The 50,587-nt window shown below is 41.5% G+C and carries 38 protein-coding genes and 6 tRNA genes; 22 read left to right on the top strand and 22 right to left on the bottom strand.

Annotated features, from left to right (window positions below; genetic code table 11):
* Positions 1 to 40: 40 nt before the first annotated feature.
* From K5Q73_RS18495 to K5Q73_RS18460, 8 genes are all read right to left on the bottom strand, one after another.
* Positions 41 to 117: transfer RNA gene (locus tag K5Q73_RS18495), tRNA-Met, on the bottom strand.
* Between the two features lie 196 nt (positions 118 to 313).
* A tRNA-Met gene (locus tag K5Q73_RS18490) sits at positions 314 to 390 on the bottom strand.
* A gap of 189 nt (positions 391 to 579) precedes the next feature.
* Positions 580 to 656: transfer RNA gene (locus K5Q73_RS18485), tRNA-Val, on the bottom strand.
* Positions 657 to 658: 2 nt separating this feature from the next.
* Positions 659 to 735: transfer RNA gene (locus tag K5Q73_RS18480), tRNA-Met, on the bottom strand.
* A 37-nt stretch (positions 736 to 772) separates the two neighbouring features.
* Positions 773 to 849 (bottom strand) — tRNA-Val (locus K5Q73_RS18475).
* 14 nt (positions 850 to 863) lie between these two features.
* Positions 864 to 940 (bottom strand) — tRNA-Met (locus K5Q73_RS18470).
* A gap of 333 nt (positions 941 to 1,273) precedes the next feature.
* A complete protein-coding gene (locus K5Q73_RS18465) occupies positions 1,274 to 2,485 on the bottom strand; it encodes an MFS transporter (protein ID WP_220763179.1) in 1,212 nt (403 codons plus the stop codon).
* A gap of 379 nt (positions 2,486 to 2,864) precedes the next feature.
* The gene (locus K5Q73_RS18460) at positions 2,865 to 3,362 is read right to left on the bottom strand and encodes a VF530 family DNA-binding protein (protein WP_220763177.1); all 498 of its coding nucleotides are present in this window, start codon (positions 3,360 to 3,362) and stop codon (positions 2,865 to 2,867) included.
* A 458-nt stretch (positions 3,363 to 3,820) separates the two neighbouring features.
* On the opposite strand from K5Q73_RS18460, the gene K5Q73_RS18455 reads away from it, so the two are divergent.
* Complete coding sequence (locus K5Q73_RS18455; protein ID WP_220763175.1) at positions 3,821 to 4,345, top strand: D-lyxose/D-mannose family sugar isomerase; 525 nt, start codon at positions 3,821 to 3,823, stop codon at positions 4,343 to 4,345.
* Between the two features lie 37 nt (positions 4,346 to 4,382).
* Here K5Q73_RS18455 and K5Q73_RS18450 read toward each other — a convergent pair whose 3' ends face one another.
* The 5 genes from K5Q73_RS18450 to K5Q73_RS18430 form a co-directional block, all read right to left on the bottom strand.
* On the bottom strand, positions 4,383 to 5,384 hold the full coding sequence (locus K5Q73_RS18450; protein WP_220763191.1) for a substrate-binding domain-containing protein: 1,002 nt from the start codon (positions 5,382 to 5,384) through the stop codon (positions 4,383 to 4,385).
* Positions 5,385 to 5,481: 97 nt separating this feature from the next.
* Complete coding sequence (locus tag K5Q73_RS18445; RefSeq protein WP_220763167.1) at positions 5,482 to 6,519, bottom strand: ABC transporter permease; 1,038 nt, start codon at positions 6,517 to 6,519, stop codon at positions 5,482 to 5,484.
* A 10-nt stretch (positions 6,520 to 6,529) separates the two neighbouring features.
* On the bottom strand, positions 6,530 to 8,014 hold the full coding sequence (locus tag K5Q73_RS18440; RefSeq protein WP_220763166.1) for a sugar ABC transporter ATP-binding protein: 1,485 nt from the start codon (positions 8,012 to 8,014) through the stop codon (positions 6,530 to 6,532).
* Entirely contained in the window at positions 8,014 to 9,510 is a 1,497-nt protein-coding gene (gene xylB / locus K5Q73_RS18435; RefSeq protein ID WP_220763164.1) for a xylulokinase, read from the bottom strand. The genes K5Q73_RS18440 and xylB overlap by 1 nt, the downstream gene beginning before the upstream one ends.
* Before the next feature lie 3 nt (positions 9,511 to 9,513).
* Positions 9,514 to 10,548: an NAD(P)-dependent alcohol dehydrogenase gene (locus K5Q73_RS18430; protein ID WP_220763162.1), complete on the bottom strand. Its 1,035-nt coding sequence runs from the start codon at positions 10,546 to 10,548 to the stop codon at positions 9,514 to 9,516.
* Positions 10,549 to 10,881: 333 nt separating this feature from the next.
* Here K5Q73_RS18430 and K5Q73_RS18425 point away from each other — a divergent pair, with 333 nt between their 5' ends.
* Entirely contained in the window at positions 10,882 to 11,871 is a 990-nt protein-coding gene (locus K5Q73_RS18425; RefSeq protein WP_220763160.1) for a LacI family DNA-binding transcriptional regulator, read from the top strand.
* A 247-nt stretch (positions 11,872 to 12,118) separates the two neighbouring features.
* A complete protein-coding gene (locus K5Q73_RS18420) occupies positions 12,119 to 13,729 on the top strand; it encodes an ABC-F family ATPase (protein ID WP_220763158.1) in 1,611 nt (536 codons plus the stop codon).
* A gap of 131 nt (positions 13,730 to 13,860) precedes the next feature.
* On the opposite strand, the gene K5Q73_RS18415 is transcribed toward K5Q73_RS18420, so the two are convergent.
* The 4 genes from K5Q73_RS18415 to K5Q73_RS18400 form a co-directional block, all read right to left on the bottom strand.
* Positions 13,861 to 14,511, bottom strand: a complete 651-nt coding sequence (locus tag K5Q73_RS18415; protein WP_220763156.1) for a CatB-related O-acetyltransferase — start codon at positions 14,509 to 14,511, stop codon at positions 13,861 to 13,863.
* 52 nt (positions 14,512 to 14,563) lie between these two features.
* Positions 14,564 to 15,445, bottom strand: coding sequence for a phospholipase A (locus K5Q73_RS18410; RefSeq protein ID WP_259650791.1), 882 nt, complete (start codon positions 15,443 to 15,445; stop codon positions 14,564 to 14,566).
* 267 nt (positions 15,446 to 15,712) lie between these two features.
* A complete protein-coding gene (gene uvrB, locus K5Q73_RS18405) occupies positions 15,713 to 17,692 on the bottom strand; it encodes an excinuclease ABC subunit UvrB (protein ID WP_220763155.1) in 1,980 nt (659 codons plus the stop codon).
* A 301-nt stretch (positions 17,693 to 17,993) separates the two neighbouring features.
* Positions 17,994 to 20,981 (bottom strand): UvrD-helicase domain-containing protein, encoded by a 2,988-nt coding sequence (locus tag K5Q73_RS18400; RefSeq protein ID WP_220763153.1) that lies wholly within the window; start codon positions 20,979 to 20,981, stop codon positions 17,994 to 17,996.
* 376 nt (positions 20,982 to 21,357) lie between these two features.
* Between K5Q73_RS18400 and K5Q73_RS18395 the strand changes: the two genes are divergently transcribed.
* Complete coding sequence (locus tag K5Q73_RS18395) at positions 21,358 to 21,699, top strand: hypothetical protein (protein ID WP_220763151.1); 342 nt, start codon at positions 21,358 to 21,360, stop codon at positions 21,697 to 21,699.
* A 175-nt stretch (positions 21,700 to 21,874) separates the two neighbouring features.
* Positions 21,875 to 22,858: a phosphotransferase gene (locus tag K5Q73_RS18390; protein ID WP_220766162.1), complete on the top strand. Its 984-nt coding sequence runs from the start codon at positions 21,875 to 21,877 to the stop codon at positions 22,856 to 22,858.
* Positions 22,859 to 22,946: 88 nt separating this feature from the next.
* Here K5Q73_RS18390 and ftsZ read toward each other — a convergent pair whose 3' ends face one another.
* Together ftsZ and K5Q73_RS18380 are read right to left on the bottom strand one after the other, a co-directional pair.
* Complete coding sequence (ftsZ, locus tag K5Q73_RS18385) at positions 22,947 to 24,098, bottom strand: cell division protein FtsZ (protein ID WP_220763147.1); 1,152 nt, start codon at positions 24,096 to 24,098, stop codon at positions 22,947 to 22,949.
* A gap of 58 nt (positions 24,099 to 24,156) precedes the next feature.
* Entirely contained in the window at positions 24,157 to 25,176 is a 1,020-nt protein-coding gene (locus K5Q73_RS18380) for a YafY family protein (protein WP_220763139.1), read from the bottom strand.
* 339 nt (positions 25,177 to 25,515) lie between these two features.
* On the opposite strand from K5Q73_RS18380, the gene K5Q73_RS18375 reads away from it, so the two are divergent.
* Positions 25,516 to 26,598, top strand: coding sequence for an AI-2E family transporter (locus K5Q73_RS18375; RefSeq protein ID WP_220763137.1), 1,083 nt, complete (start codon positions 25,516 to 25,518; stop codon positions 26,596 to 26,598).
* Between the two features lie 80 nt (positions 26,599 to 26,678).
* Here the strand turns inward: K5Q73_RS18375 and K5Q73_RS18370 are convergent, their stop codons facing one another.
* Positions 26,679 to 27,104 (bottom strand): DUF1090 family protein, encoded by a 426-nt coding sequence (locus K5Q73_RS18370; protein WP_220763136.1) that lies wholly within the window; start codon positions 27,102 to 27,104, stop codon positions 26,679 to 26,681.
* 403 nt (positions 27,105 to 27,507) lie between these two features.
* Between K5Q73_RS18370 and K5Q73_RS18365 the strand changes: the two genes are divergently transcribed.
* A complete protein-coding gene (locus K5Q73_RS18365) occupies positions 27,508 to 29,010 on the top strand; it encodes a glutathione synthase (protein WP_220763133.1) in 1,503 nt (500 codons plus the stop codon).
* 88 nt (positions 29,011 to 29,098) lie between these two features.
* On the opposite strand, the gene K5Q73_RS18360 is transcribed toward K5Q73_RS18365, so the two are convergent.
* A complete protein-coding gene (locus K5Q73_RS18360) occupies positions 29,099 to 30,013 on the bottom strand; it encodes a YeeE/YedE thiosulfate transporter family protein (RefSeq protein ID WP_220763131.1) in 915 nt (304 codons plus the stop codon).
* Between the two features lie 174 nt (positions 30,014 to 30,187).
* Between K5Q73_RS18360 and K5Q73_RS18355 the strand changes: the two genes are divergently transcribed.
* The 15 genes from K5Q73_RS18355 to K5Q73_RS18285 all read left to right on the top strand — a co-directional run bounded on the left by K5Q73_RS18355 (position 30,188) and on the right by K5Q73_RS18285 (position 49,973).
* Entirely contained in the window at positions 30,188 to 30,994 is an 807-nt protein-coding gene (locus tag K5Q73_RS18355; protein WP_220763129.1) for an ion transporter, read from the top strand.
* A gap of 27 nt (positions 30,995 to 31,021) precedes the next feature.
* Positions 31,022 to 31,240 (top strand): EF-hand domain-containing protein, encoded by a 219-nt coding sequence (locus tag K5Q73_RS18350; protein WP_220763127.1) that lies wholly within the window; start codon positions 31,022 to 31,024, stop codon positions 31,238 to 31,240.
* A gap of 197 nt (positions 31,241 to 31,437) precedes the next feature.
* Positions 31,438 to 33,510 carry an anti-phage ZorAB system protein ZorA gene (zorA, locus tag K5Q73_RS18345; RefSeq protein ID WP_220763125.1) on the top strand — a complete coding sequence of 691 codons (2,073 nt, stop codon included), beginning with the start codon at positions 31,438 to 31,440 and terminating at the stop codon, positions 33,508 to 33,510.
* The gene (locus K5Q73_RS18340) at positions 33,507 to 34,235 is read left to right on the top strand and encodes an OmpA family protein (RefSeq protein ID WP_220763117.1); all 729 of its coding nucleotides are present in this window, start codon (positions 33,507 to 33,509) and stop codon (positions 34,233 to 34,235) included. The genes zorA and K5Q73_RS18340 overlap by 4 nt, the downstream gene beginning before the upstream one ends.
* Positions 34,235 to 35,683: an EH signature domain-containing protein gene (locus tag K5Q73_RS18335; protein WP_220763115.1), complete on the top strand. Its 1,449-nt coding sequence runs from the start codon at positions 34,235 to 34,237 to the stop codon at positions 35,681 to 35,683. Before K5Q73_RS18340 ends, K5Q73_RS18335 begins: the two co-directional genes overlap by 1 nt.
* A gap of 2 nt (positions 35,684 to 35,685) precedes the next feature.
* Complete coding sequence (locus K5Q73_RS18330; protein ID WP_220763113.1) at positions 35,686 to 39,129, top strand: SNF2-related protein; 3,444 nt, start codon at positions 35,686 to 35,688, stop codon at positions 39,127 to 39,129.
* 4 nt (positions 39,130 to 39,133) lie between these two features.
* Positions 39,134 to 39,712: a hypothetical protein gene (locus K5Q73_RS18325; RefSeq protein WP_220763111.1), complete on the top strand. Its 579-nt coding sequence runs from the start codon at positions 39,134 to 39,136 to the stop codon at positions 39,710 to 39,712.
* Positions 39,713 to 39,791: 79 nt separating this feature from the next.
* Entirely contained in the window at positions 39,792 to 39,977 is a 186-nt protein-coding gene (locus K5Q73_RS18320; RefSeq protein WP_220763104.1) for a hypothetical protein, read from the top strand.
* Positions 39,978 to 40,021: 44 nt separating this feature from the next.
* Positions 40,022 to 42,058 (top strand): DNA phosphorothioation-associated putative methyltransferase, encoded by a 2,037-nt coding sequence (locus tag K5Q73_RS18315; RefSeq protein ID WP_220763101.1) that lies wholly within the window; start codon positions 40,022 to 40,024, stop codon positions 42,056 to 42,058.
* Positions 42,059 to 42,086: 28 nt separating this feature from the next.
* The gene (locus tag K5Q73_RS18310; RefSeq protein ID WP_220763099.1) at positions 42,087 to 43,232 is read left to right on the top strand and encodes an HNH endonuclease domain-containing protein; all 1,146 of its coding nucleotides are present in this window, start codon (positions 42,087 to 42,089) and stop codon (positions 43,230 to 43,232) included.
* Between the two features lie 147 nt (positions 43,233 to 43,379).
* Positions 43,380 to 44,489, top strand: coding sequence for a DNA sulfur modification protein DndB (dndB, locus tag K5Q73_RS18305; protein WP_220763097.1), 1,110 nt, complete (start codon positions 43,380 to 43,382; stop codon positions 44,487 to 44,489).
* Positions 44,482 to 46,248, top strand: a complete 1,767-nt coding sequence (locus tag K5Q73_RS18300) for a DNA phosphorothioation system sulfurtransferase DndC (protein ID WP_220763096.1) — start codon at positions 44,482 to 44,484, stop codon at positions 46,246 to 46,248. Before dndB ends, K5Q73_RS18300 begins: the two co-directional genes overlap by 8 nt.
* A gap of 1 nt (position 46,249) precedes the next feature.
* Positions 46,250 to 48,280 carry a DNA sulfur modification protein DndD gene (gene dndD / locus K5Q73_RS18295; RefSeq protein ID WP_220763094.1) on the top strand — a complete coding sequence of 677 codons (2,031 nt, stop codon included), beginning with the start codon at positions 46,250 to 46,252 and terminating at the stop codon, positions 48,278 to 48,280.
* Positions 48,280 to 48,633 carry a DNA sulfur modification protein DndE gene (dndE, locus tag K5Q73_RS18290; RefSeq protein WP_220763085.1) on the top strand — a complete coding sequence of 118 codons (354 nt, stop codon included), beginning with the start codon at positions 48,280 to 48,282 and terminating at the stop codon, positions 48,631 to 48,633. The genes dndD and dndE overlap by 1 nt, the downstream gene beginning before the upstream one ends.
* A complete protein-coding gene (locus K5Q73_RS18285) occupies positions 48,630 to 49,973 on the top strand; it encodes a bifunctional 2-polyprenyl-6-hydroxyphenol methylase/3-demethylubiquinol 3-O-methyltransferase UbiG (RefSeq protein ID WP_220763083.1) in 1,344 nt (447 codons plus the stop codon). The genes dndE and K5Q73_RS18285 overlap by 4 nt, the downstream gene beginning before the upstream one ends.
* Before the next feature lie 150 nt (positions 49,974 to 50,123).
* On the opposite strand, the gene K5Q73_RS18280 is transcribed toward K5Q73_RS18285, so the two are convergent.
* Positions 50,124 to 50,587 (bottom strand): O-methyltransferase (locus tag K5Q73_RS18280; protein ID WP_220766161.1); only part of this gene is annotated, 464 nt, incomplete at its 5' end.

Raw genomic sequence — 50,587 nt, 5'->3', positions numbered from 1 at the left:
ATAAACGCTAATAACTGTTTTAATTCTGCTATAAAAGAATTGGTTGCGGGAGCTGGATTTGAACCAACGACCTTCGGGTTATGAGCCCGACGAGCTACCAAACTGCTCCATCCCGCGTCCATGTTGACGCTAATAACTGTTTTAATTCTGCTATAAAAGAATTGATTACAGAAGCTGAATAACTTTCTATAACAGAACTGGCAACGACCTTCGCCTTTCTTTTATAAAGAGTTGAGTCCGAGTAGCTTTTAAACTGCTCCATCCCGCGTCCGTGTTGACGCTAATAACTGTTTTAATTCTGCTATAAAAGAATTGGTTGCGGGAGCTGGATTTGAACCAACGACCTTCGGGTTATGAGCCCGACGAGCTACCAAACTGCTCCATCCCGCGTCCGTGTTGACGCTAATAACTGTTTTGATTCTGTTATAAAAGAATTGGTTGCGAGAGCTGGATTACTTTCTATAAAAGAACTGGCAACGACCTTCGCCTTTCTTTTATAAAGAGTTGAGTCCGAGTAGCTTTTATACTGCTCCATCCCGCGACAGGATAATAGATGTTTTGATTCTGCTATAAAAGAATTGGTACAACCGAGTGGATTCGAACCACCGACCCCTACCATGTCAAGGTAGTGCTCTAACCAACTGAGCTACGGTTGTATTGGTTGCGGGAGCTGGATTTGAACCAACGACCTTCGGGTTATGAGCCCGACGAGCTACCAAACTGCTCCATCCCGCGACAGGATAATAGATTTTAAACTCTTCTATAAAAGAATTGGTACAACCGAGTGGATTCGAACCACCGACCCCTACCATGTCAAGGTAGTGCTCTAACCAACTGAGCTACGGTTGTACTGCTCAAGAAAATGGTTGCGGGAGCTGGATTTGAACCAACGACCTTCGGGTTATGAGCCCGACGAGCTACCAAACTGCTCCATCCCGCGACTGTGTTCTTGCTGTTCGTTTGGCAGTTGCCTTGGAACGAGCGCTATAGTATGGCGATAGCGTGAATGTTGCAAGTAAAAAAGCACAATTATGTGTTAAGCGGTGATTTGCTGGCCAAGTTGGGCGGTGTTTAATCGTTTTAGGCATTTTTTAAGTAAAACAATTACAAACGAGAATGTTTTTTGCCAAGTTTTAACCCATTTTATTAAGAGAATAATCCCTTAAAGCAACTTTTATCAATATCGCTTTTAGCTCAACTGTCATCCCAACTGCACTAAACATCAAAAAAGCCACTTTATTAGTGGCTCTTTTACCTAGATAGTCTATCCAGATCAGTTCAATACAAGCTTCGGCTTTATTACCATAGGCCTATCATCTATAGGTAGATGCAGTAAAGCCGCAATAAAGGCTAATACAACAGTACTCCACCAAATAGGATCGTAACTGCCATAATAATCATAGATACGACCACCAACCCAGGCACCAAGAAAACTGCCTAGCTGATGAGTAAAGAACACTAAACCATATAGCGTTGATAAGTAGCGCGCCCCAAAAATTTGCCTCACTAAGCCAGAAGTCAGCGGCACAGTGCCAAGCCAACAAAATCCAATCGCCGCGCCAAACACTGCAGCGGTATGGTTAGTCACTGGCAAAGTGACAAAAGCAGCAATAACGACGGTTCTCACTAAATAGAGTGCACTCATTACATAGCGCTTATTAAACCTATCCCCCATGACTCCCCAAAAGTATGAGCCAAAGATGTTAAATATCCCGACATAAGCCAAAGCTAAGGCTGCCGTTGAGCTATCCAAATGCTTATCCGCTAGATAACTGGGTAAATGAGTGGCAATAAACATCACATGAAAACCACAAACAAAAAAGCCCATATGAATAAGCCAGTAATTACGATTAGTACAGGCCTGTTTAAGTGCCTCTATTAAGGTTTGGTCATCTAATTGCTCAGGACTCATTTCAGTTGGCTTAACCGTTTTCATAAATGAAGCAAAGGCAAACATGAAACAGCAAAGCAATGCGAATACCTGTAGTGCAGTCTGCCAGTCAAACTCTGTTAGTAAACTTTGCGCTCCAGGGATCACTGCAAACATACCAAATGAACCTGCTGCCGTAGTTAAGCCAAATGCCTTTGCTGTATGCTCGGCAGGTACTACTTTGGCAACAGCGCCAAGCACCACCACATAACTGGTGGCGCTTAGTCCCAACCCAATCAACATGCTTATAGACACGTAAAACATCTCTGTTGTCGTTGATATTGATGTAAGCAGTAACCCTAAACCATAGACTAATGATCCAAGCATAATGATTCTTTTAGAGCCAAACCTGTCCGCTGCCATCCCCACGAACGGCTGAAATACACCAAACAATAAATTCTGCAACGCAATTGCTAGACTAAAAAACTCACGCCCTTGATCAAAGGTTGTTGAAATCGGCATCATAAAGATCCCAAATGACTGGCGGACTCCAAGACTAATAATAAGAATGCCAATGCCTAACCAGACTAAAACGGGGAAGCGAAAGATACTCATTGGTGTACCTCATTTGCTACATGTGTATTGTCGTTTATTGGTTTAGGGATCTGATGGCAACCTACATCTGTTGCATTAAGGCTAAATGCATCAAGTAAAGGCTTGCAGTAGTGGACCAATATGAGTGTAAAAATTAACAAGGAGGTCATGCGCAGCAGCTGCGCGAATAGAGTTTGAGAACGCATGGATATTGAGGTTGAGAAAAGAAGACGCGCATCCTACAGCGGCGTAAAACATGACACAAATGAATAATCAGAAACAATACTATGCATAGAATGCATGAGAGCTAACTATCACTAATAAAAAACGGCCACTCAACTGAATGCCCGTTTCATTTTTACCCGATGCTCGCCTTGTTATTTAAGGCATAACAGAGAGATTACTTACCCCAAGGGTTAGTTGGATCTTGTGACGCTGCAGGTCGTTTCGAGCCACTGCGACGGTTTTGCGCATAAGAATCTTGTGCTTTGGGTTTATCTTTACCAAAGCGAGGGCGCGAACCATTTTTCTTCATTTCCTTATAGTTTTCCATGGCCTTAGTGCGCATTTCTGCAACTAATTCCACAGTTAACTTTTCAGGTTTACGCGGCACAATACCGTCTGCATAACCACGTTCACGTGGCTTAAGTGCCATTTGTGCTTCATTGCCTTTTGGCATGCGCTTAAAACGGTATAGGTAAAAAGCTTCTACACGTTCCCTCGCCCACTCAGTTTTTTTCAAAAACTTAACGCATGATTCCATATTCGGATTTAAGTTAAAGCATGCCAGTCTAAGAGCGGCGTAAAGCACTTTATAGTCATAAAACTTCACAAGCTCAGTTAGCATAGTTTCAAGTTTTAGGCCGTGAAGCGGGTTGTTCTGTTGATGTTCAATCATGGGGCGTCCAAATATGGCAGAGAAGTAAAGCACAAGCACCGACAAAATGGTCATCATTTAATCAATACTCAAGACCAATCATAACGTTGGTCAATACTGTGCCTTAATAATAACAACAAAAAGCCATTATCACCCACGAAAATCGTTCTAGAAATTCATTTATTTACCAAAACCAACCTGCCTAGCCAATGAATTTGTTTCAATTACGCGCTAAAAAGGGCTGTAACAAGGGCTATAAAGAGGAGGAGATAACATCTGTGTTTAGCAACGCCCACTTATTTTTAGCCACACATTATAAAGCAGCGCATGAGGGAACTGGCCAATTTAGCCAAATTTGGTGTACAGATTAAGAGATAGGTGTGACCTAGCCTTCATAGTTATCAATGACATATTTAAATCAACTAGCCGACATATTATCTTGTCCCAAAATGGCAATCACCAAATTAAGAGAGTGAGCTATGGCTAACATCCATACCCAAGTAAACCAACTTTTACACCTTGCTGGTATGTATCTCACTAAACACGAGATTGAAAACCTTGAGTTTACAGATTTTGGTTTGAATAACTTTAATCAGGAAGGGTTGATCATTCATACCTATGTCAACACTCTGCGGTGCTGCGCTAAAGAGCTCATTATGCTACCTCAGCAAATTTGTCCTGAGCACGTTCACCCGACTATTGGAAAGCAACAAGGTAAAGAAGAAACCTTTCGCTGTCGATATGGAAAAGTAAGTGTGTTTATTGAAGGGAGCAAAACTCCAAAACCTAGTGTTGATCTACCAACAGATATAGACAACTACACAGTGTTTCACGAAGTGGTGTTAGAAAAAGGCCAACAGTTAACCTTAAATCCCAATACAAAGCATTGGTTTAAAGCTCATAGCGAAGGGGCTGTGGTTTCTGAGTTTTCAACGATGTCGAACGATGACGCAGATCTATTTACCAACAAAGAGATTAACCGAGCGAGTCGGATCCGTTTATAAAAGGGCGCAGAAAACCTACGCCCTGTTTGGCAAGTTGCTACTTACGTACTTCTAGAAGTTGATCTACGTTCTGTTGATCCACCACTGTCCAAGGGATGTCATAGCGCTTAGAGTCGCCATTATTCCAATTTAACTGGTCTGCATACTGCTGCCACACACCTGAAGCAGGCTTATACTGCTCTCCAATTATATGACGTAATGCCACATCGATAGAGCCTTGCATCTGACCATTAGCATCTTGCAAAATTGACGTCATTTTGTCACTTTTCACTGCATGCAATGCATCAGTTACACCATCGATACCAGCAATCACATAGTTATCAACAGTGTCACCCGCGCCTTCAATCGCTTCAATTGCACCCAGTGCCATTTCATCGTTTTGGCCAATAACACCATTGATCTTACCATGATGCTTCATCAACCAGTTTTCCATTAAGGTCATACCTTCGGCGCGGGACCAGTTGGCAGTCTTACGCTCAAGTACTTTAACTGCACCCTCAGGGCATTCAGCGATTGCTTTTTCATTACCCTGACCACGTTGAATTTCACCTGATCCGCCCTTTGGTCCCTCAAGAATAACCACGTTACCCTTACAGCCAATTTGCTCCATAATGAACTTAGCTTCTAAGTAACCACCTTCAACGTCATCAGACACCACTTCAGCGGTCATTTGATTGGTATTTAAGCGTGCATTGGTAACAATAACCGGAATACCCGCGTCGTTCGCCATATCCACAACATCGATATTGGCATTAAAATCCATCGGGTTAATGATGATTGCATCATGGTTAGTACGAATAGCTGTTTCAGCCTGGTTATTTTGTACCAAAGCATCATAACGGCCATCATACATAGTGATTTTAACTTCACCCGATTTTACTAACGGATGATTGTATGCCGCTTGCTGCATAAGTTGCACAAACTCAGCCTTCATACCGTACATTAACACCGCAATTTTAATGTCATCTTTAGCAAATGCAGCCCCAGAAGATAACGCTAATGTACTGCCGAGTAATGTAGAGATAATGGTTTTTTTCATTTTAGTCATGCCCTTTTCTTTTATTTTTATCGCGACTCTTTTTAAAGAGTTTGCTTTCAACCTGCGTGTTTTCAACAAGATATTTAACGTCTATCTTTTAACGAGACTGCTTTCTAGATGGGTCAAGCATTACTGCAGCAACAATAAGCAAGCCTTTAATGATCTGTTGGTAGTAAGACTGAACGCCGAGTAAATCAAGGCCGTTATTCATCACACCAATAATCAGCACGCCAAACAAGGTGCCCGTCAGTGTGCCGAGTCCACCAGCCATAGAAGTACCACCAATAACTACGGCAGCAATGGCATCAAGCTCATAGCCAAAACCCGCGCTTGTTTGAGCAGAACCCGTACGAGCTGTCAAAATTAAACCAGCAATTGCAGCCATTACGCCACATAGGGTGTAAACCGCCACCTTGACCTTATGCACGTCAATACCTGATGTTTGAGCCGATTTTTCATTACCCCCGACCGCAAATACATAACGACCAAACACCGTCTTATTCAGTAGGAACCAGGCCGCAACAAAAATCACAGCAAAGATAACCACAGGAGTAGGAATGCCAAAGGTGTAGCTATTACCTAATGCTCTGAAACCTCTATCAAGCGAGGATACTGGGTTGCCATCGGTTGTTAACATCGTCATACCGCGGGCAACAGACAGCATCCCCATGGTCACGATAAAGGCTTGCAGACGGAATTTTGAAATAATGTAGCCGTTTAAAAAGCCACAAATGGCACCGATACAAATAGCCACCATGAGCGGTAGTAAAATAGGTGAATCAAAACCACCAATCAGCATACTTTCTGAGGTTGTCACAAAGCGGGCGGCAACAATCCCCGCAAGCGCCAATACTGAGCCCACAGATAAATCGACACCGGCAACAATAATTACAAACGTCATACCCACAGCCAAAATGCCATTGATAGAAACTTGACGTAAAACCGACAACAAATTGCCTTGTGTTAAGAAATAATTACTATCCCACATGCCATTATGGATACAGACTTCACCTAATACGGCGATGGTCGCGCAAATAAACAAAAACGCTAATACGATGCCGTATTTATGTAATAGTGGTTTTAGTCGAGTAATGGGTAATCTCAGACTCTTATCTGTAGCAACAGATGTATTCATTTTTTATATCCTAAGAAGCAAGACTTAATAACAGTTGTTGGGTGGCTTCAGCCTGCGACAGCTCGCTGACTAATTCACCATTTTTAAATACAATAATGCGGTCACTCATGCCGATTATTTCTGGCAATTCAGAAGACACCATGATGATCCCCTTCCCTTGCAGAGCTTGTTCAGACATGTATTTGTAGATCTCTTTTTTCGCGCCTACATCAATACCGCGTGTTGGCTCATCGAGCATAAGCAGTTGTGGGTTGGTTAATGACCAGCGACCAAGCACTACCTTTTGTTGATTGCCACCAGAAAGGTTGCCAACGATTTGCTCTTTATTGGGCGTTTTAATCTTAAATAGGTCGATCATTGATTCGATTCGCTGCTTCTCTTGTTTTTCATTCACAACAAAAGAAGTTGAGCATTGCTCAAGCGAAGAGATTGAGATGTTGTCACCTACAGAGCTACTCAATACTAAACCTGACGATTTTCTGTCTTCGGTGACATATGCCATACCAGACTTTATCGCTTGTCTAGGCTTAAGTTTTTTGAACTCTTTATCGTTAAAGTAGATAGTGCCACTTGAAAATTCATCAACGCCAAAAATAGCATTAAGGACTTCAGAACGGCCTGAACCCACTAACCCATAAATCCCGAGGATCTCGCCTTTATTGACCGAGAATGAAATATCATTGAATTTATTTGATGTTAGATTTTTCACTTCTAACAGCTTTTGTTCGCTAGGCTGATTGAACTTTGAAAACTCTTCGTTGATCTGACCACCAATGATCCGCTCAATAAGATGCTCTCGAGTAATCTCATCGATTAGGCCTTCACTGATATAGGTTCCGTCCCTAAACACTGTGTAATGGCTGCAGTTTTCAAAGATTTCAGATAATCGATGTGAGACATAGACAATGCCTTTCCCCTTAGCTGCAAGTGACTTAATCGCTTTAAATAGCTTCTTAGAGTCTTCTTCGCCAATGGCTGATGTCGGTTCATCTAAAAATACAATATTGGCATTGGAGTGTGACAACGCCTTGGCAATTTCTACCAATTGTTGATGGGCAACACTTAACGTGTGGAGCATGGCATTAACCGGAATATCAAACTCCAATTCATCCATAAGAGCCTGAGCTCTTTGGTTGAGTGTTTTAAAATCCACAATCCCAAAACGATTACGCGGCTCTTGCCCAAGATAGATGTTTTCAGCAACGGTAAGGTTTGGGATCATGCTCAGCTCTTGCTGAACAATGGTGATCCCTGCTGCTATGGCTTCTTTAGCATTAGCGAACACTTTAGGCTCGCCATTAACCATGATGCTGCCTTCATCTGGCTGCAAAAAACCCATCACAATGCTTAGGAAAGTACTTTTACCAGCGCCGTTACCACCACATAAGGCATGGATTTCACCCGCATTAAGGGTGAAGTTAATATGCTTAAGCGCTTTCACTTCACCAAAAGATTTTTTAACCGAGTTGACCGACAATAAAGCTGGAGCACTCATTAGCACTGCCCCTGTAATTGTGGATATTGATTATTTAACGTAGACACATATCTTTGATACGCTAATTGGTAAGCTGCAACGTTATTAGCTATAGGTAAAGTACGGCTAGTTTCATCAAGCACGATGAGCTCATCAATGGCATCAAAGCTAATTACACCAGTAAGCGCCCAACTTGCTTGAATGGCTGCACCAAGGGCTGCGGCTTCTTCAACTTCTGGACAAATCACTTCACAGTTCATTGCATCGGCAACCATTTGTCGCCAATGAGCGGACTTTGCGCCGCCGCCAATTAATCTGATCTGCTCAATGCTGATCCCAGCATCACGCAGTAACTCTAAACCGTATTTCAGGCCAAAGGTGGCGCCTTCAACCACAGCACGCACTAAATTGTCACGGGTAAAGTTGGCCGCATCTAAACCATGGATAGATGCTTTCCCGTCTGGTAATGCAGGCACGCGCTCGCCGTTAAAGAACTGCAAGAAACTGATATTGCCAGCACCGATCTCAGAGGCGTCAAGTGATTGATTAAACTCAATCAGATCCATATTGAGTACGTCTTGCACTAGGCTAGTGGCGGAGGTCACATTCATGGTACAAATAAGCGGCATCCAACCATTTGAGCTTGAACAGAAATTGGCAATACTCGGATGCTTTAACACCACAGGTGTGTCAGAGAAGGTATAGATAGTGCCAGATGTACCAAGCGACATAGTGATGATGCCATTTTTGACGTTACCGGTACCGATAGCGCCCATCATGTTATCGCCACCGCCAGATGACACCACAACGTTATCACTTAAACCTAAACGTTCTTTTGCCTGACCTATCACCACACCAGCGGCCTTTTCCGCGCAGTGTAGTGCTGGCAACGCGTTAAAAAGATTGCCACTAGGATCGATAAGCGCGCACACCTCCTCATTCCAGCAACGATTACGCACATCGAATAAACCTGTGCCAGAAGCATCACCATAGTCGGCGCTGAACTCACCGGTTAACCAGAAATTAAGGTAATCGTGAGGCAGTAAAATATGGGCAATCTTGGCAAAGTTTTCAGGCTCATGCAGCTTCATCCAGAGGATCTTTGAAGCCGTGTAGCCAGTTTCAACTCTAAGGCCTAACTTGTCGATACACGCCTGTTCACCACCTAGCATCTGCAATAATTGTGCATTCTCTGGGGCGGTTTCAGTGTCACACCAAAGTTTGGCTGGGCGAATGACTTCACTCTGCTTATCTAAAGCGACTAGGCCATGTTGCTGGCCCGACACCCCTATGGCTTTAATCAACTTAGGGTCAATATTCGCCGTAATTACCGCTTGTTCAAAAGCCGTTATTAAAGCATCAAGCCACCAACTTGGCAGCTGCTCACGTCGGCCATTGGATTCAGAGATCAATTCATGGGGAGCTGAACATTCAGCCAACACGCAAGATGTGTCGAGATCAACCAGAATGACCTTAGTGCCCTGTGTGCCACAATCGACACCCGCGACAATATTCATCCGTTACTCCATCTCAATCATAATCTTCACATCTGAAGGATTGGCTTCTATCGCTCTAGCGTAGGCCTCAAGTGAGTCTTCAAACTTAAACGTTTTGCTGATTAACGGTTTAACGTTTAACTTGCCAGAAGCGATAAGGTTGATGGTTTTAGGGTACATATTGGCGTAACGGAAGATGGTCTTGAAGGTGATCTCTTTCACCTGAGCCGCAACAATGTCGAATTTAACTGGTTCAACAGGCATACCCACTAAAACAACCGTGCCATTTGGCGCTACATGCTCACATATACGAGTGATAACCGCTTCAACGCCGCAACACTCAAACACTACATTAACGCCACGACCGCCAGTTTTAGCCGCAACAATCTTAGCCACATCTTGGCTTAAGCTATTAACCACGGTAATGCCGTCATAATCATTAATCGTTGCTAGCTTTTCATTGACTACATCAACCACGATGACTTCAGCGCAGCCACTCGCAAGTGCTGATAGCGCGCACATAACACCAATCGTCCCCGCGCCGTAAACTAAGCCTATATCACCGGGTTTGATTTCAGCTTTTGTCGCAGCCTGCATGCCAATAGCTAAAGGCTCGACCATGGCACCTTCTGCATAGCTCATATGCTCAGGAATTTTAAAGGTGAACGCTGCAGGATGAACAACGTACTCAGAGCAGCAACCATCATAAGGAGGTGTAGCCCAAAACTGTACATCTGGGTCTAAGTTATAGATCCCTTCCATGGTTTCTGCAGACTGTGGCTGAGGAATACCCGGTTCCATACACACTCGGTCACCTTCTTTAAGGTGCTTAACATTGCTACCCACCGCGGTGACGATACCAGCCGCTTCATGACCAAGGATCATCGGCTTTTCAACGACAAAGTGACCAATGCGACCATGAGATAAGTAATGAACGTCTGATCCACAAATGCCAACGGCTTGAATTTTGATCTTTACGTCATGTGCGCCAACATGTTCTGGAGTGGCAATCTCTTTTAATACCAGTTCATTGATTTGTTCAAGTACCAGAGCTTTCATGTAATGCTTCCCTTTTGATATTTAATGTTATCGATATCATTAACACTTTTAATTAAGATAATCTTTTGCGGTAATGACGACTGCGTTTTAACTCACAAAATCTGCGGGATGCAGCCAAGACAATGGAAATAACTGTTTTCATTTTTAAAAACAATCAGCAACCACTAATATTTACAAGTGCACATTAATGACATCGATAACATTTAATTACTGTTATAATGACAAAAACTCAAATATGATTGCCGACAGAACATTAGATAACCGACTAAGGCGTTTGCTCGTTTCACCGCTCAGCTATATCAAGCAAGCGGTAACTTCAGCCCAGAGAATAAGATGAAAAAAATTAAGCTAGCAGACATAGCTAAAGTTGCTAATGTATCGTCAATTACGGTGAGTCGAGCCCTATCGACACCAGAGAAAGTAAAGCCAGATACTTGTGAGAAGATCCAAAAGATAGCTAAAGAGATGGGCTACATTCCCAACTTTATGGCCAAAGGGTTAAAGTCTCGCTCGCAAACCATCGGCGTGATCGTGCCAACTATCATCAACCCGTTTTTCGCCAGCGCGGTAAAGTCCATTATCCGCAGTGCCAACAAAACCGGTTATAACTGCTTATTCTTTAGCTCTGATGAATCACAAGAAATGGAGCAAAATGCGGTTAATACCCTAATGAGCTATAACATTGACGGTATTATCATTGCGGTGATCTCAGAAGATGAGCATTACACTCCAGATTACTTTGCCACCTTAAAGAAGTTATCTATTCCTGTGGTGTTACTAGACAGACACATTGAAGCGCCCCATGTCTGCGGCGTGTATTTAGATAACATTGACTCAGGTTACAAGTTGGGTAAAGAAGTCATATCAAAAGATTACCAACGGGTATTAATAGTCTCAGGCTCAGCAAACTCCAAAGTCGCCAACTCAAGGCTTGCTGGACTAAAAATGGCTGCAGAAGAAGCAGACTCAAATATTCAAGTTGATGTGATAAAAGCAGACTTTAATACTGAGCTCGCTAAACAATTAGTAGAACAGTATCTTACAGAGAAAAAGCCAGATGCCATTATTGGGTTAAACAACCAAATCACCTTAGGCGCCCTAGAAGCCTGTGTGCAGCACAACTACCGCCTAGGTACTGATATTCATTTTTACAGCATTGATGAAATCAAAACAGCAACTCATTTTGGGATCTCTATACCTTGTATTAGGCATGATGTTGAAGAATTTGGTTACCATGCGGTAACCCAGCTTATTCGTGCAATTGAAACTGAAGACTGCAACAAGCTGTCTGATATCATCATTAGAGGAACAGTCGTCAAATAGCCGTCCGACTTCCCGCTAATGCCTGCATGTACTAATAATACGCGATACCCTTCGCTATAAAAGCGTCGTCAACGATGAAAACAAGGCCTATCAAATAAATAAGCCTTGATTCATCGCATGATTGCTCGACATCTAAGCACCTACCTCTGTATAATCCGCGGCTGTTTTGCCTCTCGAACAGGATTAGTCTCACTAACCTGTTAGCGTCTTTGGCTTTCACTTTATATTATTCACTCAGGATACTCTTTTGATTTCTACCGCAAATATTACGATGCAGTTTGGCCCAGAGCCATTATTCGAAAACATTTCCGCTAAGTTCGGTAACGGCAATCGCTACGGCTTAATCGGCGCAAATGGTTGTGGTAAATCCACCTTTATGAAGATCCTCAGTGGCGAGCTTGCACCGACTTCAGGTAATGTTTCAATTACCCCTGGTCAAAAAGTCGGTACCTTGAGCCAGAACCAGTTCGCATTTGAAGAATACAGCGTTATTGACGCGGTAATTCAAGGCGATACAAAACTGTGGGAAATCAAGCAAGAACGTGAGCGTATCTATTCACTGCCAGAAATGAGCGAAGAAGATGGTATGAAAGTGGGCGAACTTGAAAGTGAGTTTGCTGAAATGGACGGTTACAGTGCTGAAAGCCGTGCAGGTGAAATCCTACTTGAAGCCGGTATCGAAGAAGAGTTCCATTTTGGCTTAATGAGTCAAGTCGCACCCGGTTTTAAATTGCGTGTACTACTGGCACAGGCATTGTTCTCAAATCCAGATATCTTGCTACTGGACGAACCAACCAACAACTTGGATATTCATACCATTAACTGGTTGGCTGAAGAGCTAAACAAACGTAAGTGCACCATGATCATCATTTCGCACGACAGACACTTCTTAAACACTGTTTGTACCCATATGGCGGATATTGATTACGGCGAGCTACGTATTTACCCTGGTAACTACGAGTACTTCATGGAAGCATCTTCACTTATTCAAGAGCAGTTGCTTGCGGGTAACGCTAAGAAAAGTGCTGAAATGACCGAACTTCAAGACTTCGTTAACCGTTTCGGTGCTAACGCGTCTAAAGCGAAGCAAGCGAGTTCTCGTGCTAAGAAGCTAGAAAAAATCAGCTTAGATGAAGTTAAATCTTCAAGCCGTATGACACCATCACTGCGTTTCGATGATGGCAAGAAGATGCACCGTCAGGCGCTTATTCTTGAAAACGTTGGTCACGGTTTTGACGGCGAAACCCTATTTGAAGGCGGCGAGTTAATCCTTGAAGCTGGCGCTAAGCTTGCCGTTATTGGTGAGAACGGTGTGGGTAAATCAACCTTCTTACGTTGTTTAGTAAATGAATTACAAAACAACCATGGCGTAATCAAATGGTCTGAAAACGCGTCTATCGGCTATTGCCCACAAGACAGCAGCAAAGACTTTGACAATGACCTTAGCCTATTTGATTGGATGTCTCAGTGGCGCCTTCCAAAGCATAACGACCTAATGGTACGTGGCATGCTAGGCCGTCTATTATTTACAGAAGACGACATCAACAAGAAAGCGCGTAACTGTTCTGGTGGTGAGAAAAACCGTCTGTTATTCGGTAAGTTAATGATGATGGACATCAACGTACTGGTAATGGATGAGCCAACTAACCACATGGATATGGAAGCGATCGAAGCGTTAAATAATGCGCTTAAAGTGTATGAAGGTACGCTGATTTTCGTTAGCCACGACCGTGAGTTTGTTTCATCTTTGGCAACGCGTATTATCGATGTTAAAAACAAGAAGCTAGTTAACTTCCAGGGTACCTTCAATGAGTACATGGCAAGTCAGGCTGAAAATGAAGCCAAGAAGAACGCTTAATTGATAACTGGGCATGCCATCAAGCATGTCTTGTCAGTCCAATGAAAAAAATGGCGCTAACCTTGACGGTCAGCGCCATTTTTTATGTAAACCATTAAGGTCAGAATTTAACTTCACCTTCTAGCTAAAGCCTATTGATGCTCAAGATGATATTGATATAAACCTTCAATATCAGCGCTACACATTAATGGCATGGCACCTTTTAGTTTCTCCAGCGGCCAATCCCACCACTTTATCTGTAACAGCTGAGCAATTAACTCTGGCTCGAACCTCAGCTTAACCAGCTTGTTACTGCCGACCACCACGCTATAAGGCGCTACATCTTTAGTAATCACTGCACGCGCGCCAATCACCGCGCCGTCACCAATTGTCACGCCAGGCATGATCATCGCCTCAGAGCCAATCCACACATCGTTGCCGATAACAGTGTTGCCCGCACGCTCAAAACCACTGTTAACCCCATCACCAAAGGTCTCTTGGGAAAACGGATAGGTTGAAATCCAGTCCAGTCGATGGCCCTGGTTACCCGCCAGCATAAAACACGCACCAGAAGCGATTGAACAGAACTTGCCGATAATCAGCTTATCAACTTCGCCAAATACCCCGGCCTCCCACACATCTATGGTTGAGCCATCACCCAGCAAATAGCGCACAGCTTGATCTTCAAAAGATTTGCCGTGATAAAAGCCAGAGTAATATGAGTACTCACCCACTTCAATATTGGGGTTAACGACTTGCTCTTTAAGCTTTTTAGAGTCAAGCCAACTGGTGAACTGGTTCATTTTAGACCTTGAAATGTTAACTTAGTAAAGTTGATTCAATAACCACTCAATCTTACAGCGCAATGCCAATGCCGACTGCGTTATCAAAATGATTATAATCAGAAATTGTCATGCCATAGCCACTTTGCAGCTTTAGGTAACCTCTTAAGCCTTTATATATTGGAAAGCGCCAGCTCAATTCTTCATAGCCTTTAGAAAAGCCACTTTCTACCAGGTTTCTTATGGTTAGGCTCACTTGATGCTCACCAAAATACCAATCCCCTTTGACAGTGCCATAGCCCATATAGTCTTCAATATCAGGATTATAATCCGTGCCTGAAAAGTCCGCTCTCAACCAAGGTTTTATACTGAATACAATATCCTTGTACGCTAATGAAAACTCGAGATAAACACGGTTCCAACTTCGCTCATAAACGCCACCTTTGCCATTTGATTGGTGCTCGAAACCTAAGCTAGTGCTTTTCCACGCATCGGTAGCGTCTCCGTGCTGCCAAAACCAGAACACTTGCGGCTGATACTGCGAATCTCGGAAATAGGCTGAGTCGTCATATGCCTGCCAATTAGATATTTGGCTGTAAGCGATGTAGAAGCCATCATTATCAGTGAATAGATTATTCGCGATGCCATATTTTAGGCTGAGCTGAAACTGCACATTGGTTTCGCTGATCTCGTCATTATTTGGGTTTTGAGGAGCGTAGTAAGCTTGATTTGCAGATTGCGTTTGGTAAACCGGTAAAATGAAATTGTTATCAAACACCGTAAGTTTATAAAGATCATCTGCAGGAGTTAAACCTGCTACTCCAGTGATATCATTACTCATAGTGACCAGCTCTTTTGCCTGAAGTGAACCTGCAGCCAGTAAGCTTGCCAGCAAAATAACATTGGTTTTGGTATTATTTTTAATATAGGTATTTATATTGCTTATACGCTTCAAGTTATTTATCTCCCTATTAAATAACGACGAACGACATCAGCAATATACTTGTTATTTCCTGATGTTCGCCTCAATATCTTAATATATTGGAATTATATTGATTTTACACCTTTCAGCGCCAATCCTCGCCTTAAAAACCAAAGGCTAAGCTACAGTTTCCGTCTTTAATGCCGTAAATTGTCTGTAGCTTAGCCTTTTTAATAAGTAAAAAGGAGCCCATGCAGGCCCCTGAGTTATGACTTAATCAACCACGATAACATGCTGTAATTACATAAAGATAAACTGACGATAAAGCGCAATAAGCTGCTCTCGAATAACCTTAGCCTGATCCGCGCCACCTTCATCGACACAAAGGAGTAACTCCTTCTCCTTGGCAGTGATCTGCTGACACAGGGCTGACAGACTCTCACAAAATTGCGCCCTATCCATGTGGCTAACTGCAACCTGAGTTTGACTACCAGAGTCGAGTCTACGCTTAGATGAACTAGGCACTACGCCATTGGCCATGTTATAGATAATTTGATGGCCTCGTCGCTCAGCAGACTCGTCGATGGCACTTTGCATCGCAGTTGTCACTTTATCTGCATATAGAATCGCTTTGCCGTTCTCGTTACGCGCAGCTCGGCCGATAATTTGAATCAGCGCCTGTTCTGAGCGTAAGAAACCGGCTTTATCTGCATCGAGTACCGCCACCAAAGAGGCCTCAGGAATATCTAAACCTTCACGCAATAGGTTAATCCCTATCAGCACATCAATCTCTCCCACACGCAGAGCTTTTATGATCTCGACCCTATCGTTGGTTTTGATATCTGAATGTAAATAGCTGACCTTAAACCCTTTGGCAGACAAAAAGTCATTTAACGACTCTGCGCTCTTCTTGGTTAAGGTGGTCACTAGTGTCCGTTCGTTGCCGCTCACTCTAAGGGCTATCTCTTGAACCAGATCCTCAAGGTTATTGTCAGAAGGACGAATTTCAATTTCAGGATCGAGTAAACCTGTTGGACGAATAATCTGCTTAAATACCTGCTGTTTTGATTTTGTTAGTTCGTAGTTGCTCGGAGTGGCTGACACAAAAATGGTTTGTGGCTTAATACTTTCAAACTCAGTGAAGCTCAACGGACGGTTGTTACGGGCAGAAGGGAGACGAAAACCAAAATCAATTAGTGTGTTCTTACGGCTCTGATCACTCTTATGCATGGCCGATATCTGCGGGATCATCACATGTGACTCGTCAATAAACAGCAAACCATCTTTAGGGAGATAGTCAAACAAAGTTGTTGGTGGTAACTGTGGGTCGCGCTGATTTAGATAGGAAGCATAATTCTCAATACCTGGACAATAGCCCTGTAATTGCAACAGCTCAAGATCTGACACTGTGCGCTCATATAACCTCGCCGCCTCAGTCAGTCTATTATCTGCATTGAGTATAGCGACCTGTTGCTCCATATCGTTCATTATCTGCCCGCAGGCCAATTCCACCTGCTCTATAGATACCGAATACAAGGTTTTTGGCGAGACACAATATTCAGCGATTGTCTCGAGTTGCTGGCCACTGATGGCATCAATCCAATACAATTGATTGACTCGGCCAGCTTCAATTTCAACTGTCAGCGCCTGATGCTCGGAATCAGCAGGAAAGATATCAATCACTCCCTCACGTACTAAAAACGTCGCCCGCTTGATAGTGCGATTACAACGCGTGTACTGCAACCGCTCCAACCGCTGGATTAAATCATCAAGGTCTATTTCTTGTCCTAGCCAGAGCTTAACTTGCAAGGAACGGTAGGCATCAGGATCTCCTAAACCATATATCGACGAGACAGACGCCACGACGATAACGTCTCTACGCTCAATCAAGGCCTTAGTGGTTGATAATCGCAGCCGCTCTAAGTGCTCGTTAATGGCTGAGTCTTTACGAATAAAGCGATCGCTACCGGGAAGGTACACTTCTGGCTGATAATAATCGTAATATGATACATAGAATTCGACGGCGTTTTCAGGAAAGAAGTGCCTCATTTCACTATATAGCTGCGCGGCTAATGTTTTGTTATGGGCCAGAATAATCGTCGGCCGTTTTAACCTATGAATGATGTTGGCCACAGTGAAGGTTTTACCCGAGCCCGTAACACCTTTTAAGGTTTGATGGCTGTTTCCATTATCAATCCCATCGACTAAGCGAGCAATGGCTTCAGGCTGATCGCCTGAAGGCGTATAGTTTGAATGTAAGATAAAGGTATTTTTAGACATAAGCACTCGCCTTTAATCAAGTCTCGCTGCAAAGTCATTAGTACACTCCACAGCTTAGATTAACTATAGAGTATCAAGCTTAGTCGATGGCTAGCAGGCTGGTTTAAATCGAATAAAGTAATTGATTTACTAATTTAACGCTTAACTGTAATCATGTGCCATCAAAAATATTGATAGCACACTTTCGCTTTCACCTGCACCTTAGCCTTAAGCATATCTTGAACTTACATTAGCCATAATCTCTAGCCTCTAAGCTCTGGCCCTAGCCCTAGCCTTACTTCATAAGGCTCGATAGATATCATTAAGCTGCCGTTTCCTGTGTTTTATCCGGCACATTGCAGGTGTACTGACAGCTTTCAGCCACCCCTTGCTTATGTAAACTGCAGGCAAGGAAGGCTTTGCCAGTACGGCTATTGGTACGCTTAACTAATTTACCCGAAATGCATTTTGGGCAGACTGGAGTCTTATGGCCACATTTTGCTGAGCTGCAAAAGTGATGTGTTTCATTGCGAAGCATTGGAGCGCTGTGACAGACACGACATGCTTCAAGCTTAGTATCACAATATTCTTGCCCTAATGAGCAAGTGTAAAACACACCATAACGCCCCTCTCTTGGGATAAGTTTTCCCTCATTGCACTCTGGGCAACAAAGCTGCTCATGGTACAAGGGAGCGAGATCGTTAAGGTAAACGCGAATATCGCCTGCATAGCCTCTTAGCTCTTTAACAAAAGCGGACTCTTTACCTAATTCGGCCTGCACAAATACCGTTTGTTTTGCCCGCGACAGTGCAACATAAAACAAGCGTCTCTCCTCGGTATCGGCGTAAGCATCTAGCTTTGGCAGCAAAGCTTCTAAGATAGGATCACTATCTATCTTGCACGGAAAACCATACTTGTCGTTATTCACGTCGAGCACGATAACATAATCGGCTTGCTTACCTTTCGAGGCGTGGGCTGAAAAACCGGAAACAGCAAACTGAGGATAACTGCGCTGCCAATGACCCAACTCTTTAAGCGATGCGTTGAAGCGACCGATTAACATCACAGTCGCTCGCTTATCTCCTTCTATATGCCTTGTGACTTCATCGATACTGTCAAAAGCCTGCGCAATTGCCGCCTCTTTACTGTTTATCAGCAAACAAACTTGTGGATTGTCACTTTTACTATGGGTTGTAAGCCGCTTTTTTAATTGAGCAGGATTTGCCTGAATAAACTGTGAAGCCACCTTTTCGATTTTGTCATTAAATCTGAAAGTTTTATCCAGCATCACAGTTTGGGTCGCACCGAAGGTCTCACTAAAATGAGTCGTTAAACCCAAATCGCTGCCTGTAAACCGATAAATGGCCTGCCAGTCATCGCCCACACAAAACAGGGCACAGCCTGGACTAGAGTCTCGCAGTTCAGTCACCAACTTGGCACGCTCTGCTGAGATATCCTGAAACTCATCGACCATAATGTATTTATATTTAAAGCGCTCAGCCGTTTTCTGATGAAAATCCTCGGTTCGCGTTATCTTAAGCGCTTCGGCGATCATATCGGAGAAATCTAAAGTATTTAGTGATTTAAGCTGATTGTCATAACGATTATAAACCCACCTAAATAAATGTAAGAATGCTTTCCACCTTAGTTGGTTATAGGTTGAAGTTTTATTGCCCGTTCCCTTTGGCATATTAATGGATTCAAGCCCTGCTAAGGTATAGCTGGAGGACTTAAACAACCCCAAAAAGCTCGACATCAAGCGGCTCACATTACGATACACGCCTAAGTGCTTAACCTGAGCAAATACCTCTTGCGGCGAAATAGGCTTAAAAAGTTGACTCTCTTCAATGCCAAGCTCACTGCAGCGCTCACACAATAGCGCTTCTAGAACCTTGTCTAATCCACCTTTTTCAGCCTGCCAACTAAAGGTTTGCAACAGGCAGGTGTTATGTCGCTTATGTAGCGCAATCTTCCACTCTCGGCTTTGCTGGTAGGCATCTTTATCGATATCAGGTCGAGTATTTCCCTGTTTATCCTGGCCAAAATGCTCTAGATAAGCATCAAGCAGCGGAATATAAAAATCAGGCTGGTAAACGCTCTTTCCAGGCTCAGAGATCTCATGATTGTCTATACAATATTTCGGCTCATATTTAAATTCAATGCCGTGGCTATAAAGATAATTACAGATGGTAAGTTCTTGAAAGCTCTTAACGAGGTCGCCTGATAATGCACGGATCTCGTTGTTTTTAAGATAGGTTCGGTATTGACCTTGGCTGTTAAAATCCAGTTCGTTAACCTGTGGGTACAGATAGCGGCCAAAATAATCCGCAACGGGATCGGCCATTTGTGGATCGGCTACGATATCGTCGATCTGTTGATCGACAAATTGGGTTAGACGCTTATCATCACTCGCCAACACAGACACTTGGGTCGAGCGATTTAAGTAGTACTGGATAATCTCCTTACCTAATGCATGAAAGGTACTGACTTTTACTTTAGACAAGGCTCCATTTGCCTCGGAGGGGTCTCCTGCAATACTCGTTAACCGTTGTTCAAGCTCAACTCTGGCATCTTTACCGTAGGCCAGCATCAAGATCTCTTCGGGCCGAGCCAAACCTTGATTAACCAAGTAAGCAGCCTTTGCCGCCATGGTGCTGGTTTTACCTGTCCCCGCCCCCGCAATCACTAAGGTGTTATTCTCATCGATAACACAGGCCTGACGCTGCAATGCCGTAAGCGGGTTTGCCTCTATCGAATCAAACAACTGCTGGTGAGCATCTAGCTGCTTTTCCTGCCACCACTGATTATATTTTGCAGTAAATGCCTCAGGCTGCTTAATGAACTTAGCTAGCCTGCAGTTAAATGAGTGAGTATCAAACCCTAACTGAGCAAAATTATCCACACGGCCAAATGCCGCTAATGAATCTTGAAACTCATGCTGCAACTGGCTTTTATCTGAATCACGCAAATATCGCTTATGTTGTCCAAAGCAACTGTCAAAACGCGCAATATCTGCAAGCAGCTCATCATAGCTGCCTTGTAGCGCCGCCTTGCTATGCAACAAATGGTTTTTCAGGGCGTATTTAAACAAAGGTTTACTGTCGATAAAGCGGAAAAAACTAAAACGCGTATCTCCCCAAACTAATGTTTGAGTAAACCAGCCTTCTCGGACTTCAACGGTTTGATCAAACTGCGGGTAAGCATAGAGCTTACCGTTTATGGTTAATCCCTGTTCACAAAGTTTGGCACCATTACAGAATATGATCCCTTGCAGAAAACCGAACTCAACAGAATGTCGCCTAAGCTCCATTTACAACCTCTGATTGGTAAAATACCGCCGCATAGTATCAAGTTATCTAAGCTGCAAATAGCGCTAATGTCGTCGAGCGCTTAAATATTTACCAAGTCATTAAACCGTTAATACCAAAGTAAATTGTCTATAAAAACAGCGAGGAAAAACCTGAAGCCTTTTTTAGCTTTTTTCACATCTAAAAACTGTATAACAAGCGTGATTAACCACACAAAAAATGAATCTAACCCCATTAATTAAGCTCAGTATCACACACCTCATAATAACTAAATGCTAGCCTTTATCTCAATTCATAGCGCCGCATAAAAATATAAATGCTATGCAATATCATCTAGATAAAAGATCCATTGATGGAATGAAATAAGGGTTCACCATAATGAAAAAAGTACTAATTGCTGGTCTTGTAAACTGTTTATTCGCAGGTACCGCTGTCGCTGAAAACCTAGACAAAGATACTGCGCTTGGCATGGCAAGTCTTATGATTTGTACAACGTTTTATGCAGAACAAGATATGCAAATCGAAGGCAGCATTGTTGGCCAATCTATGATGATGCATAAAGATGCTGGCATCGAAGAGATGATCATGTCAAAAGAAACCAGCGAAGCATTAGATGCTTACATGGACCAATTCAAAGCAGCGAATAAAGAGCAGCAAATCAAGATATGTGACCAAGCAATTAAGTTTGCTCGCGAAAGTGATTTTATTACAGCTGAATAAGCGAGATATCTGGCTATACGCTTAAACAATTGATAACCCCGTAAGGGGTTATCAATTGTTTATAACGCGGCAAAATCTAGGCTTTATTTGATATAAAGATTGCAGGTTTATACATAGACTGGCAGTCTATATTGCACAATAAACAAGCCATTTAGATTGCAGTATACTCCCTCATATGACAACAACTACAAATTGGGACTCCCCTGACTGGTTAAAGTCAGTCCAAATATGGACTAATAATAACCTTGTAAAAATGGGATTAGAGCCAGTTGGAGAACTACAAAAAGTATCAGGCTGGTCTTTAGGATATATTCTAAAACAAGATACAAATAGGGGTTATTACTTCTTCAAGGCGACCGCCTTTCTCCCCCTATTTTCAAACGAGTCGCAACTTTGCTTAAAGTTAACACAATTGCTCCCCGCATATGTGCCCACAACACTATTCTCTTTAAACCAAAACCAATGGATGCTATCCGAGTATTTTGGTGGCAGCCTGCCAGAAAATGCTGATAATCTGCTGTGGCGAGGTGCCTTTAGTCAGTTTGCTAAACTACAAATAGAGTCAACTCGGCATATAAGCGAACTAATAAGCAATGGATGCTTACAGAGATCAATTACAGATCTTCCAGCTTTGCTTAGCGAGATCTTAAATGATCTAGATATCACCTCTAGCCTGCCAGTAAAAGTCTCAACTCATAAAAATAATCTTATAGTAACCGTAACTAACTACATCGAAGAGTTACAACAATTTGCACTGTCAGATACCTTAGTTCATGGCGATCTTCATATCGAAAATATCGCACAGCAGAACAACGACTTTATCTTTTTTGACTGGAGTGATGCCTGTATAAGTCATCCATTTATCGACGGCACTTATATTTATAGAATGCCTGATAGTGTAGAGAAGCAAAATATAATAGAAGCTTACTTAACACCATGGCTATACCTAGCTGATATGGCCACTCTTAAAAGAGCTTGGAGTAAAGCAGAGTTAGTCTGTTACGCACACCAAGCTATCTCTTATGCATCGATGAAAAAGACACTTTCTAACGAGCAAATGAAAGACTTAGAGCAAGTATATTTAAATGCCTTTAATAGATTAGTTAATTTTAGCTGTCTGGCAGATCCCAACAATCATGCGGATGAGTTCATTACATAATTCAGCCAGGCTGGTAAGTCTGATAGCTACGTTGCCTTATACTGACAAGGATAACCACAGTTCAGCCGCCTTTTTATATAGTTAATCGCTAACTTAGTTTCCTGTTACGTGAATAAGTTGGAATGTCCAATTCCTCTTCAGGAGTTTTCATTGCCCTTGCTGATTTCTCTTTTAAAAAATCATGTAAATTTAACAGCTCAGATGATTCAAAACGGTGATGATGAGATATTGAACTTATAGGCTCTTGCGGCTCCTCAAAACAACTCGCTCCCGTACCAGCATCATCTTGCATACCTGTTGCAATCACCATCAACTCAAGCTCACAATCCAGATCTGGGACTATAGTGAGGCCAATAATTACCAGCGCAGCAGGATCAAGCTGTTCTTGCAACGTTTCACCTATACTATTGTACTGATTAAGCTCAATATTCTCTGTTGCCATCACACTTACAATCGCGCCTTGCGCCTTAGATAGATCGCACTCTTCTAACAGGGGATTCTTAAGTGCTTTATTGATGGTCTGTTGCAGATCTTCGCCTGCCATCTGTCTGGCCACTCCCATTGCCGCACGCCCTTGGTGGCTCACCACCGCAATAAAGTCATTAAGGTCGATATTAATCAAACCAGACTGACTAATGGTCGTGGTTAACCCCTGCAATACATCTTGCAAGATACGGTTACTCTCATAAAAGGCGTTAACTAAACTAACCTTCTTATCCAGTGTCTTAACCAGCTGATCGTTAGGCAGCACGATTAGCGCATTGGCATGCTGCATTAGCTCATCCACGCCTTTCTTCGCCATTAATCCTCTTTGTTGGCCTTCAAAATTAAATGGCGTGGTCACCACAGCCACTAAAGGCTTGTGGAGCTCAGTCGCGACTGATGCCATAAAAGGAATGGCGCCAGTACCCGTACCTCCCCCCATTCCACCCGTTATGAAAATGATATCTGCCAGCTCAATGTATTCTCTAAGCTCAGCCTCTGACTCCTCAGCGGCTTCATAGCCTTTAAGTGGTCTAGCACCGGCTCCTAATCCTTTGGTTGCCTCAAGGCCAATCTGTAGTCGGATACTGCACTGTGAGACGTGTAAAGACTGTGCATCAGTGTTAACCGCAATGAGCTGTACATTGTCACCTAACACGGACTGACTGAGTTGATTAATTGAATTACAGCCACATCCGCCAACACCAAATACGGCTATTCGTGGTGCTTGGTTATTTTGAGTATGCAAATCGAACATTTGCCCTTCTCCTTGGTATTGTCATTTGACTTAAATAGTACCGAGGAGATTAACCTAGCTATGCGACAGACTCGGTCGTAGCATTTTGATATTGCGAATTAACTTTTCCAATCAACCGGGTGAAATGCTCACGTAGTTTTGGGGGAGAGATCACTTCCACACTGTCAGCCATGCCCCACAAAAACTCTCTTAATCTTGGTGTATCACACACGCTCGCATTAAGACGATAATAGCCGTTTGCCAGTCGTTCAATCTGCTGATCGTCACTCAGTCTGGCATTACGCTGAATAAAGTTGGCCGACGGCGAAAGCATTAACTCTAAAGCTATCGGCCTTGTGGCGCTTACTTCGCCGGTAAGCGTGATATCAAAATCATCGCGTGTGATCGCATCGCTATCGAGTAAGCGAATATTACGCATTAAGTTAATCGGTTTGGCATACCGTTTTGTATGTGATGTTCCCACAGTAAATGCCAGCATGATGACCCCATCCGAGATTTTTATCCCTTCAGGGTTAATCGGTCGGTAGTCTATCCAATAACTTTTGCCTTTAATAAAACGCTGAATTTCGCAGGCTATTTGTCGCTTGTTTAACAGCGCATCTTGCACAATTTCTAATGCCTTAGGATCGTGATCGTCGTAGGTAATAGGCAAAGGTGCTGGCAACTGGGCGACACGAAGTGTCCAGTACAGCCAGGGATTATCCGGATCCGTGCCTAAAACTTGATCGGCACGTTCAAAATAAGGGGTAAGCTGCTGTAAACTTTTAGGCGGCAACAGTTGCTTGGCATTGTGCTTTAACGTATGGAACGCCAATGCCATATGATGATCCATCAAAGTTAAATTAAGACCACGCCAGCAAGCCGCAATAGACCAACCAAATGGTTTGCACCTGTCATCCATTACTAAGCCAAACAGTCCCATGTCGTACATAGCTTTTAGCTCTCGCTGCACGGTTCTGAGGCCTATGTCATAGTCACGATTTTGTAGCTTTTCAGTGATCTCCTTGGCGGTAAACTTTCTAGGGTGACGCGGTATTTGCTCAAGCATAGCGATTTGGCGCTGGATATTGGTTTGCATCAAAAATTCTCTGATCAAAAGCTCTCTAATTTGCTGAGCGATTAGCATAATACACAGCTGCGACACATCTTGACGCAGGGGGAATATTTTATATCTAAATCATTAAAAGTCATCCACCACGCGATGAAAAGTCGATGCATAGCTCAAGCCGCAGTAACTAATGCCTCAGTGACTAATACCGCAGTGACTATTATAAATAATCTCAAGATCTATCACTTCATCAAAGATAGATAACGTCCGAACCTACTGTTAGCGTTGACTAAATGCTGCTGTAGCCCATAATCACAAGTAAACGTACTGCTAATACCTTAGCTTACTGACATTTTTGGGAGCCTTTTAATGAGTGGCCTTAAACTCAAACCGCACCACTTAGTCTTATTATTCGCTTTAGCGATCGCCTTTTATGCCTGTTATTTACTCATATCCCCTTATTTAGGCTCGATAGTACTCGGATTTATCGTGTCGATATTATTTCTCCCAATCCATACTCGAATTCAACAGCGCATGCCTAACAGCCCTAATATGGCCTCAGTGTTTTCTTGTACATTGGTGACTGTGATGGTGTTGATCCCATTACTGTTTGTAGCTATGGCCATTATGAATGAAGGCATCAACTTCATGACTAATGCTTATGCTTGGTTAACTGACGGCGGAGCAAAAAGCTTTCTTGCTCATCCCTATATTCAAAATGGCATTGCCTTATTAAATAAGTGGCTGCCATTTGACACAATTAAGATAGATGAACTCGTGCAACAAGCTGCCGGAAAAGTAACGCAACTGAGCAGCAGTTTATTAACTGCTAGTACAGGCATTGCAGGCGATGTAGCGGACACGGTTTTAGATTTTGGACTGATGCTATTTGTATTGTTTTTCTTTTTACGAGATCAACAGAAAATTATCGATAACACTCGCCACATCATTCCATTATCTCGCTCGCAGCAGGGGCTTATCTTTAATGAAGTCGGAGTGGTTGCTAAGTCTGCCGTATTAGGTGCATTTCTTACTGCATTAGCCCAGGGCGCGCTCGGCGGAATAGCCATGTCGTTAGCCGGATTTTCGGGGTTATTCTGGGGCAGTATGATGGCCTTTGCTTCCTTTATCCCATTTGTTGGCACCGCAATGATTTGGCTACCGGCCTCAATTTATTTGTTTATAACCGGTGACTGGCAATGGGCGCTATTTTTGATTGTTTGGGGGGTTGTGGTTATTGGCTCGATTGATAACTTTCTCAGACCTTGGCTCATGCAAGGTAATACTGGTATGAGTACCCTACTGTTATTTTTCTCACTACTAGGCGGTTTACAGCTATTTGGACTAATCGGCTTGATCTATGGGCCGATCATTTTTGCGGTTACCTTAGTATTAGCTCGGTTATATGAGATTGAGTTTAAAGACTTTATTCAACAGCAAGACAGAGAATAAAACCTATAAGCTTTTGGTGTAAAACATAGCCCCTCTCTGTCGACAAGAGTTATGTTTTACACGCTTCTTTTACGCGACTGTTACTTCATTTTCGCGAGTTCTTGCTTCAACTGCTCTAGCTTGTATTTTTCTGCAAGGACTTTTTGTGCATAGTGATAGGATTTATCTAACTCATTCGCAGCTTTAGCCGCCTTTAAATCAGCCTTATCGCTTTCGAGCTGAAGTTCCACTCCAGCAATTTCGGTCTGTAAATCATTCTTAATGCCTTCATCAGTACAATTGGTGTTAACGTGCTTAAGTGAAGACTGTAACTGCATGACCATTTGATCATGCCCTTTAGCTTTTGCATCGGCTATCAAGGCTTCAACTTTACAGCTCTTCTGTGCACAACCTGCAAGCTTTGAGCAATCAGCTGCTGATGCAGCTTGTGCATAACCGATGCCTAAGGTTAAGACACTACAACTCATTGTTAAACCTATCAATACACGTGACGTTTTGTTTTTCATAATCAATTCCCTATTACAACTTCAATAGTTTAGTTTTTGCGAAAATACACAATACTCACTGATTTATAGTCACAAGTTCACGATACGTCCATTTCGCACGTCAAAGTTTGGCTAGCTAACTCATGATCTAAGGTGGCAAATTGAGCTTATCCCCCAGTAATCGTTCCTCAAATATTTGCCGTGCGAGATGTCATCTCACCCAATATCCAAGGTCATTGATAGCTTTTGAACTATACTTCTGCTTTCTTCGAATTATAAGTTGACAAAAAACCATACCAGAAACTATATTACCAGTTATGCGGAAATATTGTCACGCGATTAAACAATGACTCGCGGTTAATTTGCTTAACTCCAATTAACGATGAGTCTTACCTGTGGCCTTAAAAAAATAAATGGTGACACCATGATTAACGACACAAGCAAACAAGCTTCACAAGATGCAATTGAGTGGGCGTTAACCCATGGTATGGCGTTAAAAACCACGCCCTATTCAGCCGTACATACTGCGTTTAGCTTAACGCCGACGCCGATATCGGCTGCGCGCTATAAAAAGTTAACGGCATCAGTAGGTCTATTGGGCAAACTCGTCCACTTTGCATCCGAAGATACTGAGTTCCTCAGCGAAGCGATTGAACCAATTACCAAGGGCGAGCCTTTCTTTAATGCCTTATTAGAGATGCACCGAGCCATTCACCAACCTGATCAGCAACTTACTCAGCAAGCGGCGCAAAGTGCTAAACGATTACCGCTTTTAATTATGCGTAGTGACTTTATGGATGATGCTAATTTAGGTCCAAAACTAATTGAGTTTAACGGTATTGCGGCAGGTATGGGCCCATTCGGTCAACGCGTACACGAGCTACACAAGTTTTTGCAGTTACAAGCGCCAGAAGCCTTTAGTGAGTGGTCAACGCCAACAACAGGGAAGTTAGTTGCTAACCACGCGATAGAAAACTTAGCCCAAGGCATAGCTAACGCCACACATAGAATTAATGCTGAGTTTGTAGCCATTGAGCAATCTTCAATTAATAACACCATGAACGCGCCAACCTTTTTAATGGTTGTGCAAGCTGGTGAAGACAATGTTTACGATCAACACCTACTAGAACACGCCCTGCAATCTAAAGGCATTCGAACCATTAGACGCACGTTTAGAGAGTTGCACGGTAAACTTAAAACTGGCGATAACCATAGATTGTTACTCGACGGTGTAGGCGCTATCGACACTGTATATTTACGTGCAGGCTACCAATATTGTGACTACCACGCCAACGACATCATCAGCCGCGTATGCTGTGATGCATTAATGCAAACTCGCATCTTTATCGAACAGCACCGGGTCGCCGTTAATGCCACCGTTAGCCAGCAACTGGCCACCAGCAAACGAGTACAGATGTTACTGTCTTCAATGGAGCCAGCAGCCCTCACCCGTTTTGGCTTAAACATTGATGAGGCAATCGCCGTTAAAGAATTACTCGGTGAAATGATTGCCATCACTGAAGACAGCGCCGCAATAGTGGCTAACAGCAGCAACAATGATTGGGTACTCAAAAACCAAGGCGAAGGTGGCGGCCACTGCATATTTGGCGACGACATTTTGCCAAAAATTGCTGCACTAGAGCCCCACGAATACCAAGCCTGGTCACTGATGCGCAGATTGCACCCAACAGCAAGAGCAACAACTGCGTTAACCGTACGCAAGGGTGAGCTACAAAAAGTCGACGATCTTATCAGTGAAAACGGCATGTTTACCGTACATATAAACGGCGAAGCAGCGATTACAGATCTCAATGGCGAGCAACAAGCTTACGCTGGATACCTGATTAGAAGTAAATCTGCCCGAACCACCGAAGGCGGCGTCCACAGCGGCATGGGCGTATTGGATTCGCTGGTGTTTAGTGATTGAAACTTTAGGGCTCAGTAATAAAAATAGATTGGTTGTTAACGTTATTACCGAGGGATTAATACCAACCTTAACCCTCGGTAGCTTCTTGCTATTTACGTCTCAGTTTAACCAACGTAGGTAATTTAAGCCCCACAGCGATACCAGCTAGCATACAAAGCACAGTTGTGATCCCTGCAGGAGATAATGAAGGTAAGCCGAGCAATAGCTGACTATCATTACCGCCACTGGCAATTGCTGCACCGATCCCCATTAAGCAGCCAGCGAAAAAGTGTTTCAGGCTACTGCGCTTAGATAATGCTATAAGATCGAACGTTTTCTTATGTAACGCAGCTAAAACCATACCCGCTATTAAAGCACTTATGAGTATAAAACGGCTTTCATCGGGCCAGATTTCTGATTTTTCGTACCAAAGCGATAAACTAACATCCTTCAATAGTCCGCTGGGAGTCCATTTAGGTTCGTGTAAAAATACAATACCAGCGCACAAGCCTATGCCTAGCATGCTCAGCCAAAGCTTACGATTATCTCGGGTCATTTTTATTGTACAAAGCAAAATGAAACCAGATATACAAACTAGAATTCCTGTATGTAGACTAAGCTCAATTTGATAAGGTGAAATACGATAATCAAGAGAGAAAGAAGCTAACAATAACCAACCCGCTAACCAACCACTAATTGTCAAAAACATCACTAATTGCCCTCTGGCTAATTTGCTAATCGTTGAGACTCCACATCCACCATTAAATGAAGCGCCAAGCCCAAACAGAAAACCACCGACAACAGCCAATATTGAATACTCATAAGAGATAAACGGTGTTTCAACACCAACAAGGTAACCGATAAGTATAGAAATCCAAGCCAAAGAGCCGCTCATTACAATGGAAAGTAGAAACATTGGTTTACCAGCTAATGTCTCATTTACACCACGAACAAGGCATAACCCAGTTGTTTGAGCCAAATAACCTAAAAAACCAATTAGAAATATTGCCAATATTAATAACATGTAGTGTTGTCTCTAATCGCTTTGCTTCCTAACAGTTTAGACAGAAATTTATTAAACACTTAAAAATCAAAAGTTAAAATTAATAACTCCGGTTATTATTCATACACAAGTTGGTTGCACCCAACAACTACACAGGTGTATACTTTGTTGGCAATTTTAATTCTGGAGTTAAATTTGAAGGTAGATGAACTAAGCAAGCGGCCAATAATAACCAAGGTGTTAAGTGATGCAAGGTTGGCCAATACTGCAATTTTTTTCTATGCAGCTTTGATTTTCATTGATGCTTTCCCCCATTTACACAGTAAATTTGAAACCTCAATTAACACCCTAATATGGTCATTATCTGCTTTCTTTGTTATCGAAGTATTTGCACGTATTAGATGCTATGGCTTAAAAAAATATTTTTCTACCTTTGGAAACACGGCTGACTTCTTGGTAGTTATAGTAGGGTTCATTGCTGTTTCACTTCCGTTTTTAAACCTCATAAATATTGGTATTTTGAGACTAGCTCGCTTGTTCAAACTACTCAGGATGTTCAAATTTATCCCACATGCTGAAATAGTTTATACCAATATCGGCAGAGCCCTTCGGGCATCAGGTGCGATATTTTTTCTATTATTCCTTATGATGTTCGTTTTCGCATTGTTAGGTAACGCAATGTTTTCAAGTATGCTCCCTCAATATTTTGGTGATCCCGTATCCTCTATCTATTCAATATTTACAGTCTTTTCTATTGAAAACTGGAATGATATTCCCGACGAAGCCATGCAAACAGGAATAGAGTCAGCATGGTTGATCCGAGCCTTCTTTATATTTGTTCTAATCTCAGGTGGTTTTATCGGTTTATCCTTAGCAAACGCTGTATTCGTAGACGAAATGGTAAGGGATAACCATGATGAATTAGAGAGAAAAGTAGACTTACTTATCGAGTTGAACAAGAAGCAGGCCTTAACAATTCAATCACTCATGGTTGAAAAATAGAAAGAAAAACTAACGTAGGAGTCCATAATGACTGATATATGCCAAGAAGAACTTAAAGAAAATTTCGACCATTTTGATACAGATGGAGACGGCAGTATCGTCTTATCTGAATTTAAGCGTCTTTTACTTGCCCTAGAAGCTATTGAACCTAGTGAAAGTGCTGAAATTGGCTTCAATGCAATTGATTTAGATAATAGCGGAAGTATTGACTTTGAAGAGTTTAGTGAATGGTTTAACTCCAAATAGTTTCTACTTAATATTTGCACTCGCAGTATAGAGTGCAAATATTACCTCTTAGATTGTGATACTTACAGTCGTAATTCACAAATTTAATCATCGATTATTTATTTGATAAATAAACATATTATTACTCGATAAAAAGTAATAATATTTATTTATCAAATACGCTATCAAAACACTCGTTCTCAATTAGGCACTTCTAGATGAACTCAAGCTTAGACTTTACCCCACTAATTCCCCAGTTTGAATTATTAAAAAACGGTATTTTTGCTTCAACGGCCTCTTTAAGTGCATTTATTGTACTTATATTGCTTGTTACCTTTACAGTAGCTTGTTGTTTATCACTTTACGCGACTTTTAAGACATATCGCAGAACAAGCCTAGTAAGAAAAATCATAAAAGGTAAAGAATCAGCTACTGTTCTTCATGAACGTTCCGATATGCTTGAAAAGTCAGAACCAATAACCGTTATCCATGACCTCTGGTCAGAGTTCGACGAAACGCTCGTCGAAGTCGAAACTGCAAATGGCCAAGCACTTTATAACACTGTCGATGCCGAATATTTCTTCAACACAACAACATTAGCGCGCGGCTCAACAGAAAGCCGCATGGCTGCAGCTGTACCTGGTTTTTTAACAGCAATAGGAGTCATTGGAACATTCATTGGTCTGCAGCTTGGATTAGGTGGATTACAACTTGATTCCGGTGCAAGTGTTGATGAACTTCGCGAAGGCATCAGTGGAATGATAAATGGTGCAGCTGTGGCATTTATGACATCTGTTTACGGTGTTGCCTTAAGCTTAATATATAACTTTCTTGAAAAATGTCTTGAGCGACGCGCCCGAACTCGAGTCATGAACATCCAAAGTCAATTAGATAGGCTTTTCCCAAGACTAAGCGCTGAATCACAATTAGTAAAAATTGCTGACGATGGTGAGCAGTCAAAAGATGTGTTATTAGGATTAGCTGAGAAAATTGGTGACAAACTACAAGAAGCACTCGTTGAATCTTCACAGCAAATACAAACAGGTTTAGAAGCTAGTCTAGAAAAAATAATGGCGCCTGCGATTAACAAACTGGTGGACCAAACATCTGAAGGGAACCAGCAAGCCTTGGAAGGTTTACTAGAAAAGTTTATGGAAGGTTTTGGTTCACAAGGGCAAGAACAACGTCATGCCATGGATTCAGCCTCAGGTAAAATAAACGATGCGATCTCAAGTATGAGTCAAACCATGCAGTCGTTCGTCACTAAGATGGAACATACGCAAGAACAAGCCACTACACGTGAGAAAGATCTTGCCGAGCAAATCAAGAATCAAATAAACGAGTTAGTTACTCATAGCCATGAACAAAAACAAGTACTCACCAAGCTTATTGATGAAAACCTTAGCAACATTGAAGAGCAAACTAAGCAACGTTCAATAACTGAGCAAAATAATAGAGATAAGGCCGACGCCCTATTCAGCCAGCATATTCAGCAAACAAGCCAAATCAGTGAGAATATGTCATCCAACATTTCTAAAGCGACACAGCAAATGCAAACAGCTTTAGAAAAACAGATTAATGATAACTCTGATAAAGAAAGCAAGCGTCAAGATGCGTTAATGGAACAAACAACAGAGCTAAAAACAAGTACAGAGTCGCTTCTAAAGCAGGTAGAAGAGCTAGTTACAGCACAAGTAAAAGCTACCTCAAACCTATTAGTACAGGGTAAAGCATTACAAGAGGGAATTGATGCATCCGTGCGCTCTAACCTTGATGCATCCGCAAACATGAAGCTAACAAGCGAGCAATTAAACGTTGCAGCTAGCTCTATGAATGTAATGGGAAGTAACATTAAAGAAGCTGGTAACCAATTATCCGGCGCTGTAACCGAGGCCGTGAATACGACTAAAGATCTTGCTTCGCAAAATCAAATCACTGCAGACAGAATTGAAGACTTGCGCTCTAGATTAAATGAAGATTACCAAGCTCATACAGTGATAACTGACAACTTAATGAAAATTATTAAATCTGCAGACACCAGCTTTGATAATATGAAAGAACACCAGCAAAACTATTTAAAAGAGTTACAAAACAATGTGATTTCACTAAAAGATCATTTAAATGTTTTGCTTGTTGAATACGGTAATCAAGTGAATGACCAAACGACTGCGCGCCTCAATGTTTGGAATGAGCAAACTTCTGAATATACAGGACAAATGACATCAGCAATGAAGGCGCTGTCTAGCGTTATTGATGAGATTGAGACTAAAACAGGCAGACAAGTTGCATGAGTAGATTTAGAAGAAAGCCTGTAAATATAGATGAAGAAAATCCCTATTGGATGTCCTTCTCTGACCTTATGTCAGCTTTGCTAGTGATCTTTATTCTTGCTGCAATGGCACTTATTCTTGAGTTAACACAAACCAAGAACCAAGTAGATGAAGCAATAGAAGAGATAAAAAAGGCTGAGATGGTACGACGTAACATCTTGCATGACATCAAGACTGAATTGAGTGCCAAGAATATCGTTGTTGAAATCACCGAGAACGAGACCGTACTGCGTATACCTGAGCAGCAGCTTACATTTGCCTCAAACAAATTTGACATACCAGAAGACGAATCGACTCAAAACGCAGTGATTGAGATCGGTAATACAATCCATAGGGCGATACTAAAAGATAAAAGATTTGCTTATTTGGATACTGTTTTCATTGAAGGGCATACTGATAGCCGCCGCTCTCCTCGTCAAAAAGGAAATTGGGGCTTATCGACATTCAGGGCCATTTCATTGTGGGAGTTATGGAACGACAAAACAGATTTAGCCCCAAGATTCGATAAGATTCAAAACAGCCAAGGTCAGACATTATTTTCAGTAAGTGGTTATTCATCTACGCGGCGAGTCAATGAACAAGAACTAACACCAGATGATATGCAGCAAAATAGGCGTATCGATATACGCTTTACAGTGAAAAAACCAAGCTTCTTGGATCTTGAAAGCATAAAAGAGCAATTTTAATGTTTGAAATCGACTTTCATTTACCTAAATTTTCTCTCGATAGTGTCAACATGGAAGCCTTTAAACGGCATATGGCTAAACATACTAAGACACTATCAAAACTGACAGATAATGTTGGTCAAACGAGTGATGAATTTCAAATCACCTATCGTCATCTATGTGACGCTATACGGGCTTATAGGTTTACACCAGCTTTAATAAATAGCCACCTTATGGTTAGAGCCCTATCGTTAGCGATTAACGATTCAGAGCTCAATAGTAAAATCAATTTTAGCCGACAGCTGCTAGAGCAAATCGATTCGATTCAAGTTAAACCGAGTGCTCTAATAACCACGGCAATGACAAACCTATTCCTGCAGCGCTTTGATCAATTAACCGATGTTGAAACTCTTGGGGATTGGCTCATAAAGGCCAGAGAACTTAGAAAGCAATCAGAGCGTTCAGATAAGCATATTTTTAGTATTGAAGGGCCTAAATGGTTAGCTAATTCAGCTATAAAACAGCAAGATGATCTGAATTCAATACTCAAAGACAATCGACTAGAACAGTATACGAGTGGTAAGTTTCTATCTGATGCTCATTCAATTTACTTTGTTAAGCAATTACAAAAGATCCCTGTAAATCAGCCTCACAAAATTTTAGATGAAGTGATAAAAAAGGATGTATTTACAGCTAAGTATGACCGTACCATGCAAGTCGGCCATAAAGTACTTGAGATTTTAATCGACAGAGCAAATACACAAGAGCTAGATAAAAGCTGGGAACAGGTCATCTTAACCATTGCTGGAGACCCGAGAGTTGCGTCAAATAGTGCAAAGTACCAGCAGTGGTGGAACAAGCTCGGCAAGTCTCGTATCCAAAAAGTAATTGGCTGGCTGTCTCGTTTAGATTTAAAACTTTTTCTTGAGGTCCTAGAAGACTTTTCAAAAACCTCAGGAAATACAGAATTAATCCGTATGTACCCTTCTCGCAAAAATTTCCTAGAGGGTGTATTTGAAAAAGACTTAGTTGAGAACTCCAGGTTGTACTTATCACGCCAGGCTGAAAGATACCTAAAGCTACACTACAAAAAAGATGAGCTACCTAACTATTCAGTCGTCAGTGATCAAGACAAGTCGATAATCTACTTAAAGCTCAAAAATGCCCATGTTATTGAAGGCAGCCACAGTTGTTATTTATGGATTTACCCAAATTTGCATGAAGATGCACTTGTGTTTAATTACAACCGCACGACACCTAGCTACAGTGAATTGACCAATGGCCTTGCTGCAAAAATGGCGATAAAAGGATGCAGACCTAGTGCAAGAATCCAGCACAATCCAACAAATTTCAACTGGCAATACCAAGGTGTTGAGGCTTTAAAAAGCTTAGGTATGAATGTTACAGGGCTAGATGTGCTTTCAACAGAAGATTATAAGCGCTATAAGCGATTATATGGGGCAGTATAAATATGTTTAACTCTCTTATTAATCAACTTCTTGGCAAGAGTAATAATGAGCAAAGATACCAATTTAGTGCCGATGATGGTGAATTAACCTTCTCTACCACGGATAAGTTAACTAAGTTACTCAATGAGCTTAAAGCCCCTTCTTGGATCCAGCACCAACATGTATTTCTCAACATGCTAGTTGAGCAAGGGTTAGCAGAACCTATTCCAAATGGCTTCATCGTTGAAGATGAAAATGCAGTTCGACTTGATGACGAAGCACGTATTCTGCTGCAATTACCTCCAGCTTGGAATGGAAAAATTAATGCAAAAGTGAAAGGTGAAGTTCGCAGAAACAACTTTAGAGTATCGCTTCAATGTACCGATGATAAAGGCCAATACTCTAGCGCCTATATATTAAAAGGCCCCATCCTTTTCTTTTCTGAACGTCAGCAATATTTGTTAGACAGTGACCAACTAAAAGCCTTTACGGCCCTAACTAGACACAACAAAAGTAAAAAAGAAGAATTTGATAACCTCCAGTTCATTAACCAGTTGCAAGAAGGTACCCAAGCCGGTTTAGAAATCGATTTATCGCATTTCAATGACATCGAAATTATCTCACCAAAGCAAGTCAGCGTGATTGGCGAGCAAGATGCGCAAGGTAATCTGCATTTAGTCCCACAATTAGGTCAAGCCAGCAATACTGATGAAATACGTGCTCGTCTTGGACAAGTCCAAAACGGAGTACACTCTGCGTTAAGAGTAAAAGATCAAATCATTTTACTTGATGAGAAGACACTAAAAGCAACACAAGAAATAATAGAAAACAGAGTCATACCACAATCACAAGTGGCGCAATTTCTTAAAACGCCTCAAGCGTATATTGATGCATCGCTAGTTGATCTAGATACTGGTTTTAGTATCCGAGTTAACGGTGCTTCAACATTTAAACACGCATATTTTGGTGAGACGGATCAACATGAGATTGACTGGTTCGGGCAACTTTCAAAGCTCAGTCTGCCACCAACATCTGATATTACACCACTCATTAAAGATGCAGATCAACTAACCGAATTTGAAGCCACATACACAGATGCTGTAACAGCAGGTGCAGATATGTTGGACTTCAATGAACGAGAAGTCGATATTAGAGATAAAACAGCTATTGATTCACAGCTAGCGTTAAAGCGAAAAGAAATTGAGCAATCACTATTCGATAACTCAGAAGCAGATATTGAACCTGAAAGTGATCATGAAACTTACGTGGTTGATATCGTTCTAAATGATGAAGAGTTAGAAATAGCGTCACCGAGGCTTGAAGAGCAAATCCAACAAGTGCTTTATAAAGAGCCACTAGATTGGAGTAATCATAAAAGAACACCGTTCGAACATCAAAAGTCAGGCGTTCAATGGATTTTAGGCTTAACTCAAAAAACCATTGCCGATAATAAAGTCACTGGCGCTTTGCTTGCTGATGATATGGGCCTAGGCAAAACCTTCGTTTCATTATCAGCAGTATCCCATTACTTTCAACTTAACTCAGCTTCAGGCAAAGATTCAAAGCCAGTACTAATCGTAGCGCCATTGAGCTTACTTGAGAACTGGAAGGACGAAGTCGCAAAAACATTTAGCCAATCACCATTTACCGATATCGTAATACTGCAAGGTAACGCCGACCTAAAAAGATTTAAAATTTCAGGCGCTAGTGCTGAAACTAAAAATCAAAATAGCCATGGCGAAGGACGCCTTGATGAAGCCGATATTAGATATTCATTAAAGGTAGGAAAAAACTTCCATAGTGAGCGACTTGATCAACCTAAACGCTTAGTCATCACAACCTACCAAACGCTAAGAGACTATCAGTTTTCACTTTGTAGAGTGGATTGGTCATTTGTTATTTTTGACGAAGCGCAAAATATAAAAAGCCCTAATACATTACAAACTCGTGCGGCAAAGGGCTTAAAAGCTGAATTTAAGCTACTTGCGACAGGCACACCGGTTGAAAATAGTCTGGCTGATTTTTGGTGTTTAGTTGATACCGCAATGCCTGGCTACTTAGGTAATTACCAAGATTTCCGTCGTAACTATGTTACCCCAATCACTGCGGCTGCAAGTGATGAATTAGACATGGTTAGAAGCGAGGTTGGGCGAAAGCTGCGTTTAAACGTAGGCGCTTTAATGCTTAGAAGGCTTAAGGAAGATAACCTAGCGGATTTACCAGCCAAAAATATATTTGTAGGCCTTAACGACGATCCGGTTTGGGTATATCAGCAACAACTTAGCTCCTATATGGAAAACGAGCAGCTTAATCATTACGAGCAAGTCATCGTTAATAGCCACAACGGTGACTCAAATGCTGCACTAGCTTGTCTGCAACAGCTCAGAGATGTCAGTTTACATCCAAAACTATTCACTAAAGATCAGATTGACGTACCGCAAAAAGAAAAGTCAATTAGCCAGTTTTTAAGCCAATCTAGCAAGTTAGACTCCGTTATTCTGATATTAAACGAAATACGTAATCGTAGAGAAAAAGTCATTATCTTTGCCGTTAATAAGCGCCTACAGGCGTTTCTTAGCATTGCGCTAGCGAGACTTTATCAATTAGAAAAAATATCAGTTATCAATGGTGATGCTAAAGCTGTATCTAAACGGGCCAATGTACCAACTCGTAAAAGTATGATTATCGAGTTCGAAGCTAAAGATGGCTTTAACATTATCATTATGTCACCGGTAGCTGCGGGGGTAGGTTTAACGGTTGTTGGCGCTAATAATGTTATCCATCTGGAAAGGCATTGGAACCCAGCAAAAGAGGCACAAGCGACTGATCGCGTATACAGAATCGGACAGCAAAAGGATGTAAATATCTACGTTCCGATTGCTCACCACCCTAAGTTTGAGTCATTTGATGTCAACCTGCATAAACTGCTATCAACAAAAACCTTGTTAAAAGATGCAGTTGTAACACCTGAAGATATCAGGCCAATACCCGGTGGTATTAATGGACTCAATGACGACACAGTTATTAATCAAAATAACTTTGATAGTCTAAATTGGAAGCAGTTTGAAGCACTTGTCGCACTCACTTTAGCTAAAAGAGCCGTGGCATTTGAAATTACACTGACCGAAGAGTTAGATGATAAGGGAGCAGATGTTATCTTGACTACGCCAGAAGGTGAGCAACTTATTCAGATTAAGCATATCAATAAGGCATTTTACAATGCACAGCGTGCACTCGAAGATCTGTTACAAGCACCGTCTTATTATTTAAATAGTAGTCACAACACACAGCTGATTTTTGTGACCAATGCAACCAATGTTACTGTCACCAGTAGAAAATTTGCCGATAGTCACAATATTCTTGTTTTTGACGGTACTGAAATACTTAATGAAATACAACGTTACCCAAGTACCTACTATGAAGTCGAGCAGCTCCTTTTAAAAGAACGTCATCGTGGTGATATGTAGCCCAATGAATGAGCAAAGAGAAAATACTGCAATAAGTAAGTACTTTTACATCCAAGATCTAACATATTGTGAGGGGGGAAGTGTAAAAAGTGATTTTGCAAATACCCCTAAACAAGCTGAATCGCGGGTTGCATTAAAAGAGGTTGCAGTACACCTTCTCGATCCTATTGTTGACAGGTTTGGTCCAATCACCCTCACCTATGGATTTTGCTCGCCAGAATTAGCGCGAGCAATATCTAAAAATAAAAATCCACATATTGCGCCAAATCTAGACCAGCACGCCTCTCACGAGCTAAATAGCAAAGGAGTGCTAATCTGTCCTCGCCTTGGCGCTGCGGTAGATTTTGTTGTTGATTCAATGCCAAACCAGATGGATGAAGTCGCACAATGGATTGCAGAAAACTTAAAGTTCGATCGTATCTATTACTATGGTAAAACACGGTCACTGCATATCAGCTATGGGCCTGATATGAGTCAGTTTGTACAACTCATGAATACCAATGAAGTCACAGGCCGACGAACGCCAGGTAAACGAGCCATTGGAGACAACGCCTTATCCTTGTTAAAACAGCTTGATTACTAGTTTTGTAATGGCATAGCGTTCAGCCAAAGTGCTATAACTAAAATTAGTGAGTTAACTAAGGCTAACGACAAATACCAAGATGACTGATAACAATTTAGACAGTAAACAAAGTGATAAGCCTAGTCTTTGGCTTACGAGTAAAGAAGCCATGAAGCATTTGGGTTTGTCTGGCTGTGAGCTTATGCATAAGCGTGAACGTGGTGAATTAACATTTAAAAAGCAAGGTAATGCCTACCTGTACTTACTCACGCCAAAAGGTAACTAACTCAAACGTTAAGTATGAAGCAGCAAGCTAGTTAAGGATAAAGCGTGGACGCAACTAAATTTAACCAACTCGTTAGCTCAATCCCTTTAGGGAAGAAACTACCTGAAGCGATCTACCTACATAAAGACTGCTTTCCAGATTTAGATAACACCCTAACTCAATTTATTCTTGCAGTTGGCAGCGCACTTAAAATAGATCCGAATGAGTGGCATATAGTTAAGTTATCACGGAATGAATTCAGACTATCGCTACTCTCCTACCCGACCTTTTTCACAGAAGCTTATCCATCACTCACTCAAAGCGTAACGGTTGACCTCAATAAACTAAGCCACCGTATCGTTGACTACAAAGACGGTGACAATCCGCCAATCCTGCACCGCAAAGAAACCATGCTTCCCGTTCAACATGAATGTTTCGATGAATTTAAAGCAATCACTGAAGAAGGAGAAAATGCCGGACTTTACCAAAATAGCCGCATGATTGGTTTCAAGCAGAGTTGGCTACGCACCATTGAGGCGCATGGCTATACGTTGGTAGACGGCCGTTTATTTCGCAGCTCTGCAGTTATAGATCCAAGCAATACAACAGCACCAAGTATTGAGCGCCATAAAACTGCGATTGTAAGGCACGAGCTCTCCGCACCGATGAAGCAACTCGCCAAGCAAGGCTACCTTAATGGCGAGCATACCATCTTCGATTATGGCTGCGGTCGCGGCGATGATTTAACAGAATTAGAAGCCCACGGATTAGATGCTCTAGGTTGGGATCCAAACTTTCGCCCAGAAGCTGAAAAGGTAAAGTCCGATCTCGTTAATATCGGTTTTGTCATTAATGTGATTGAAGATAAAGTTGAGCGAGATGAAGCACTCCTTGGCGCTTGGGAGCTTACAACAAAATTACTTGTCGTTTCTGCAATGTTAGCCAATGACAAATTTATTAGCCAGTTCACGCCCTATAAAGACGGTGTCATCACATCGATAAATACCTTTCAAAAGTATTATGCGCAATCAGAGCTCAAAGGTTATATAGAGCGCACACTTGATGAAAACGCAATCACTATTGCTCCCGGTATTTTCTACATTTTTAAAGATAAACTTGAAGAGCAACGTTTTCTTTCTGGGCGCTTTAAGCGCCACCATTCATGGAAGCAATTAACGACACCAACTCCAACAAGTGAAGAACAAGCAAGGCTGCTGTTTACGAAACATCACGAGCTACTTAACCGCTTTTGGGACAGATGCTTAGAACTTGGCCGTTTACCCGTTTTAGAAGAGTTTACTGAAACCCCAGAGATAAACGCCGCGATTGGAAACGCCAAGAAAGCACTAAAACTGCTACTACAAGTACAAGGTGAGCAAGCAACTAGAGTATTCGAGGCAGCAATTGCAACTCGGCGAGAGGACTTATTGGTTTATTTTGCTCTATGTCAGTTTGAACAGCATAAAGGCTACACACACTTACCCAATGAGCTGAAGCGAGATATAAAAGTATTCTTCGACACCTATAAAGTTGCCCAAGCAGAAGCTAAAACCCTACTCTACCGGATCGCAAATACCGAAGAGATTGAAAAAGCATGTATTGAAGCACATCAAACACTACCTGCAAGTAAATTAAACGATGGCCACTCTCTTGAACTGCACAAACAATTTCTGCCGCTTCTGCCAGCTTTGCTGAGAGTTTATGTTGGCGCTGCCGTTCAGTTATATGGGGAGTTAGACGAAATAGACATCGTAAAAATCCATATAACATCAGGTAAAGTCAGCTTTATGGGCTACGATAATTTTGACACTAGCCCTCTTCCTGCTCTACGAGAACGTATCAAGGTCAAGATGTGGCAACTTGATGTGGACTTTTTCGATTATGTTGATGAGCACGCAAGACCACCCCTTATCAACAAGCACTTACTGTTAGCATCTAATGACGAGACTTATAAAAAGCAGTTAAGTTTTGATAAGAGGTTAGGCAAGCTGCTAGGGCTTAATGAGCATGACAATGTGTTTATGTCCAAATGTGAATTTGACTCAAAGCTATTAATGTTAAACAAAAAAATCATTGGATTTACCATTAAATCTGTAACATGATGCAACTTTAATTGTTAATGAGTTTCTCATGTTACCGCTCCCGTCCAGTAATAAACTCGATATTCCTGCCTTAAGCCGAATATTCGACAATACAACCAACTCCTACAAGCTACTTTTCTTTCGTGCTTTACTTAGCTTGATTCAGGATGGGAAAACGCAGGACGGAAAAATTAACAGCACTGAACTGGCGCATTACTTATTAGCTCACGCTTGGGTACCATCAGTCTATTTTAAATTAAACCTCGGCACTCAAGATCAAATTGTTCAACACCTCTACGACCTAAATTTAGTAGCAGTCGACCTGTCACAGCATAAAGGTAAGCCCTTTACACTATTGCTCGAAAAGTTAGCCAAAACTAACAACGCTAAGATTAACAAACAAGTTTTAAAGTATGTGCCATACCGTTTACTTCAACCCTTCTTTAGTGCCGAATTACAAGGCAAAAAGGATGCCGAAAAAAATAACCTAACGTATGAACTATCACAAAGTCAGTTCGACATTGTTAAACCTATTTACAAAATTTCCTTTATTGAAGAATGTAATTTACCCCAAATAACATTACACCCAGACTGGTATGAGTACTTATGCAATAACATCATTTTAGTTCAAGGTTGGGCCGAGCTAAATTGGATTCGTTACTTACAGCGAAAAAACCCAAACACGCCTTCGATAAGCAATAAACTGACGTTGAATACTAAACGTGAATCATTAGTTAAGCAGCGGAAATTTTGGGATGAATTTATCTCGCAACATCAACCCAAATGCATTTTTACCGGAGAGCAACTTAGCACTGCCAATTACGAATTAGACCATTTTGTACCTTGGTCCTATGTTGCCCATAATCAGTTTTGGAACCTCTTGCCTATATTAAACAGCTGTAACTCGTCTAAAAGTAACAAACTACCAGACAAATGCTTTTTACAGGACTTTACAAAGCTACATTTTGAAGCTGTTACTATGGCAATAAAGCACCGACGTATTGACATCATTGATGACTATATAACCATCCTTCAGTGCCCAAAAAGCGAATTAACTGACAAACTGAAATTCACTGGCAAGCTGAGCCACGTATTACAAACAGTGCTGGACTCTGCAGGCTTACAAGGGTTTGAGCCAAACTGGAAGTGGACTAAATCAGAGTCAAACCAACACTGTATACCTAACCAGTTATAAATTGTAATTCCTCCGTGCATTGCATCTAATAATCATCTAGAATATTCACCCTCCTCGTTATACCTATAACGTCTTACTATATGTTTGACGTGATAAGTTGACGTACTAAGATTTAACTAACGTCATATTTAACGTTAGGAGTTTCATATGAAAAGCCCACAAGATGGTTATTGTTTTTCGTTTCCAGCAGTTAGAGGCATTCAAGCAGGAAAGCCCTTTTATATAGCAACTTGTCCTCTTAGCACTATTCCCAAGATCTTCGTTTTTGACGAAGAAGAAGTGCCACCAGAGTTGCGTGCCCAGCGAACGTTAAACAAATCACGTATCCCTGAAATGGTACGTTATTTAGTAGAAAACCCAAAAGACTACGTTTTTTCAGCGCTAACTGTATCTGTTGCGTCTACAGTGATATTCGAAGAAAGTGATCACAACAACACCCCAAATCTAGGTACGTTGAAAGTCCCCATGGACGCACAGATCCTAATTAATGATGGACAACATAGACGTGCAGCAATTGAAGCAGCAATCAAAGAGCAACCAGAGATTGCACACGATAATATTGCAGTATTGTTTTTTGTCGATGAAGGACTGAAACGCAGCCAACAGATGTTTGCAGATCTAAACAAATATGCAGTAAAACCCAGCCCTTCTCTGGCAGCTCTTTATGATAGTCGCGATGAAAGCGCCGAGCTTGCAAGGTATCTAGCGCAAAATGTTAAACCTTTCGAAGGTTTTACTGAAATGGAAAAATCCAGCATAAGCTCAAAAAGCGGCAAACTATTTACCTTAAGCAGCTTAAAGCAAGCTAATAGAGCTCTGCTAGGTAAAGGTGTTAAAGACAGCTTCACTGAAGAAGAGAAACAGTTAGCCGCTGACTATTGGCAAGCAGTATTTGCAGAAACACCTGAATGGCAAATGGTAATAAATAAAGAATTATCTCCTTCGCAGTTTAGGCAAGAGTATGTGCATGCGCACGGCGTTGGCCTCCATGCGTTGGGTGCATTAGGTTGCTCATTAATCACAGCGCAACCTGATGACTGGAAAGAAACAATTAAGCAGTTAAAAAATGTAGATTGGCGTAAATCCAACCCTGTATGGGCCAACCGCAGCATGTTACATGGCAAGTTAAGCAAAGCGTCAACCAACATAATGTTGACGACAAATGCACTCAAGCAAAGCTTATCTCTATCATTAACGCCGGAAGAACGCGCTCTAGAAAATAAACATATACCAAGTAGTGAGGCATCCAATGGCTGATTTATTCCAAGCCGATGCGCTAGATGATGAGCAGTTAGAATATATTCAAAATGAATTCTTTGCTGGTTTCAAGCGATACAAAAACAGCGATACGTTACCAGCAGGTCTCGATAAATACGACAAACTCGATGATTCTTTAAAGCATCAAGTTAGTATCAATTTATGTCGAGAACTATTGCGTGAACAAAAGAATAACGAAGGCTTTCCGTTAAAACACTTTATCGATGATGTTCAAAGTGTTTATTGTTCTGATAACCGCCCTTGGGTAATTGGCTACAGTGGTGGTAAAGATTCATCAGCCGTTGTCACGCTCATTTACCTAGCTCTGCTATCACTTGATGAATCTAAGCGCACCAAGCCAGTATATGTTGTGGCATCAGACACATTGGTAGAAACTCCATTGGTTGTCGATCATGTAAATCGTTCACTTGAAAGCATTGGCAATAATGCCAAGAAAGATGGTCTACCGTTAACAACACATAAAGTATTACCAAAACCGCACCAAACGTTTTGGTCATGTTTACTGGGTAAAGGTTACCCTGCACCAACTCAAAGTTTCCGTTGGTGTACTGAGCGCATGAAAATCGATCCTGTTAGTGACTTTATTAAAGATAAGGTATCACAGCATGACGAAGTGATTGTTATTTTAGGCTCTCGCAGCCAAGAAAGTGCGTCTCGTGCGCAGGTTATCGCCAAGCATAAAATTGAGAACACTCGACTAGCTCGTCACACCACGCTAGCCAATGCATTTATCTATACCCCAATTGATACCTGGAGTATGGACGACGTATGGAAGCTAATTCGCGCCTGTAGTTTAGAGGTGACCATTTCACCGATGGGGATAGGTAAAAAGTGGGCTGATGAATATGGTCTTGAATGGGAAAACCCATGGGGTGGTAAAAACCTTACTCTATGGAATCTATATAAAGATTCATCAGACCAAGGCGAATGCCCTATGGTTATCGACGATAGTACGCCTTCATGCGGTAACTCACGCTTCGGTTGCTGGACATGTACCGTGGTCACAAAAGACCGTGCAATGGAAAGCTTGATCCAAAATGGTGAAGAATGGATGCAACCACTGCTGACATTCCGTAATAAGTTGGCAGAAACGAATGTGCCTGCAAACAAAGATATCTACCGCAATTACAAACGACGCCAAGGTAAAGTCAATTATCAACGCGTAAAGGACGGCCAAGAATTATCTGAAGAGCGCGCACACGTTCCCGGTCCTTATTGGCTTAAATACCGTAAAGAGTGGTTAACTGAACTGTTAGTGCAACAAAGAGAGTTCAATAAAGATGGCTATTCAGTCACCTTAGTTACCGAGCCTGAACTACACGCTATTCGTCAAGAATGGTTAAACGATCCAAACGAACCAGATTGGGCTGACTCACTACCAAAAATCTATCGCGAAGTATTTGGTGTCAACCTTAATTGGGTAATTAACGACAACTCCAGTTTTGGTGAAGTTGAAGCGCAGATTCTTACCGATTTAGGCGAGCAATATAACGTTGAGCCTGAAATGGTACAAAAGCTTTTGGATCTTGAGCTTTCTTTAGAAGGCCTAAGTCGTCGTACCGGTGTATTCGATAAACTAGGTACGCTACTAAGGCAAGACTGGGGCACGCTTGATGAAATCAAACAGCGCCACGCTCAACTGCAAAGTAAGTCAGATTTTGATATCCATAAAGATCAAATCGACAAATATGAACGTGAAATTCTTGAGCTAGAAAAGCAAGCCAAGGTGGAGTTTTAAGATGATAATCAAAAGCCTGGTGATCAATAACTTTCGAGTCTTTCGTGGCGTACACGAGATTGACTTAGAACCAAGAGTAACCCGTAAACACCAAACGGCTGCATCGCCTATCGTGTTATTTGGTGGATTAAATGGTGCAGGTAAAACCTCTATTTTATCTGCAGTCCGTGTTGCCTTGTACGGACGCGCAGCATTTGGTCGCGGCATGAACTCAGCTCAATATCAAGAACAGCTAGATGCACTGATTCATAATGGTGTCGGCATTAGTGCAGATAAAGCCTCTATCCAACTTATCTTTACTCATAGCCAAAATGGTGTTGAAAGCGAGTATCGCGTCACCCGCGGTTGGAAGCGTGGCCAAAAAGATAAATTAGTTCTAGAGCAGAACAACACTGAACTCAGCAGTATGAGTTACGAGCAATGCCAAAGCTTCCTTAATGAGCTTATTCCTCCGGGGATCTCAGACCTATTCTTCTTCGACGGGGAAAAAATTGCCGATCTTGCAGAAGATGAATCCGGTGAAGTATTGCAAACAGCAGTTAGACGCCTTTTAGGTATTGATGTTGCTGAGCGTTTGCGTAGTGATTTAGCTATCTATCTAAAACGCCATGATGCCGCAGCAATGCCAGATAACATCAAAGCTCAAATTGAAAAGTTAGAATCTGATCGCACAGCAGCAGAACATGCCGCAGTTGAGCTAACCAACAAAGCATCATTGTGCCGTGCAAAAATCGAACTAATAGCTAAAGATATCGAAAAGACCGAACTTGCTCTATCTTCACGAGGTGGTGCTTGGGCACAAAGCCGTGAGCAAGAAAAGGCTAAACAGTTTGAACTAGACGCTGAACGCAAAGAACTAGAAAAAACACTACGGTCGGAGATGGAAGGTGACCTACCATTTGCATTGGCCCCCAATGCAATGCAAGCACTACTCACTCAATTAGAAGCCGAAAAGAAAGCTAAGCAAGCTGATAGTTTTAACTCTGAACTAAAGGGCTTCTTAACTGAATTAGAGCAGAAGTTATCATTCTCGCTATCTAATTCTTTTGTCGCATTAGAAACAATAAAAGAATGTTTAAATGAGCGTGAATCACAGCAGGTTAAGACTGATATTCAGCTTGATTTAGCAGATAGAGAATACGATCAAATAAAAGCGCAGATTAACAACCAAGCGCCCTCTTCCTATAAGCGCTTCGACGAAGCACGTAAACGCCTAACTATAGTTGAAGAGCAGCTTGATTCAATCTCAATTAATATTGCCCGCGCACCAGAGCAAGAACAACTGGAGACGCAACTTGAAGCGTTAAAAGAGCTTAACAGCCGTCGTACCGCTGCAATTGTAGAGCATAGAGATACCACTGAAGCGGCGAAACGAAAATACCGTGAAGCAATTGATTACGCGCGCAAAGTACAAAAGCTGCATGACAAGCATAAAGTCGCCTCTACCGCTGAAGCATCGCTAACAAACGCGCAAAATACTCATGCATTGTTAGCTGAATTCAGTGAGCAACTGACTGCCGTACGTGTTAAACAACTAGAAGCTGAGTTTATCAAAAGCTATCAAAAGCTGGCACGTAAAGAAGACCTAAAGCTTTCAGCACGCATCAACACTACTACCTTTGACGTTGAGTTAATCGATGAGAATCAACACACCATTAGCCGTAAAGGCCTGTCTGCCGGTGAAAAACAGATCTACGCTATTTCAATTCTCGAAGCATTAGGTAAAACATCGGGTAAGAAACTGCCAATTATTATAGATACGCCGCTAGGTCGACTCGACTCAAAACACAGAGATAAGCTGATTGAGCACTACTTCCCTGAGGCGAGCCATCAGGTGATAATTCTGTCTACCGATACCGAGATTGATGAAGCATACTTTGGTGAAGATTATCTAAAAGATGATATTTCTCATGCCTTTGAGATCCAGTTTGATGGCGCCACTAAATCATCTAAACTGCGTGAAGGTTATTTCTGGGAACAAAACTCTGCTCATAATGAAGTACAACAAAATTCAGTAGTAGGAGCCAACTAATGCTACCAAATAGGATGAACCTAAATCGCTCTACTGAAGAGCAGTTGAAAAAACTTAAGCAGTTTACTGGCATTACACCAAACGTATCTGCGCGTATCGCTTTTTTCCGCTCAATCGAGTCAGACTTCAGGTATCGCGGCCAAGAAGCCAAGCTCGATGGCTCACTAATTTTAGATAAGTTTACTTGGTTAGGTGAAACTAATGAAGTCACTGAATTAATGCTAAAAATGTACTACCCAGAGCTAGATTCAAAAGCATATCAGCAAGCCTGGGCAGCTCATGTTGAGGATGGAATAGCATCCTTAAGAAACCACAAACAGTTATCATGTATCTCTGAGGCTATAACTCTATGACTAAAATGGAGGAAACTTCTAATACGAAGCATTCTGGCCAGATGAACTCATCTTGTAATTCCTTAGCTGAATTACATACAATTATTAATGTTATCCCAAAAGATAAGAAAGAGGAAAAATCAAACTTTATTGGTTTATCAGCTAGTGAGTTTACTGGTTTAACATCTAGCGCAACAGTTTTCATTTCACTTTTTGTTGCTCTATTTACAGTTATAAAGTACTCAAAAGATCATAAACATCAACTAAATCTTTTGCAAAGAGAGAAAGACAAAGAAGATATTTTAAAAGCGAAAGAAAAGATTGAAAAGTTTTACGGTCCACTGAATGCTTATTTAGAAGAATCAAGAGTTATATATGAACACTTCGCTAACGATGAAAAAAAACACCTCAAAAAACAAGGTGAATACTTCAGGACGCTGCGCTACTTAACAAATAAGCCAGAAAGCAAAACCAAAGGAATTGATAGATTTAAACTACATGACCAAGAGTTACTTAATCACATATTAAACATATCAGACAGAATTATAAAGTTAATTGAAGAGAACAGCGGCTATATAGACAACTCAGCTTTACATCCATTGCTAGGGAAATTAGCTGCGCATTACAGAATAATTAAATCTGCAAGCGAAGGTAAGCTAACAGACCAAGCAGAACACTTAGAAAATATCGTTTTCCCACTTGAGATAAATGGTGCTATAAATAGTGAGATTTATAAACTAACAAAAATTATTAACAACAGCAAAGAAGCTACTGTACTAACAAATAAAACTATCGATTTTTACAATAAAAATCATCTTGACTATTACCTTCAAACTAGTAACTCATCTGATATGAAGTTTACATATGATATAGTGCGAGAATTTGTACCGAATGGTTCTAAAATTTTAGACGCTGGTTGTGGTGTAGGAAGAGACACAAAGTATTTTATTCAACATGGATTCAAAGTCGTATCATTTGATGCTTCAAAAAATATGGTAGAAATGTGTAATGAATACCCTTTTGCATGTTGTGAGCACTTATCTTTTGAAATCATCAAGTATCCACCAGTATTTGACTTAGTTTGGGCATGTGCTTCATTACTGCATTTAAATGAAACAGAGTTCCAAAGTGCATTAACCAAACTTCATAGATCTTTAAAACCTAGTGGGATCTTATATTTCTCACTAAAGTCAAAAGTTGACAAGTCAAAAAGCAAGGGAAGAGATTTTTTTCAACACGATTTCCAAAGAGTAAAAACGATATTAGAGTCCAATTTGAGCATGACACATATCAAATCATGGTCTACAGTTAGTTCCATTTCAGGAGCTGAAATATTTGAAAACTATATTTTTAGAAAATGAATTAAAAGATGCCATTAAATTAACCAGCGTTAGCCCCTAATAATTTAGGGGCTAATAAATAAAACTAAGTGAGAGCGTATAAAAACTATACTTACCCACTTTAAATTTAAGTATAGCCTGTAACTAAATGTACATATCGTTAGTTACATTTTACGCAAATTCTACACTCATAAAACTAGGGTAGTATTTATAAATTTTTGAAAATGCAGCTATATCTTCATCTGAATATATTTCAATTGGAAACTGTTCTCTGTTTATTTCACCAGATATAGGCATAGCATTTTGTAACCTACTAACTTCCTTTACAGTTAAATTCGGAATATTGATTTTATATGACTCGTCCGATGCCCTGCTAAACACATCTGCCTGAAAGTTACAACTCTCAATTTTCGGTTTATCTTTATTCTGATAGAAAACCCAGCCTAAAGTGGCCATGTCGGCACCATCTTTGTATTGAAAATATATTATTTGTTCAAATGACCATTTTTCGGGAAATTCTAGCGCTGAATTTTTATTACTGAGAACATTTTTTATCTTTATAACGAATATATCTCTTACTATTTTTGAAAAAGTCTCAGCCTTAGCCAGTTTTGTTTCAGGGATGCTATCAGGAA

It is taken from the genome of Shewanella sp. MBTL60-112-B2, assembly GCF_019655055.1.
In the GTDB taxonomy this organism is placed as follows: Bacteria; Pseudomonadota; Gammaproteobacteria; order Enterobacterales; family Shewanellaceae; genus Shewanella.
Note: the sequence above shows the minus strand (reverse complement) of the source record. Positions and strands in the feature narration are given on the sequence as shown.

What these genes read in the sequence shown, in the direction of transcription:
- K5Q73_RS18310 (WP_220763099.1), top strand. Translation starts at nt 42,087, where the DNA reads ATGTTACCGCTCCCGTCCAGTAATAAACTCGATATTCCTGCCTTAAGC.
- K5Q73_RS18395 (WP_220763151.1), top strand. Translation starts at nt 21,358, where the DNA reads ATGAAAAAAGTACTAATTGCTGGTCTTGTAAACTGTTTATTCGCAGGT.
- K5Q73_RS18390 (WP_220766162.1), top strand. Translation starts at nt 21,875, where the DNA reads ATGACAACAACTACAAATTGGGACTCCCCTGACTGGTTAAAGTCAGTC.
- uvrB (WP_220763155.1), bottom strand. Translation starts at nt 17,692, where the DNA reads ATGTCTAAAAATACCTTTATCTTACATTCAAACTATACGCCTTCAGGC.
- xylB (WP_220763164.1), bottom strand. Translation starts at nt 9,510, where the DNA reads ATGAATATTGTCGCGGGTGTCGATTGTGGCACACAGGGCACTAAGGTC.
- K5Q73_RS18445 (WP_220763167.1), bottom strand. Translation starts at nt 6,519, where the DNA reads ATGAATACATCTGTTGCTACAGATAAGAGTCTGAGATTACCCATTACT.
- K5Q73_RS18400 (WP_220763153.1), bottom strand. Translation starts at nt 20,981, where the DNA reads ATGGAGCTTAGGCGACATTCTGTTGAGTTCGGTTTTCTGCAAGGGATC.
- K5Q73_RS18320 (WP_220763104.1), top strand. Translation starts at nt 39,792, where the DNA reads ATGACTGATAACAATTTAGACAGTAAACAAAGTGATAAGCCTAGTCTT.
- K5Q73_RS18430 (WP_220763162.1), bottom strand. Translation starts at nt 10,548, where the DNA reads ATGAAAGCTCTGGTACTTGAACAAATCAATGAACTGGTATTAAAAGAG.
- K5Q73_RS18465 (WP_220763179.1), bottom strand. Translation starts at nt 2,485, where the DNA reads ATGAGTATCTTTCGCTTCCCCGTTTTAGTCTGGTTAGGCATTGGCATT.
- dndE (WP_220763085.1), top strand. Translation starts at nt 48,280, where the DNA reads ATGCTACCAAATAGGATGAACCTAAATCGCTCTACTGAAGAGCAGTTG.
- K5Q73_RS18370 (WP_220763136.1), bottom strand. Translation starts at nt 27,104, where the DNA reads ATGAAAAACAAAACGTCACGTGTATTGATAGGTTTAACAATGAGTTGT.
- K5Q73_RS18365 (WP_220763133.1), top strand. Translation starts at nt 27,508, where the DNA reads ATGATTAACGACACAAGCAAACAAGCTTCACAAGATGCAATTGAGTGG.
- K5Q73_RS18375 (WP_220763137.1), top strand. Translation starts at nt 25,516, where the DNA reads ATGAGTGGCCTTAAACTCAAACCGCACCACTTAGTCTTATTATTCGCT.
- dndB (WP_220763097.1), top strand. Translation starts at nt 43,380, where the DNA reads ATGAAAAGCCCACAAGATGGTTATTGTTTTTCGTTTCCAGCAGTTAGA.
- K5Q73_RS18300 (WP_220763096.1), top strand. Translation starts at nt 44,482, where the DNA reads ATGGCTGATTTATTCCAAGCCGATGCGCTAGATGATGAGCAGTTAGAA.
- K5Q73_RS18350 (WP_220763127.1), top strand. Translation starts at nt 31,022, where the DNA reads ATGACTGATATATGCCAAGAAGAACTTAAAGAAAATTTCGACCATTTT.
- K5Q73_RS18340 (WP_220763117.1), top strand. Translation starts at nt 33,507, where the DNA reads ATGAGTAGATTTAGAAGAAAGCCTGTAAATATAGATGAAGAAAATCCC.
- ftsZ (WP_220763147.1), bottom strand. Translation starts at nt 24,098, where the DNA reads ATGTTCGATTTGCATACTCAAAATAACCAAGCACCACGAATAGCCGTA.
- K5Q73_RS18335 (WP_220763115.1), top strand. Translation starts at nt 34,235, where the DNA reads ATGTTTGAAATCGACTTTCATTTACCTAAATTTTCTCTCGATAGTGTC.
- K5Q73_RS18425 (WP_220763160.1), top strand. Translation starts at nt 10,882, where the DNA reads ATGAAAAAAATTAAGCTAGCAGACATAGCTAAAGTTGCTAATGTATCG.
- K5Q73_RS18285 (WP_220763083.1), top strand. Translation starts at nt 48,630, where the DNA reads ATGACTAAAATGGAGGAAACTTCTAATACGAAGCATTCTGGCCAGATG.
- K5Q73_RS18325 (WP_220763111.1), top strand. Translation starts at nt 39,134, where the DNA reads ATGAATGAGCAAAGAGAAAATACTGCAATAAGTAAGTACTTTTACATC.
- K5Q73_RS18455 (WP_220763175.1), top strand. Translation starts at nt 3,821, where the DNA reads ATGGCTAACATCCATACCCAAGTAAACCAACTTTTACACCTTGCTGGT.
- K5Q73_RS18460 (WP_220763177.1), bottom strand. Translation starts at nt 3,362, where the DNA reads ATGATTGAACATCAACAGAACAACCCGCTTCACGGCCTAAAACTTGAA.
- K5Q73_RS18450 (WP_220763191.1), bottom strand. Translation starts at nt 5,384, where the DNA reads ATGAAAAAAACCATTATCTCTACATTACTCGGCAGTACATTAGCGTTA.
- dndD (WP_220763094.1), top strand. Translation starts at nt 46,250, where the DNA reads ATGATAATCAAAAGCCTGGTGATCAATAACTTTCGAGTCTTTCGTGGC.
- K5Q73_RS18380 (WP_220763139.1), bottom strand. Translation starts at nt 25,176, where the DNA reads ATGCAAACCAATATCCAGCGCCAAATCGCTATGCTTGAGCAAATACCG.
- zorA (WP_220763125.1), top strand. Translation starts at nt 31,438, where the DNA reads ATGAACTCAAGCTTAGACTTTACCCCACTAATTCCCCAGTTTGAATTA.
- K5Q73_RS18440 (WP_220763166.1), bottom strand. Translation starts at nt 8,014, where the DNA reads ATGAGTGCTCCAGCTTTATTGTCGGTCAACTCGGTTAAAAAATCTTTT.
- K5Q73_RS18330 (WP_220763113.1), top strand. Translation starts at nt 35,686, where the DNA reads ATGTTTAACTCTCTTATTAATCAACTTCTTGGCAAGAGTAATAATGAG.
- K5Q73_RS18360 (WP_220763131.1), bottom strand. Translation starts at nt 30,013, where the DNA reads ATGTTATTAATATTGGCAATATTTCTAATTGGTTTTTTAGGTTATTTG.
- K5Q73_RS18415 (WP_220763156.1), bottom strand. Translation starts at nt 14,511, where the DNA reads ATGAACCAGTTCACCAGTTGGCTTGACTCTAAAAAGCTTAAAGAGCAA.